Below are 56,861 nucleotides of genomic sequence, written 5' to 3'. Positions count from 1 at the left end.
GACCCCCACACCTGTCAACGTCACAGCTTCCTGCACACTCAGCCGCTCCACTACTTCGGCAATCCCTGCCACCACGGCTGCAGGGGACGTATCAGCCAGTGGCAGGGTGGCAACGGCCAAGATGGTGGCCCGGGTGTCAGTCAACACCGCCTGCAGGAGATCTCCGGTGACCTTGACACCCACAAAATGGGCGCAGTCGCTGCGCACATCCAGTAGCCTCACGGGCCGCCCCACCGTGCCATCAGCCACCAGCGCCCCTTCGACGAGGAGTCCGGCATCCAGCAGCGGCTTGCTGAGACGGGTCAGGCTCGCCACACTCAATTTCAATTCCCGGGCCAAGTCGCCGCGCGAGATGGGGCCGCGAACCAGCACCAGGCGCGCCAACTCAAGGGCGGAGTCGGCGAGCGCCGCGGGGTTTTTGGGCTGCTCCGCGTGGCGGATTGTCAGCGGAAAGACTGAGTTCATGGTCCTAGTTTATTGCAGTTTGCATCTAATTGAGTGAGACACGGCCACTTTTACGGCAATAACGTGACTCTTGACACTCCAATTACTTTTGCGGTAAAACTAATACATGAGTTTTGAATATTCTTACACCCAGCTGCATCGCGGCGGCACCACAGTCATCGTCGACTTGGGCACGGCAGGCATCCCCACCATCATCCATTGGGGGCCGGACACCGGCATCCTGACAGAATCCGAGCTGGCGGCCGCAGCCACGGCTGCAGCGTCCCAACGCGTCTCCGGCGGCATCGACATTCCGGCCCGCTTGACGCTCCTGCCCCAGGAAGTCTTTGGCTGGCAGGGCTCCCCCGCTTTGCTGGGCCAGCGCTCAGGTGCCGCCTGGGCCAGCGCCCTGGCCACGTCCCAGGTAGAGCTTAGGGACCACGCCTTGACCATAACGGCCCAGGATTCTGCGGCCGGGCTTCAGCTGGTCTCGGAACTGGCCCTGAGTACCCACGGCGTCCTGCACCAGCGGCACACCCTGACAAATGTTGGTGCCGGCGACTACCAGCTACACCAGCTGGGCACGGTGTTCCCGCTCCCCGCCACGGCAGCGACCATCCAGGACACCACCGGCCGGCATTTGAAGGAACGCACCGCCCAGCGGCGCCCGCTCACAGTCGGTGCACACGTCAGGGAGAGCCGCCGCGGACGCCCGGGCGCTGACTCAACGTTGCTCATGCTGGCCGGCTCTGCCGGCTTTGGCCACCGCAGCGGCCTGGTCCACGGTGTGCACCTGGCCTGGAGCGGTAACCACAGGCTCAGCGCAGAGCGCACCATCACCAGCGACAACTTCCTCACCGCTGCCGAGCTGCTGCTGCCCGGCGAAGTGACGCTGGGACCCGGCGAAAGCTATTCCACCCCGTGGGCGCTCGGTTCCTGGGGCAACGGTTTGGACGAGCTCTCGGCGCGCTTCCATGCTGATCTGCGCGAACGCCCGGCGCACCCCACACGCCCCCGGCCTGTCACCTTAAACACCTGGGAAGCCGTTTACTTTGATCATGACCTGAGCACACTTCAGGTTCTGGCCAACAAGGCTGCCGCGATTGGTGTTGAACGCTTTGTGCTCGACGACGGCTGGTTCCTAGGCCGCCGGGACGACACAGCAGGTTTGGGCGACTGGTTTGTGGATCCGGCAGTTTGGGCCGACGGCCTAGGGCCCATCATCAACCATGTCGTGGGCCTCGGCATGGAGTTCGGCCTGTGGTTTGAACCAGAAATGGTCAACCCCGACAGCGACCTAGCCCGCAACCATCCGGACTGGATCCTGCACACGGACGGCCGTTGGCCCGTCAGTGCCCGCCAGCAGCAGGTGCTCAACCTGGCCCATCCCGAGTGCTTCGACTACCTCATGGCACGCATTGACGCCATCCTGACCGAATACCCCATCAGCTACATCAAGTGGGACCACAACCGGGACCTGCTCGATGCTTCCGATCCCCGCACCGGCCGCGCGGCTGTCCGTGAAACCACTCTGGCCCTGTACCGGTTGCTGGCCGAGCTCAAGGCCCGCCACCCTGGCCTGGAAATTGAAAGCTGCGCCTCCGGCGGCGCCCGCGTGGACCTGGGCATCCTGAAGTTTACGGACAGGATCTGGACCAGCGACTGCATCGATCCCATCGAAAGGCTCGACAACCAGGAAAACACTTCCATGCTGGTCCCCTACGAGCTCATGGGCGCCCACATTGGCGGCCCCAAGTCGCACTCCACGCACCGCCAGCACAGCCTCGGGTTCATGGCCCGTACGGCCATCTTTGGCCACTTCGGCATCGAATGGAACATTGCGCACATCAGTGCCGAACAAACCACCGAACTGGCCGGCTGGGTGGCCTTCCACAAGGACAACCGGGACCTGTTCCACTCAGGTGCCTCCGTTCACGCCGATCTCGCCGACCCGGCCCTGGACCTGCGCGGTGTTGTGGCCCAGGACGGCGAGCGCGCCATCTTTGCCCTCACCCAGCGCGAAGCCTCCATCACCTACCCCTCCGGACGGGTCACCATTCCCGGCCTGTCACCGCAGGGCCGCTACCGGCTGGCCCTGTCGCATCCCCTGGATGAGGAAGTGGGCAACGGCCAGTCCCCGCTGGCATGGCCCTTGGCGGACTGCGTGCTCTCAGGACGCGTCTTGGAGACTGTGGGCATTGCCGCCCCCGTCCTCTTCCCCGAACAATCAGTGCTCATCATGCTCACCAGGGTCGACGTCGATCCTGCGCGGGCCATCTAAGGAGTTCGCATGTTTGCAACACAACGCCTGAGCCAGGCGCTCCGGAAGGGACCGGGCAAGGCTGCGGCAAGTGCCGCCGTCGTCCTGGCCCTCACCCTGAGCCTGAGCGGCTGCGGCCCCGCCGACGACGGCCGCGTCAAGCTCGATTTCTTCCAGTACAAACCCGAAGCCGTAGGCCAGTTTGAAAAGATTGTGGCCGACTTTGAGGCCGCATACCCGGGGATCGACGTGGTTATCAACAACGTTCCCGACCCGGACACTGCCATCCGCACACTGCTGGTGAAAGGCAAGACACCCGATGTCCTGACCCTCAACGGCAACGGCAACTTCGGTGACCTGTCCACGTCCTGCGTCTTCGCGGACCTCTCGGAGCTGCCCGCGGCGAAACGGGTGATCCCCTCCGTGCAGGATATTTTGGACGGTTTGGGCACCTGCCACGGCAGTGAGAGCAACGGTTTGCCGTTTGCCAACAATGCCAGCGGCGTCCTGTACAACCCGGAGATTTTCGCCAAGTATGGCGTCGATGTGCCGGAGACCTGGGATGACCTCATTGCCGCGGCCGACACCTTCAAGTCCAACGGCGTCAACCCGTTCTACATGACCTTGAAGGATGCCTGGACTGTGCTGCCCTCCTATGTGAACCTTGCAGGCAACCTCATGCCGGCGGACTTCTTTGACGACGTCCGCTCTGCCGGCTGGACACCCGCAACCGGGCAGTTCAGTTTTGAAAAGGACGGCACGGAGGCGGCCGCCAAGCTGGCAAAACTGTTCAGCTACGCCCAGCCCGGCGCCGAAAGCGCCGGCTACAACGACGGCAACGCAGCGTTTGGTGCCGGCGAATCCGCCATGTACCTGCAGGGCAGCTTCGCCATCCCGGCCATCCGCGCGTCGAACCCTGAGGCGAAGGTCAAGTCCTTCCCGTACCCCACCACCAACGATCCTGCCAAGAACACCCTGGTCTCCGGCGTGGATGTGTCGCTGGCCATCGGCAAGGACACCAAGCACCCTGCCGAAGCCAAAAAGTTCGTTGAATACCTCATGTCGGCGCCGGTCTTGGACTACTACTCGGCCGCCCAGTCATCCCTGACGCCTGTCTCGGATGCCGCGGCCAGCACCGATCCGGCCCTGGCCGGCATGCAGGGCTTCTTCAACGACGGCCGGGTCATCGGCTACTTCGACCACCACGTGCCGGCCAGCATCCCACTGCCGGCGCTCCTGCAGCAATTTGTCCTTGACGAAAACCAGCCCGCATTCCTGACCCGCATGGATCATGAATTTGAAAAGGTCGCAGCCCGCACCACCACCAAGAAAGGCGATTGATCATGACCACCACAACGGCCAGGGCAAAGAAGCCCCGCAGCGCACCCGGGCTGCAACGCCGGCGCCCGCCCCGGGCCAACAAGACGTTTTACTGGATGGTGGTTCCGGCCCTCGTGCTGTTCCTGGTCCTGCACACCCTCCCCACCCTGACTGGCATCTTCTATAGTTTCACCAACTACGCCGGCTACGGCGAGTGGAACTTTGTGGGACTCTCCAACTACGTGAACCTGTTCAAGGACGACCGGATCATGGATTCCTATGTCTTCACGATCCTCTTTGCCGTCACCACCACCATTGTGGTCAACCTGGGCGCCTTGTTCATTGCGATCCTGCTCAACTCCAAGATCAAGTACCAGACGGCGTTCCGTGGGATCTTCTTCATCCCCAACATCCTCTCGGTGCTGATTGTTGCCTACGTCTTCAACTACCTGCTCTCCAACAACCTGCCGCTCATTGGCCAGGCATTGGGCATCGAGTGGCTCTCCACCTCCATCCTGACCAACCCCGACCTGGCCTGGCTGGGCATTGTGGGTGTCACCGCGTGGCAGTCCATCGCCTTCAGCGTCATCATCTACCTTGCCGGACTGCAAACAGTTCCCGGTGAGCTCTACGAAGCTGCCAGCCTGGACGGGGCCTCACCGTGGCGCCAGTTCGCCTCCATCACGTTCCCACTGATCTCGGGCTACTTCACCATCAACATGGTGCTTGCCCTCAAGGGCCTGCTTCAAGTCTTCGACCAAATCGTGGCCCTGACCAATGGTGGTCCCGGCACCTCCACCGAATCGGTGGCCATGGTCATCTACCGCGGCGGCTTCCAAGGCGGGGAATTTGGTTACCAAATGGCCAACTCCGTGGTGTACCTGGTGGTCATCGTGGCCCTGGCCTTACTGCAGCTGCGCGTCCTGTCGCGCAAGGAGGTTGATTTCTCATGAGCACGCCCACGCAAACCACGGCAGAGGTGACGGCCGGCACCCCGGCCAAGGTCCGCCGTCGCACCTCCATCAACATCCCCTTGACACTCCTGGTGGCGGTGCTGTCACTGACGGTGCTGATTCCGCTGTACTTCACCATTGTCACGGCGCTGAAATCGTCAGACCAGCTCAGCGGCAACGGATTGGCCCTGCCCACCAGCATTCACCTGGAGAACTTCGCCAAAGCGTGGACGCTGACCAATTTCCCCAACGCGCTGCTCATCTCGGGCATCGTGACCGTGGGGGCAGTCATCTTGACCATTCTGACAAACTCCCTGGTGGCTTACGCCATTGCCAGGAACATGCACCGCCCGTTCTTCAAGGCGCTGTACTACTTCTTCATCGCCGCGTTGTTTGTGCCGTTCCCCATCATCATGCTGCCGGTGACCAAGCAGATGTCCATCCTTGGTTTGGACAACCCCGTGGGCTTGTTCCTGCTGTACACCGTCTACGGGCTGAGCTTCAACATCTTTGTCTACACGGCCTTCATCAAGTCCATCCCGGCCGAGTTGGAAGAGGCCGCCATCATGGACGGTGCCAGCGTCTGGACCACCTTCCGCAAGGTCATCTTCCCGGTGTTGACACCCATGAATGCCACCGTGGGCATCCTGACCTGCCTGTGGGCGTGGAATGACTTCATGCTGCCGCTGGTGATCCTCTCCGATCCCAGCACACGCACCCTGCCCCTGGTCCAATTCGTCTTCCAAAACCAGTTCAACACCGACTACACCACAGCGTTCGCCTCCTACCTCATGGCCATGGCGCCGTTGCTCCTGATCTACATCTTCGCCCAGCGCTGGGTCATCTCCGGCGTCATGAGAGGATCCGTCAAATAGCCCCACCGGCCCCACATGGTGGCGCCGGGAGCAGAAAAGGGACGTTCCACGGAGCAACGCCCGCTCACATCCGGGGCACCACGGAGCAACGCCCGTTCACATCCGGCCGCCGTCAGCATGACGGCGGCCGGTCGCATGCCGACTACCTGTGGATAACTTCTGCGGGCGCCGGCGGATAGGGGCGACAATGTCATCATGGACTTTCCGCAGACCCCCAGGCTTCCCGACGGGCCGTTCACCTTAGGTGAGGCGCTGTCGCTGGGTGTGTCGCGTAACAGGCTCCGCAATCGCGAATTCACCGGTGTAAGTCGTGGTTTGTACCGCCCGGCGTCTTGGGACTTTGAGCTTCGAGAAGCTGCGCGGGCCTTGTCCACAGCGACTCCGGGGGCATGGATCTCGCACACAACAGCGGCGCAATTGCACCAGTTGATCCTGCCGCCGTGGCTTTCTGAATCAAGGGAACTGCACCTGAGTAAGCCCCAAAACCTGCCTGGAGTGCGAAGGGCCGGCATCCTCGGCCACACAGTAGTTGCCCTGCCGGGCGAAGTCGAGGCCACAGGGGAGCTTCGGATCAGCACCCCGGCACGCACGTGGCTCGACCTGGCACGCATTCTGCCCCTGAATGATCTGGTATGCATGGGCGACCAGCTCATCCGCATCCCCCGGCCGGAATTCGAGGGCAGAAGTACGCCACACACCACTCCGGCATTCCTTCGGGAGATGCTTGGCCGGCACCGGAACCTGCAAGGAATCGTCCGCGCCAGGGCCGCCCTGGAGCTCATGCGTATCGGCGCCGATTCTGGCCCTGAAACTCTGCTGCGGTTGGCCATGCTCGACGCCGGCCTGCCGGAGCCCGAATTGCAGCTCACCTTGTGGAACCGGCCCGGTGGCCCATCGGCCGACGCCGGCTACCGTGCCCGCCGAATTGCTCTCCAGTACGACGGCGCCCATCACCTGGATGAGCTGCAGCAACGCAGCGACAGGCGGCGGGACAAAGCCTTCGAGGCCGCCGGCTGGACTGTTCTGGTCTTTACCCAAGAAGATGTGGCCGACGGATTTCACGATGCTGTACGGCTCATCAAAAAGACGTTGCAGCATGCATGGATGGATCCAGCAATCGCCTCCGGTTTGGCCCCCGGCCGTTAACGCCACCAAGACTGCCGCTTTAGTTAAATGCCGAACGCTCCCTCACTGTGCAGTGAGGGAGCGTTCGGCATTACCCACCCATATCTGAGCGAGCGTCGGTATAAAACGCCCCGTATGTGAGCGAGCGTCGGTAGGGGGATGGAGTTAGATGTCGCCTCGAATGAAGGCTTCAACCTTCTCGTGGGCCACGTCGTCCGCGTACTGCTCCGGCGGGGACTTCATGAAGTAGCTTGAGGCTGACAGGATGGGCCCGCCGATGCCGCGGTCCAGGGCAATCTTCGCCGCACGGATGGCGTCGATGATGACACCTGCCGAGTTGGGTGAATCCCATACTTCAAGCTTGTATTCCAGGGACACGGGGGCGTCACCGAAGTTGCGGCCTTCCAAGCGGACGAAGGCCCACTTGCGGTCATCGAGCCAGGCTACGTAGTCCGACGGACCAATGTGGACGTCGTCTGCACCCAACACGGCTGAGGTGTTGGAGGTGACGGCCTGGGTCTTGGAGATCTTCTTGGATTCCAGACGGTCGCGCTCGAGCATGTTCTTGAAGTCCATGTTGCCACCAACGTTGAGCTGGTAGGTGCGGTCCAAAATGACGCCGCGGTCTTCGAAGAGTTTCGCCATGACGCGGTGCGTGATGGTGGCACCGATCTGGCTCTTGATGTCATCGCCCACGATCGGCACGCCTGCGGCGGTGAACTTGTCAGCCCATTCCTTGGTGCCGGCAATGAAGACGGGCAGGGCGTTGACGAAGGCAACGCCGGCGTCGATGCAGCACTGTGCATAGAACTTGGCCGCCGCTTCCGAGCCAACAGGAAGGTAGCACACCAGAACATCAACCTTGGCGGCTTTGAGTGTTGCCACAATGTCTACGGGGTCGGCGTCGGACTCCACGATGGTCTCGCGGTAGTACTTGCCCAGACCGTCAAGTGTATGTCCGCGCAGTACGGGAACATCGAGGTTCGGCACGTCGGCCAGCTTGATGGTGTTGTTCTCACTGGCCCCGATGGCGTCCGAGAGATCAAGTCCTACCTTTTTGCTGTCAACATCAAACGCGGCTACAAACGTCACGTCATTGACATGGTACTTGCCGAACTCAACGTGCATCAGGCCCGGTACTTTCACGGACGCATCAGCATTTTGGTAGTACTGGACACCCTGGACCAGAGACGAGGCACAGTTACCCACACCGACAATGGCAACCCGAATAGGATGATTGGACACGGAACTCCTTCATAAAAACTAACAGGGTCCGGCTCTCACACTTGTGGTGATGGGTCGACGCACGCCTTCACGGTTGACATAAAGACACGACGCACGGCTATTTCGACCGGACCTGACGCCCCAACGGCGCCCTTAACCATTCTAGTCAACTACTGCTGCCCCGATTTTGTTCCCTCAGGGCAGCAGTGTCTCGCAGTTTTGTCACAAAACCGCCAAGAACGCTACTTTTGCGCCCAGCGGTTGATGTCGGATTCCACAGCGAACTCATCAATGGCATGTAGCTCAGCCGCGCTAAATTCCAGGTTGTTGATGGCTGCAATGTTGTTTTCCAGCTGCGCCACGCTCGAGGCACCCACCAGGGCCGAGGTGACCGGCGTGCCTTTGGGCTGCTCGCGCAGAATCCAGGCGATGGCCATCTGGGCCAGTGACTGGCCGCGGCCGGTGGCAATCGCATTGAGGCCACGCACACGATCCATCTTCTCTGCCGTGAGGTCATGCTCGTGCAGGAAGTGCTCCTTCGCCGCACGGGAATCGGCGGGAACGCCCTTCAAATAGCGATCAGTGAGCACGCCCTGCGCCAACGGTGAGAAGGCAATCGAGCCGGCGCCTACGGCGTCGAGCGCCTCATACAGGTTCGGCTCCCCGTTTTCAGTCCAGCGGTTCAGCATGGAGTAGGAGGGCTGGTGGATGAGCAGCGGCGTGCCCATTTCCTTCAGGATGCGGGCGGCTTCCAGGGTTTGGGCCGGCGTGTAGGAAGAAATGCCTGCGTAGAGTGCCTTGCCCGAGCGCACGGCGTGGTCAAGTGCGCCCATGGTCTCCTCCATGGGCGTTTCCGGGTCCGGGCGGTGGCTGTAGAAGATGTCAACGTAGTCCAGACCCATGCGGGTCAACGATTCGTCCAGGCTGCCCAGCAGGCTCTTGCGGGAGCCCCACTCGCCGTACGGGCCGGGCCACATCAAGTAGCCGGCCTTGGTGGAGATGACCAACTCGTTGCGGTGCGCAGCGAAGTCATCCTTGAAGTGTCGGCCAAAATTGGTTTCCGCACTGCCTGCCGGCGGGCCGTAGTTGTTGGCCAGGTCAAAGTGGGTGACACCTAAGTCGAAGGCGCGGCGCAGGATGTCCCGCTGCACGTCGAAGGACTTGTCGTCCCCAAAGTTGTGCCACAAGCCCAGCGAAATGGCTGGCAATTTCAGTCCACTGCGTCCAACGCGGCGGTAGGGCATGGTCTCGTAACGGTTTTCCGCTGCATGAAAAGTCATACTTGTTATCTTGCCACCACCGGTCCCCTGCCAACCGCCATTTGGGTGGCCCTGCCAGACACACCCTTACGGAGCCGTCCCGGCCCCCCGCCAGCATGTCTGTGAAGGATCACCTTCCATGAATGGCCCGCAAGATGAGGGCCGAGCGCGATGCCACCGGGACCACATCCCCGGCCCCGAAGTGGCTGGCAATGGGCCCGTCGGTGTGGATCTCCACCACCCAGCGCTGGGCATACTCGGCACTGGGAAGCGTGAAGTTCACACCATCGTCACTGGCGTTGAAGAGCATCAGGAAGGAATCATCCACTACGGCCTGGCCTCGGGCGTCGCAGTCAGGGATGCCGTCACCGTTCAGGTAAACACCAACGCTGCGACCCATTGCGTTGTCCCAATCGGCTGCGGTCATGGCCGCTGAGTCGGGACGCAACCACACAATGTCCGGCAGCTCGGCGTCGTCCCCGCGATCCACGGGCCGCCCGCTGAAGAACCTGCGACGGCGGAACACAGGGTGCGCCGCCCGCAACCGTCCCAGCCGGGAGACAAAGTCCACCAGCTCCGTGTCCGCAGCCGCCCAGTTGATCCACGTCAGCGGCGAATCCTGGGCGTAGGCGTTGTTGTTGCCGTTTTGGGTCCTGCCCAGTTCGTCCCCGTGCAGGATCATCGGGACGCCCTGGGACAGCAGCAAGGTGGTGAGGAAGTTGCGTTGCTGGCGGGCACGCAACACGTTGATGCCGGCGTCGTCGGCGGGGCCTTCCACACCAAAGTTCCAGGAGCGGTTGTGGGATTCACCGTCCCGGTTGTCCTCCCCGTTGGCCTCATTGTGCTTGTCGTTGTAACTGACCAGGTCGGCCAGGGTGAATCCGTCGTGGGCGGTGACAAAGTTGATGGAAGCCACGGGGCGGCGCCCGGAATGGCCATACAAATCCGAGGAGCCTGTGAGGCGGGTGGCAAATTCGCCCAGGGTGGCCGGTTCGCCGCGCCAAAAGTCCCGCACAGTGTCGCGGAACTTGCCGTTCCATTCGGTCCACTGCGGCGGGAAGTTGCCCACCTGGTGGCCACCGGGACCCAAATCCCACGGCTCCGCGATCAGCTTGACCTGGGAGACCACCGGATCTTGCTGCACCATTTCAAAGAACGTTGACAGCTTGTCCACATCATAGAATTCGCGGGCCAGTGTGGCGGCCAGGTCAAAGCGGAAGCCGTCCACATGCATCTCGGTCACCCAGTACCGCAAAGAATCCATGATGAGTTGCAGGGCGTGCGGTTCCCGGACGTTGAACGAATTCCCCGTCCCGGTGTAGTCCAGGTAGTGCTCCGGCTCCCCTTCGATGAGCCGGTAGTAGGCATCATTGTCAATCCCGCGGAAGGACAGCGTGGGGCCCAAATGGTTGCCCTCGGCCGTGTGGTTGTACACCACGTCAAGGATGACCTCCAGGCCGTTGGCGTGCAGTTCCTTGACCATTTCCTTGAACTCGCGCACCTGCCCGCAGGGATCGCTGCTGGACGCGTATTCATTGTGCGGAGCGAAGAAGCCAATGGTGTTGTAGCCCCAATAGTTCCGCAGCCCCTTGACCTCCAGGGCATTGTCCTGGACAAATTGGTGCACCGGCATAAGTTCGACGGCGGTCACCCCCAGGTTTTTCAGGTGGGCCACCACCGCGGGGTGGGCAACCCCGGCATACGTGCCACGCTGATGTTCGGGTACGTCCGGGTGCAGCGCCGTCAGCCCCTTCACATGGGCCTCGTAGATGACGCTTTGGTGGTACGGAACATTCGGGCGGGCGTCGGCGCGGCCATGGGCGTCGGTCCAGTCGAAGCCGTCCGGCACCACCACACTCCGGTAGCTGTGGGCGGCCGAGTCCTCATCATTGCGGGTCAGCGGCTGTACAAAATCGTAGGCATACATCGGCTGGCCCCAGACGATGTTCCCGCTCACGGCCCGCGCATAGGGATCCAGCAGCAGCTTATTAGCGTTGAAGCGCAGCCCGTTGGCTGGTTCCCATGGCCCATCCACCCTGTACCCATAGTGCTGGCCGGCCCCCACTCCGGGGACATAGCCATGCCAAACGTAGCCATCCACTTCCGTGAGCGGCAGGCGGGTCTCCGCTCCGGCGTCGTCAAACAAACACAGCTGCACCGCCTGCGCACCGTCACTGAACAAGGCAAAATTGGTGCCTTGTCCGTCTGCGTGTGCTCCCAGCGGGTGATCCTTGCCCGGCCAAATTTCCACGATTCCCCTTGTCCTCAGCGCTTCTGGCTTAGTTCTGCCCACACGGCAGGGATGCGCGCCGCCAGCAAACCCGCGTTTATGGGCTGCTCAACGTCGGTCTGCGCCAGCTGGCCGTGGAGGGCGGCTGCGAGCGCAGCGGTCCTGGCCAGGTCGATCGGTCCGGCACTCATGGCCAGCAGGGCCACCAATATCCCGGCAAGAGTGTCTCCGCTCCCAGCTGTGGCCAACCGGGCCGTGCCGTTAGCTTGGGTGAAGACCGCCCCATTGGGAGCGGCCACAATGGTGGTGGGCCCCTTGAGGAGCACCACAGCCCCCAGCAGCGCCGCGGCCTGGCGGGCGGCGGCCAGTGGGGAGGCCTCAATCTGGGCGCGGCTCACTAAAACTCCGCAGCGGGCCAGCAGTGCCGAAAGTTCCCCGGCATGAGGGGTCAGGATCAGGTGTTCGTTGGTGGCGGCCTGGGTGGCTGGCTGCACCAGAGCCAAGGCTGCAGCGTCCACCACTGTTGGCAGCCCTGAAGCAATCGCCGCGGCGGCCAGGTCCAGTTGGGCCTGGTCTCCGTCAATCCCGGGCCCGGCGAGCCACGCTTGAACGCGCACCTCATCGGGAGAATTTTGCGAACAGACTACTTCGGGGTTGCGCACGTAGATGGCTGCTGCCACCTGCTCGGGGCCAAGATAGCGCACCATCCCCGGCCCGCACGCGGATGCCGCCGCCACGGCCAGCAATCCCGCGCCGGGATACTGCACCGACCCTGCAATCACCCCTGCAACACCGCGGGTGTATTTGTGGGCCGCGGCCGAGGGCTGCGGCAAGAACGCAGCCAAATCCCCTGCTTCGAGTCGGGACAATTCGGGCGGCCCCAGCTGCTGGCCGATTCCGAGGCCCACCAGGGCCACGGTACCGGCGGACTGCTCGCCCGGAGCGCTGAGCAGTCCCGTTTTGTGGGCACCAAAAGTGACCGTGAGATCGGCAGACAGCACGGGGCCATGCACCTCCCCCGTCGTCGCGTCCACGCCGCTGGGGAGATCGCAGGCCACCACCGCGGGCCCGTCGCCGGCAAATTCCGCCAGTTGCGCCACAACCCCGGCCACAGGCTCCCGCAGTCCGCCGCTGCCGCCGGTCCCCAGCAATCCGTCAATGACGACGTCGGACTGCCGGGCTTCGTCCATAAAGCTCACCGGTGCGCCATCTGCGCCAAGCACAAGGCAACGTCCCCCGGACTTCCCAAACGCGGCCAGCGCCTCGGGGTGGGTCCGTGCACTGGTGAGCAACGCCGTCGTCCGGGCTCCGCGCGCGGCCAGGTGGGCGCCCGCGTAGAGGGCATCCCCGCCGTTGTTGCCCGATCCCACCAGCAGCACCACGTTAGCCCCGTAGATGCCTTTTCCCCGCGATCGCAGCACCGAGACCACGCCCATGGCGAGGCCGTGCGCTGCTGTGCGCATGAGTTCCGGGCCACGCCCGGCACTGAGCAGTGGCTGTTCGGCGGCCCGGACGGCGGCGGCTGAGTAGGCCTGGAGCATCTCAGCTCTCGGCTATCACCATGGCTGTGGAAATACCGCCATCGTGACTCATGGACAGGTGCCAGTGCTTGATGCCCTTGGACTTGGCCACGGCCGCCACGGTCCCCAAGACGTTGATAGTGGGCCCGTTCTCATCCAAACCGATCCAGCAGTCCTGCCAGTTCATTCCAGCCGGTGCCCCCAAAGCCTTGGCCACGGATTCCTTGGCGGCGAACCGGGCGGCGAGCGACTGCGTGTTCAAACCGCGTTCGGCCGGCACAAACAGCCTGTCAATCAGCCCCGGAGTCCTCTCCAGCTGGCGGCCGAAGCGCTCAATATCAACAACATCTACACCAATCCCAATGATCATGACCCCAGCCTATTCCCCAGCGGCTCCCCCGGCTCGCAAGCTCACCGCGGGCCCCTCGCCACCGTGGCCCCTCGCCACCGTGGCCCCACCCAGCGGCTCCCCCGGCTCGCAAGCTCACCGCCAAAAAGGACGGCGCTTGCGGTTAAAGCCGGCGGTGGAGCACCGGCTTTAACCGCAAGCGCCGTCCCACGTGGGTCAGCGTGCCGTTTCCGTTATTCGACAGTGACGGACTTGGCCAGGTTGCGTGGCTGGTCCACGTCATAGCCCTTGGCCATGGCCAGTTCGCAGGCGAAGATCTGCAGCGGAACAGTCGTCAACAACGGCGCCAGCAGTGGGCTGGTTTCGGGGATGTAGAAGACGTGCTCGGCAAATTCGCGCACCGACTCGTCGCCTTCTTCTGCAATCACAATGGTCTTGGCGCCGCGCGCCCTGACTTCTTGGATGTTTGACACCACTTTGGAGTGCAAGGAATCACGGCCGCGCGGAGATGGCACCACCACAATGACCGGCTGACCCTCTTCAATCAAGGCGATGGGCCCATGCTTGAGCTCGCCGGCGGCAAAGCCTTCGGCATGGATGTAGGCCAATTCCTTGAGCTTCAGCGCCCCTTCCATGGCCACGGGATAGCCCACGTGGCGGCCCAGGAAGAGGACCGAGCGCGTGTCAGCCATGCTGCGGGCAAGTTCCTTGATCTGCTCCGAGTTGGCCAGCACGGTGGCAATCTTGGCAGGAGTCTTAGCCAGCTCAGCCAGAATGTCCTTGATCTGTCCCTGGAACAGGTTTCCGCGCAGCTGTGCCAAATAAAGACCCAGCAGGTACGCGGCCGTGATCTGGGCCAGGAACGCCTTGGTGGAGGCAACAGCAATCTCCGGGCCCGCATGCGTGTACAGGACTGCGTCAGATTCGCGGGGAATGGTGGATCCGTTGGTGTTGCAGATCGCCACAGTCTTGGCGCCCTGTTCGCGGGCATAACGGACAGCCATCAAGGTGTCCATGGTTTCCCCGGACTGTGAGAGGGAAACGATGAGGGTGTTTTCATCAACAATGGGGTCGCGGTACCGGAACTCATGGGACAGTTCCACTTCGGTGGGAATTCGGCACCAGTGCTCAATGGCGTAGCGGGCCACCTGCCCGGCGTAGGCCGAGGTGCCACAGGCCAGCACAATGATTCGGTTGATGGATTTCAGGACTGCCGGGTCCACCCGGATCTCGTCCAATGTCAGGTTGCCGTCAATGTCAGAGCGACCCAGCAAGGTCTGCGCCACGGCATCCGGCTGGTCGTTGATCTCTTTTTCCATGAAGGACGGGTAGCCGTCCTTTTTGGCGGCGGCCGCGTCCCAATCCACCAGGTATTCGCGGCCTTCGGCGGGCACGCCGTGGAAATCGGTGATGGTGACGTTGTCCGCGGTGATGGTGACGACCTGGTCCTGGCCCAGTTCCACGGCGCGGCGTGTGTAGTCGATGAAGCCGGACACATCTGATCCCAGGAAGTTTTCGCCGTCACCCAAACCAACAACGAGGGGCGAGTTCCGGCGGGCGGCAACAACCACTCCGGGCTCGTTGGCGTGCGTTGCCACCAGGGTGAAAGCCCCTTCGAGACGCTGCGCCACCATCTGCATGGCCGTGGAGAGCAGGCTGCCCTCAACCGTTCCAACGGCCTCCAAATCCTGGTACACCTCACCCAACAAGGTTGCGGCCACTTCGGTGTCAGTCTGGGAGAGGAAGCTGTGGCCGTGCGCCACCAGCTCTGCTTTGAGCGGAGCATAGTTTTCAATGATGCCGTTGTGGATCACGGCAAGCTTTCCGCCAGCAACCACGTGCGGGTGGGCGTTGGCATCCGTTGGCCCGCCGTGGGTGGCCCAGCGAGTGTGACCAATCCCTGTCACAGAGGCCGGGAGGGGGTTGGCATCCAGTTCGTCCAGGAGCCGGGCAAGCTTGCCGCTTTTCTTGCGCATTTCAATGCCATTGGCCGTGACCAACGCAACGCCAGCGGAGTCGTAGCCCCTGTATTCCAGTCGGCGCAGCCCCTCAACGAGGACTTCCAAAGCACCGTGAGTTGCTGACGACGTTGATCCTTGAGCCGGGGCAGTACCGGCGTATCCCACAATTCCACACATGAAAATCAATCATAATCCCCACTGTGAAGGCAGGACGTTCTACCTTATCGAGGGGAATGTGACGTGAAAAACAGTCAGTGATGTTTCTCCCGCCGTAACCTCCCGTTTCCCACCCCACCCCAAACAAGGCAGAATTGAAAGTGTGACAGCGCAAAGAACTGAGTCCGCCAACAGCGTCAGTGCCTCCCCTTTTGTGGAGCTGGACCGGCAAACGTGGTCCCGCCTTGCCAACAAAATTGAACAGCCGCTGGATGAGGAAGACGTCCAGCGCCTCCGCGGCTTGGGAGATCAGTTGGACATGCGCGAAATCCGTGACGTCTATTTGCCGCTCTCACGCCTGCTGAATCTCTACGTGGGCGCTGCCGGCCATTTGCACAGCGCCACCACCACTTTCCTGGGTGAGAGGGGTTCACGCACACCGTTTGTGATTGGTGTTGCCGGTTCTGTTGCTGTGGGCAAGTCCACAACTGCCCGCGTGTTGCGTGAAATGCTGCGCCGCTGGCCGGACACCCCCAACGTTGAATTGGTCACCACCGACGGCTTCCTCTACCCCAACGCCGAGCTGGAACGCCGCGGGCTGATGGGCCGCAAGGGCTTCCCGGAGTCCTACGACCGCCGAGCGCTTCTGCGTTTTGTCAGCACCGTCAAGAGCGGCGCCGAGGAAGTCCGCGCCCCCATGTACTCCCACCTGAGCTACGACATCCTGCCGGACAAGGAAGTGGTTGTCCGGCGCCCCGACGTGCTCATAGTGGAGGGCTTGAATGTCTTGGCGGCTGCTCGCCCGCGCGCCGACGGCCGCTCAGGCCTGGCCGTCAGTGACTTCTTTGACTTCTCCATCTACGTCGACGCCAAAACCAGCTACATCGAGCAGTGGTATGTGGAGCGCTTCCGTTCCCTGCGCACCAGCTCCTTTGCCGATCCCGAGTCGTACTTCCGCCGCTACGCCGGCCTCTCAGACAGCGAAGCCACGGCCACCGCGTCCCGGATTTGGAAGAGCATCAACGAGCCCAATCTGCTGCAGAATGTGCTCCCCACCCGTGGCCGCGCCCAGCTGGTCTTGACCAAGGAATCCGACCATTCAATTCGGCGCATGTTGTTGCGGAAAGTCTAGCGCCAGTGGACCGCCTCCGCCCGACCCCGCGTAGCTTGGCGGATCGCCTGCGAGCCGGCTTGAGCTGGCCACGCCCGGGCAGTGTGGCGGTCTCAGCCATCGGCGCTGGGCTGATTTTCTGCGGCGCGGTGGGGCTGGAAGCTGGGTCACTGCAATCATCTGCCAACCCATCCCCGCCCAGTACGACGGCGAACTCGACTCCGCGCCCGCCCTCCCCCTCCTCTGGGCAACCGTCATCCCCGGTGAGTCCACGCTCCACCACCCAGGCTCCGGCGTCGACCATCCCCAGCACGCCCGCCAGCTCCCTCCCGATCGCGGGCGCAAGTGCTGACGCCCCCATTCAAAAGCTCTTCGCCACGGGAACGGCGGCACCTGCCCAGGAATCCCTGCGCAGTATCGCCAACCCGGAGAGTCCTTTGGTGTTGGTCAACAAGACACACCCACTGACCCCTGTGGACTATATGCCAGCTGATTTAGTTACCCTGCCCGTGCGCACAGGATCCACGGAACCTGCGCTGCTGCGCGCCGAGGCCGCAGCGGCGGTGGAGCGCATGTTCGCTGCGGCCGCTGCCGAAGGTGTCAGCATCAGCATCAAGAGCAGCTACCGCTCCTTCGAAACCCAGACCAGCGTGTACAACGGCCATGTGGCCAGCAAAGGGGTGGCTGCGGCAGATGCCTCCTCCGCCCGGCCCGGTTTCTCCGAGCACCAAAGCGGATTCGCCCTGGACATTGGCGACGCCAATTCCGGCGCCGACTGCGATTTCACCTTTTGTGTGGCGGACACGGCGGCGGGGAAGTGGGTGGCCGCGCACGGGGCCGACCACGGCTTTGTGGTGCGGTATCCCGTGGGCTTGGAGTCCACAACCGGCTATCTCGCTGAGCCATGGCACCTGCGCTACCTGGGGATTGCCGTAGCCCAGGACATGAGGGTCAGGGGGATCCAAAGCTATGAAGACTATCTGGGGTTGCCTGACGCCCCCAGCTACAAATAGCCGTGCGAAAAAATGTATGAACACAAAGCAGTCATAACAACCCCAAGTGCGGTATTTTAGGGACATGTTAAAGGGATTCAGAGACTTCATAATGAAAGGCAACGTCGTAGACCTTGCCGTCGCCGTCGTCATCGGTGCAGCGTTCGGGGCCGTCATCACTTCCCTGGTCGAGAACATCTTGATGCCGCTTCTCGCGGCACTGACGAGTTCCCCCAACTTCGATGCCTTCGGCGTCGTCAACGTCAATGGCGTTGACATCAAATTTGGGGTGTTCCTGACCGTACTGGTCAACTTTGTTTTGGTCGCAGCAGCCATCTACTTCGTGGTCGTCATGCCCATGAACCATATGATCGCCCGACGCAACGCGAAGCTGGGCATCAAGGAAGAAGAACCGCCCGTTGACGCGCAAATTGAGCTGCTCACCGAAATCCGTGATGCACTCACGGCCCGTCCCAGCGGCGGAGCCCACTAACACCCACTTCTAATGCAAGGAGGCGGCATCCCCACCGGGGTTGCCGCCTCCTTGCATTAGAAGTCTCTTAGAGCGACAACTCAGCCTTGACCACGTTGACCAGCTCGTTGCAGATGCGCTCAGCAGTTTGCATGTCAGCGGCTTCCACCATGACCCGGACCAAGGCCTCGGTCCCCGACGGGCGCAAGAGCACCCGGCCGGCGTCTCCCAGCTCGGCCTCAGCCTTTGCTATGGCTGCGTTAATGGCCGGCACGGACGACGCGCGGGACTTGTCCACGTTCTTGACGTTGATCATCACCTGGGGCAGCTTGGTCATGGCGCTGGCAAGTTCCTTCAGCGACTTGCCAGTCAAAGCCACTTGGGCAGCCAGCTGGAGGCCTGTCAGTACACCGTCGCCTGTGGTGGCGTACTTGGAGAAAATGACGTGCCCTGACTGTTCTCCACCGAGGGTGTAGTCGCCCCGGCGCATTTCCTCGAGCACGTACCTGTCCCCGACGCCTGTTTCGCGGATGGTGATCCCGGCGTCGCGGAGGGCAATCTTCAAGCCCAGGTTGCTCATGACAGTGGCCACCAGGACATCGTCCTTGAGTTCGCCGGACGCTTTCAATGCCAGGGCCAATATGGCCATGATCTGGTCGCCGTCAATGACGTTGCCTTCATGGTCGACGGCCAGGCAGCGGTCAGCGTCGCCGTCGTGGGCTATGCCCAAATCAGCGCCTGTTGCGAGAACTGTCTTCTGGAGTAATTCGAGGTGGGTGGAACCAACCCCGTCATTGATGTTCAATCCGTTTGGCTCGGCTCCGATGACCGTGATCTGTGCGCCGGCATCGGTGAAGACCTGGGGTGAACATCCGCTCGCGGCACCGTGGGCACAGTCCAGAACAATCTTCAGACCGTCGAGCCGGTGCGGCAGGGTGCCCAGCAGGTGCACAACATACCTGTCCTCGGCGTCCGAGAAACGCTGAATCCGGCCCACATCGATGCCTACCGGTCGGTAAGCGTCGTGCTGGAGCTGAGCTTCAATGGCCTCTTCCACCTCGTCAGGCAGCTTGGTGCCGCCCCGAGCAAAGAATTTGATGCCGTTATCTGGTGCCGGATTGTGCGAGGCGGAGATCATCACACCAAAATCAGCACCCAGATCAGCGATCAGGAAGGCTGCTGCGGGCGTGGGCAGCACCCCGGCGTCGTACACGTCGACGCCGGCACTGGCCAGTCCCGCTTCAACAGCAGCACCGATAAACTCGCCACTGGCGCGCGGGTCGCGGGCTATGACGGCTCTGGGGCGCTTTCCCTCGCTCATTTGCTCGTGGCCCAACACCACAGCAGCGGCTTGAGCGAGTGACAGGGCTAGTTCAGCCGTCAGCAGGCCATTGGCCAAACCGCGGACACCGTCTGTTCCAAATAATCTTGACATCCCGTTCAGTCTAAATCATGGAGCCGTAGAATCAGCTTTCCTCTCATGATGCGATAGACCACACGGCACTGGGCCCGGATGATTGCGCTGCTTTCATGCCACCATTCTCGTCCGGTTGCGAGGCTGCGGGGGCGCTACAGACATTCGCCTCAGGTGGCCCGGGGACGCATGTCCGCAACGGCCCACGGGCACAAAAAGTCCCCGGCTCACAAAGCGAACAGGGGACTTTTGAAAGCGATATTAGCGCTTGTGGAGCCAAGCGCTCAATTCAGCGCCGGAACCCAAAAAGTCCCCGGCTCACAAAGCGAACAGGGGACTTTTGAAAGCGATATTAGCGCTTGTGGAGCCAAGCGCTCAATTCAGCGCCGGAACCCAAAAAGTCCCCGGCTCGCAAAGCGAGCCGGGGACTTTTATGGGAGCGCTGAATTTAGCGCTTGGAGTACTGCGAAGCCTTACGTGCCTTCTTAAGACCAGCCTTCTTACGCTCGATGACGCGAGCGTCACGAGTCAGGAAGCCTGCCTTCTTCAGGATCGCGCGGTTGTTCTCAGTGTCGATCTCGTTCAAGGAACGAGCAACACCCAGACGCAAAGCACCGGCCTGGCCTGAGGGGCCACCACCGTGGATGCGGGCCCAAACGTCGTACGCGCCATCCAGGTCGAGGAGGCGGAACGGGTCGTTTACTTCCTGCTGGTGCAGCTTGTTCGGGAAGTAGTTGGAGAGCTCGCGGCCGTTAACGATCCACTTGCCGGTGCCGGGTACAACGCGAACGCGGGCAATTGCCTGCTTGCGACGACCAACAGCAGCGCCTGAGACTGTCAAAGCCGGGCGTTCCTTCTTGGGTGCTGCATCTGCTGCAGCTGAGCTTTCGCTCGTGTAGCTAGTCAAAACTTCTTCCTCGGCCACGACGGCCTCGGCGTTCAGCTCTTCAGTATTCTGAGCCACGATTCTCCTTGATAAATATTGGGTTGGTGGCCAGGACTACTGGGCGACCTGGGTGATTTCAAACGTCTTGGGCTGCTGAGCGGCGTGCGGGTGCTCAGCACCGCGGTAAACCTTCAGCTTGCCGATCTGGGCTGCGCCCAGCTTGGTCTTCGGGAGCATGCCAGCGATGGCCTTCTCCACTGCGCGAACCGGGTTTTTCTCCAACAGTTCGGCATAGTTCACGCTGGACAGACCGCCCGGGTGACCGGAGTGGCGGTATGCGCGCTTCTGTTCGAGCTTGGCGCCTGTCAAGGCAACCTTCTCGGCGTTGATGATGATGACGAAATCGCCCATATCCATATGGGGAGCGAAGGTCGGCTTGTGCTTTCCACGCAGCAGAGGTGCAGCCTGGCTGGCAAGACGGCCCAAGACAACGTCGTTGGCATCAATGATGTGCCACTGACGGTTGATATCGCCGGGCTTCGGGGTGTACGTACGCACGGTTTTTGCCTTCGTTTCTTGTTCTTAGGTGGTGTCACAGATGGTTGACACCTGCTATCTATGCGCTTACCGGAACAGAGGTGAGGGCTCTAACACCAGTCATCCTTACACTTCCCGATGACACCCGTTCAGTGGTAGTCCTGCAACCGGACCTGTAACGGGCGCGTGATATCGAGATAGGACACGCACAACGACTACCAACGATAGCGTTAATACTGCCCTCTGGTCAAAGCGAACGAAATGTCTGCTCAGATTCCGGCCCCAAGAGGCGCCTTAATGGTCTCTGTTGGCACGCGCCGCGTCCTGGTCAGGACCGCCCGTTCATGCATAGCCGTCTCGTGAGGGTAGTGAACTTCCTCAAGAATTAGTGGGTGCGGCGCCGCCAGAACCGACTTGGCGTCCCGGATTCCCGCCACTAGGCGCTGGTTCATCCAGTCAGGGCTTTCGCGCCCCTCCCCCACCATCAGCGCAGCGCCTGTCAACGCTCGGACCATGTTGTGGCAAAAGGCGTCCGCCTGAACGTTGAGATTAATGACACCATCGTCGTCTTGTTCAAAATCAAGGCGCTGCAAGGTACGCACGGTGGTCGAACCCTCCCGTGGCTTGGCAAATGCAGCAAAGTCGTGCAGTCCCAACAGCGGCGCCACGGCTTGGTTCATGAGCGCCACGTCCAACTCGCGGGGGTGCCACAGGGTCAGTGCCCTCTGCAGCGGGTCCCTGCGTGTGCAGCCATCGGCGATGCGGTAGCTGTAGCGCCGCCACAGGGCCGAGAAACGGGCATCAAAGCCCGTGGGTGCCACGGAGGCCCGCACAATCTCCACTGAGCCGTGCAGCTCGCCCAGTACCCGCCCCAGGGCGCCGTTGAGGCGCCGTTGGAGGGAAAGTTCGGACACCTCGTCATGTCCGCGCCGCAGCCCGTCCCATTCCGCCGGGGTGAAGTCCAGGTGGGCCACCTGGCCGCGGGCGTGAACGCCAGCGTCGGTACGGCCGGCAACGGTGAGGCGTACAGGCCTGCGCACGATCATAAACAGGGCTTCCTCAATGACGCCTTGGACTGTGCGGACACCTGGCTGGATGCCCCAGCCGTTGAACGGGCTGCCGTCGTAGGCAATGTCCAACCGGGCCCTCATCAGGCCTCGTGCTTCGGGGGAAAGTTTGGGGTTGTGCATGGCCTCAATTCTACCGGGGGCGCCACCTGGGCCGGAACGCAAAGAACCCGCCACCCAGACGGGTGGCGGGTTCTTTGCGTTAGAACTAAAGCTTTCGCTTAGGCCTTACTTGGTCTCTTCAGCAGCAGCTTCGTCAGCTACAACTTCGGTTTCCACAACTTCTTCGCTCGGTGCTTCTTCAACCGGAGCAGCCTTGACTGCAGCAGCTGTAGCTTCCTTCACAACGGCCTGCTTGGCGCTGACCGGCTCCAGAACGAGCTCGATGACAGCCATGGGGGCGTTGTCGCCCTTACGGTTGCCGATCTTGGTGATGCGGGTGTAGCCGCCGTCGCGGTTCTCCACAGCCGTGGCGATGTCGGTGAACAGCTCGTGGACAATGCCCTTGTTGCTGATCAGGCCGAGAACGCGGCGGCGTGAAGCCAAGTCGCCACGCTTTGCGAAAGTTACCAGTCGCTCTGCGTAGGGGCTCAGGCGCTTTGCCTTGGTCAAGGTGGTGGTGATCCGCTTGTGCTCGAACAGAGCGGCGGACAGGTTCGCGAGCATCAAGCGCTCGTGAGCCGCTCCGCCTCCGAGGCGGGGACCCTTAGCGGGTGTAGGCATGGTGTTTCTCCTCAAGTATCAGTCGGACCGCAAGCGGATGCATCATTTGCATCCGCCGGGCCGACTAAAAAATATTGTTGTTCGTCTTTAGAGTTCGTCGTCGCTGTAAGCGTCGTCGTTCTCGTCAAGGGCTGCGGCACGGGCGGCCAGATCAAATCCTGGAGGGGAATCCTTCAGGGAGAGACCGAGCTCAACCAACTTTGCCTTTACCTCGTCGATGGACTTCGCACCAAAGTTGCGAATGTCCATCAGGTCAGCCTCGGAGCGAGCAACGAGTTCACCCACGGAGTGGATGCCCTCACGCTTGAGGCAGTTGTAGGAACGAACCGTCAGGTCCAGGTCCTCGATCGGCAGGGCCATGTCTGCGGCAAGAGCAGCGTCCGTCGGGGACGGACCAATCTCAATGCCCTCAGCCGCGGTGTTCAGCTCGCGGGCCAATCCGAACAGTTCAACCAGCGTGGTGCCGGCAGAGGCAATGGCATCCCGCGGGGAGATGGCCTGCTTGGTCTCTACATCAACAATCAGCTTGTCAAAGTCAGTGCGCTGTTCAACACGGGTTGCTTCCACGCGGAAGGTCACCTTCAGAACGGGTGAGTAGATCGAGTCAACCGGGATACGGCCAATCTCTGCATCGACGTTCTTGTTCTGGGCTGCTGAAACGTAGCCGCGACCGCGCTCGATGGTCAGCTCGAGTTCGAACTTGCCCTTCGAGTTCAGCGTGGCAATGTGCATGTCAGGGTTGTGGAATTCCACACCGGCCGGCGGGGCAATGTCTGCAGCCGTAACAACGCCAGGGCCCTGCTTGCGCAGGTAGGCGACGACGGGCTCGTCATGCTCCGAAGACACGGACAATCCCTTGATGTTCAGGATGATCTCAGTGACATCTTCCTTAACACCGGGAACCGTGGTGAACTCATGCAGAACACCATCGAGGCGGATGCTGGTGACAGCAGCGCCAGGAATGGAGGACAGCAAGGTCCGACGCAGGGAATTTCCCAGGGTGTAACCGAAGCCAGGCTCCAACGGTTCGATAACGAACCGTGAACGGTTTTCGGAAACTACTTCTTCAGATAGGGTGGGGCGCTGTGCAATGAGCACTGGGGTTTCCTTTCAGCGAGCATCCGCTATATGACGCAACACAGGTAGTGGAAATGACGGCTGACGAAACTTACCGGCGGCGGAGTTGGCCCCCACCAAGGTGAAGGCCAACTCTGCTGCTTAAATCTCGTTAGACGCGACGGCGCTTGGGCGGACGGCAGCCGTTGTGGGCGCTGGGGGTGACATCCGAGATGGAGCCAACCTCAAGTCCAGCAGCCTGCAGCGAACGGATAGCCGTTTCGCGGCCCGAGCCCGGACCCTTTACGAAAACGTCAACCTTGCGAAGGCCATGCTCCTGTGCGCGCTTGGCAGCTGCTTCAGCAGCCATCTGTGCAGCGTACGGAGTTGACTTACGCGAGCCCTTGAAGCCAACTTCACCGGCAGAAGCCCATGAGATGACTGCACCGTTCGGATCCGTGATGGAAACGATGGTGTTGTTAAAGGTGCTCTTGATGTGCGCCTGGCCCAGCGCAATATTCTTTTTATCCTTGCGACGCGGCTTACGAACCGCTCCACGAGTCTTTGGGGGCATTATATTCTCCTACGAAAGTTTTTTAAGGGCGGTGGACACTGAGGCCCACGCTAGCCGGGTTCCTAAGGAAATTGCGGAGCAATTCTTAGGGAGGTAGTGGTGACTACCTGCCGGCCTTCTTCTTGCCTGCGACGGTGCGCTTCGGACCCTTGCGGGTACGTGCGTTGGTCTTCGTGCGCTGGCCATGCACAGGCATGCCGCGACGGTGACGGATACCCTGGTAGCTACCGATTTCAACCTTGCGGCGGATATCAGCTGCAACCTCGCGACGAAGGTCACCCTCAACCTTGTAGTTACCCTCGATGTTGTCGCGCAACTGAACGAGCTCAGCATCGGACAAGTCCTTGACACGGACATCCGGGGAAATCCCGGTCTCTGCCAAGACTTTTTTTGCACGGGTCTTACCGACGCCGTAAATGTATGTAAGCGCTACTTCCAACCGCTTTTCGCGGGGAAGGTCTACGCCAGCGAGACGTGCCATATTTGGCTGCTCCTTGTGTAAACCGGAGGTCGTAGACAGTACACCCGCATATTATCTAAATGCGGCCCTGGCCTCCGACCAGGGGTCCATTGAACGGTTGCGGATTGCTCCGCCTTCGTCCAACCTTGTGCTGCCTTATATATGTACTTGCATGAGCAGATGCTCAGGGATTTCCTCAAAAGAGGAAATTAGCCCTGGCGCTGCTTGTGGCGCGGGTTCTCGCAGATCACCATGACTCGACCGTTACGGCGAATCACCTTGCACTTATCGCAGATCTGCTTGACGCTCGGCTTAACCTTCATGGCATTCCTTTGCGTGATTGCAGTTGTGGTTATTTGTAGCGGTAGACGATACGACCACGTGTCAGATCGTAAGGGCTCAGCTCCACCACAACTCGGTCCTCAGGAAGGATACGAATGTAGTGCTGGCGCATTTTTCCTGAGATATGGGCAAGAACGATGTGCTTGTTCGTCAACTCAACGCGAAACATCGCGTTGGGAAGCGCTTCAGTCACAACGCCCTCGATCTCAATGACCCCATCTTTCTTGGCCATATCCTCCGCTAACTTTGTTGCGCCGACACAGTCTTCTCCTGTTGGGGAAGAATGTCATCGGCATTCGATTTGCTACTGATTACTGTTCGTCCGATTGCACACCGCAAATGGGCAGGCACAGACAACCAACAACCTACTCTAGTGCAAATTGGCAAATAAGTTAAATTGAGCTATTGAGCGCCTGCTCCGGCGGGTACGGATTCAGCCTTCCGGCGGGTGTTTCCACAGCACTGGCGCTGCGCACACCGTCGTCAATGGCCAGACGCACTGCCTCCGCTGCAGCACTTTGCAGCTCAATGAGGGCCGCCACCGGGATGTCCGGATGGGGAACCAGAATTTCCGCGCACGTGGCCAGCGCGAAGATGGTATCGCCGTCGGCCAGTGTGTGCACAGGGTTCAGTGCGCGCGCCATGCCTGCGTGGGCGGCCGTGGCCGTTCGCTTGGCCTCGGCAACGGTCAGTGTCGCATTGGTGGCGACCACCACCAATGTGGTGTTGAGCCCCTCCCCCGCGGTCGGCGGCACCGTCCCGGGGCGCCAGGGAATGCCCGCGGCGTTCACCACAGCCACGGCGCCAACCACAATGTGGGCGTTCTGCCCCGTCAGCGACACCGAAGCAGTTCCCAGCCCGCCCTTGAAGGCGCCGGCGCCGATGGCCGCTCCCGTACCGGCGCCCACGTTCCCGCGTTCGACGACGGCCCGCTCGGCGGTGCTGGCGGCGTCCAGTGCCGCCTCGTAGCCCATGTCGGCGTTGGGCCGGGCGGAGAAGTTGCCGCCGCGGCCAAGGTCAAAGATCGCGGCTGCGGGCACAATGGGGACCACGCCGCCGGGGACCCGAAAGCCCCTGCCATTTTCTTCACACCAGCGCTGCACACCGCCTGCGGCAGCCAGCCCATAGGCGCTGCCGCCCGTGAGAACCACTGCATCAACGGTGGAAACCATGGTGGTGGGATCCAGTGCATCCGTTTCGTGGGTTCCCGGGCCGCCACCACGGACATCGACGGATCCTATGGTTCCTGGCGGCGGCAGGACCACGCTGACGCCGCTCAGCCAGCCGTTGCCGATGCGCTGCGAGTGACCTAGCTGAATGCCCGGCACGTCCGTGATGGCTCCGTGGGCTTTCCCTGCTGCTGCGCTCATGTGCCGTTCCTTGCCTGAGTGGTCCGCGCCGTGCATGGCCCGACTCCCTTCAACGATTATGTCCGGGGTCCGGCGCCCAAAGAGCAACTAACCCGCAGAAATCGCCGAAAAATCCGTCAAAAACGCATATTTTCGTCGATTTCTGCGGGCCAGTTGTCAGGGCAGGAACGAACAACCCTAGAGGTAGGGCAAGACGTTCTCTTCGTACGACTTCGTGATGGACGTCGCTGCCGTGGCGAAGGCTTCGGCCGGATCACCCTTTTGCAACATGATCTTTTCCAGTGCCGTGGTCAGGTCCTTGTCGCCGTTGGGGACAAACACACGGCCCCAGTCTTGGACGCGGGTGCCCGCCAGCTGGTCCACGGCCGTGCGGAACTGCGGTGTCTTGGCGTAGACGGCCTTCATGGTCTCGCCTTCCAGGGCCGAGGTGCGCACGGGCATGTAGCCGGTGTTGGAGGAGAAGTAGGCGGTGTTCTCCGCATTCGTCAGGAATTTCAGGAACATGCCGGCAGCCAGCTGCTGCTCCGGTGTCTTGTCTGCGGGGATGGCCAGGCCGGTGCCGCCCGTGGGGCAGGCGGGGCCCTTGGCACCCTCGGGCAGGAAGCCGGTTCCGACGTCGAACTTGGAGGAGGCGAGGATGCCGCTCAGCGACCCCGTGGAGGCGATGGTGCAGCCGGTGAGGCCCGCCCCGAAGTCGGCCACCTGATCCTTGGCTGTGACGGCAGCGCTCTTATTGTCGTAGATAATTGTCTGCAGGTACTTGGCAGCTTCGAGCGCCTCCGGCGTATCCAGGGTCATGGCCCAGTCCTTGGAATAGGCGCCTCCTGCACCCCACAACATGTTGCAGAACCACCAGGCGCTCCATGAGGTGCCCTTGCCCAGGCCCAAGGGGGTTATCTCGGTGGTGGCCTGGATCTTGGGCGCCCACTCATCGAATTCTGCCCACGTCTTTGGTGCACGGTCGGGCAGGCCGGCCTTCTCCCACACGGCCTTGTTGTAGTAGAACAGCGGCGTGGAGCGGGCATAGGGAACAGCCCAGTGTGACGCGGAGAATTCGTAGTCGCCATACAGCGTGCTGTTGAAGTCTTCGGTGTCGAACTCCAGGTGCTTGGCCAGCTGGTCCAGCGGCAGGATCTGGCCGTTGATCATGTAGCGGAACCACCAGACGTCGCTGGCGATGACTAGATCCGGTACATTGCTGGAGCCCGACGCGGCCTGGAACTTCTGGGCAACCTCGTCATAGTTGGCACCAGCGGTCACCAGGTTGACCTTTATGCCGCTCTCGGCCGTGAAACGCTTGATGATCTCCGATTCAATGTCCTTTGAGGTGCCAGGGTGGTTGGACCACCACGTGATCTCCTTGGCGGGGGTCACGGAGGCCCAGTCGGTGGCCGTCTCGGTGGCAGCACCGCCGGCTTGGCCGACGGCGGGTCCCCCACAGGCTGCCAATGCTGCCGAACCACCCACGAGGGCGGCTAGTTGGAGCAGCTGTCGGCGGTTCAGGTTTGCAAACGGTGAAGCTGTCATTCTTGTTCTCCTTGAAATCGTTGCCACCCGGAAAAGGGAAGGCATGTGCATGGCATAGGTGAAATTGCGGGCAGGGCGGTGCAGTTGGCAAGCATGGTTGGGCCTTAGCCGGTCACGGCACCGGAGGTGAGGCCTGTGACGATCCGGCGCTGCAGCAAGAAGAAGACGATGAGCACGGGAACCGTGATGAGCACAGTTCCGGCCATGAGCACACCCCAGTTCGTGACGCCGTCGTTGTTTTGCAAGAGGGTCAGACCCACGGGAAGTGTCATCATTTCCGCCTTGTCCACCACCAGCAGCGGCCAAAGGTATTCGTTCCATTCGGACACGATTGAAACCAGGGCCACCGCCGCGATGGTGGGTGCGGAGATCGGCACCACAAAACGCCACAGGCGGGTCCAGTGGCTGGCGCCGTCGAGCGCGGCGGCTTCGAGGATGGAGACCGGCAGGGTCAGGAAGTGCTGGCGGAACAAGAAGGTGCCAAAGGCGCTGGCGAGCCCGGGCAGGATCAGGCCTTGGTAGGTGTTGATCCAGCCAAGGTCGGAGATCAGGGTGTAGTTGGGGATGATGACGATCTGTTGCGGAACCAGAAGCGCAAAGACCACCAGTCCGAACACAAACTTCTTGAACGGGAATTCCAGAAACACCACGGCGTAGGCGGTGGTCAGGCCCAAGGTGATCTTCAGGGTGGCGCCCACAACGGTGGTAATCAATGAGTTGATGAAAAAGTTGCCAAAGGGAACGGCGGCCAGCGCACCGAAATAGTTGGACAGGGCAAAAGACTCCGGCACCCATTGGATGGGAACCGTATAGATTTCGTCGCGTTGCTTGAAGCTGGCAAGCAGCATCCATACCAACGGCAGCACCATTGCGGCAACGGCAAGCAACATCAGGAGGTAGCCGCCGATCCGGGGCCGTCCTTTCCTTGGCGGCTGTTGTGCCCGCTTCCCTGCGCCCTCGCCGTCGGTCCACGGCAGCATGTCTTCGCGCGGCACAGGGGATTTCCTTCTCACATCGAGGCTCATCAGTAGTGGACCTTCTTTTGGATAAACAACATTTGCACGGCCGTGACAACCAGCAGGACAAAGAACAAGACGGTGGCGATCGCCGAGGAGTACCCGGCCCTGCCGGTGGCAAATCCTTCCTGGTAGATCTGATACATCATGGTGGTGGTGCCTTCCAGCGGCCCGCCCTTGGTCATGGCCTGGATGATGTCAAAGGACTGCAGGGAACTGAGCAAGGTGGTGACAGAGAGGAAGAATGTGGTGGGCCCCAGCAGCGGCAGCACCACGTTGCGGAAATTGGCGAAGGGCCCGGCCCCGTCCAGCGTTGCCGCTTCAATGAGGTCCTTGGGCACGGCCTGCAGGGCGGCGAGGTAAATCAAGGCCACATAGCCGACGTTTTTCCACAGGTACACGACGATGATCATGGGCAGCGCCCACGCCGGATCGTTGTACCAGTCCGGCGAACCCAGCCCGACGGACTTCAGCACGGCGCCGAGAACACCAAAGTTCGGGTCAAAGACAAACAGCCAGAGAAGTCCGACGGCGACCCCGGACAAGACATACGGCGCAACGACTACCGTGCGGGCCATGCCCGTCCCCCGGAGTTTTCTGTTGAGCAGGAGCGCCAGGGAAAGGCCCAGGACCATGCCGCCCACAACAGTGACCAGTGTGAAGACGACTGTCACCCGCACCACGTTGGCGGTTGCGGGATCCGTGAACCAATTGACGTAGTTGTCCAGCCCGATGAAGCGGGCGGTGGCCGAGCCGATGTTCCATTGCAACAGCGAGTATTGCAAGGACTGCACCAGCGGCTTGTAGGTAAAGATGACTAGCAGGGCCACGTTGGGGCCGGCAAAGAGCAGGAACAGCAGCCACGATTTCCATGGCGTGCGGCGCTTGCGCTGCACCACCGGGTTCTGGTCTTGCTCCCCCGGGGTGGGCCGTGGCATGGCGTCTGCAACGGTTGCTAGCTGTGTCACCCGGTCAACGCCCTGCCATGGCGGGGGTGTCCAGGACGGCAGCTCGATCTCCGCGGATCAGTTCTGGATCGTCGGTGCAGATGCCGTCAGCACCCATATCCAACAATTCCTGGGCCCGGAGAGGGTCGTTGATGGTCCATGCCCAACCTTGCAGGCCGGCACTGTGAATCAGCTCGATGTCGTCCCGGTCCAGTCCAGCTTCCCAGATGGACACACCTTCACCGCCGTGGAGAAGTGCGAATTCAATGGCGGACGCCAGGTCTCTGCCCGCAAATTCTTCCTTGCCGACGCCCTCTGGGAGGAGCGCCGCAATCTTGTCAAAACTGCCCACACACAGCGGATAAACCTTGGCTCCCGGAGACTTGCGGACCAATTCGGCCAGCGCGTTCCAGTCTGCCGAAGAAGCAAACCAGTCAAGTCCCGGCACCCCGGAAACAACCTCGGCAACCGGGCCGGCCGACAAGGAGTCCTTGAGCTCGATGTTTACCCGCAACTTGCCGGCAGCCAGGTTGAGGACTTGTCCCAGGGTGGGCACGAACTGCCCAGCACCGGCGTCGAGCAGGCCAAGTTGATGCGCCGTGAAGTCAGTGATGTTTCCGGTGCCGTTGGTAGTGCGGTCGGCCGTGTCGTCATGGATCACTACGGGGATCCCGTCTGCGGACAGGTGCACGTCCAATTCAATGCCGTCAATACCAAGTTCAATGGCCCGGGAAAAGGCAGCCAGGGTGTTTTCCGGAAGATGCGCTGAAACGCCTCGGTGGGCATAGATGGACATGGATTTGCACTCCTGCAGTTTGTGGTCTGAGGGGCAGCCTTCGCTGGATTGGCGCGGGCCCCTTCGGCTTCATTGACCAAGCTACGGAGTGCAATATCAATTCCGGTGGCGCCAAGGTGGACTGCAGACAAACTAAGCCCAAATTGTTCCGTCAAACAAAAGTAACCCGCAGTAGTGGTCGAAAAATCACGAAATTCGTTGATTTTTCGACCACTACTGCGGGTCAGTTTGGAGGGGTGGCTGGAGGCGTTAGTCCAGCGGGACGGGGGTGACGCCCCACTGTGCCAGGCGCTCTGCTCCGCCGTCGGCGGCCGTCAGAACCCAAATGCCCTTGTTATGCACGGCAACTGAGTGTTCCCAGTGCGCAGCGCGGGCCTTGTCCGTGGTGACAACTGTCCAGTCGTCTTCGAGGGTCAGCGTTTCCAGTCCCCCACGCACCAGCATGGGTTCCAGCGCCAGGCACATGCCGGGCTTGAGCTTCGGGCCGCGGTGCTTGGACGCGTAGTTCAACACATCCGGTGCCATGTGCATGGCTGAGCCGATGCCGTGGCCCACATAGTCTTCCAAGATGCCGAGTTCTTTGCCGGGCTGGGAGGTGACGTATTCGTCAATGGCATCGCCAATGTCGCCAACGTACTTGGCACTGGCCATGGCCGCGATACCGCGCCACATGGCTTCCTCCGTAATGTCGCTCAGGCGGCGATCCGCGGGATCCTCGGCGCTGGGACCACCCACGATGGTTGTTCTGGCCGAGTCTGAGTGCCAGCCCTCCACAATGGAGCCACCATCAATGGAGATGATGTCGCCAGCTTCCAACACCCGGGCGCCTGGAATGCCGTGAACCACTTCTTCATTCACCGAAGTGCAGATGGAGGCGGGGAAGCCGTGGTAGCCCAGGAAGTTGGAGGTGGCTCCAGCCTTCTTCAGTTCCGCCGCGAAGATGGCATCCAGTTCGCCTGTGGTGACACCCGGCGCAACGGCTGCAATGGTGGTGTTGAGTGCACCATCAAGGATTAGCCCGCTGCGGCGCATGATGCGCATTTGGTCGATGGTCTTGTATTCAATTCTTTGCTGGCCAAACACCATGAAAGAACCCTTTCGCTAAAACGATTGAGGGCTCCTCCCCGTAAAGCGGGAAGGAGCCCTCCTTCACAACCCGGCACCAGAGAGGTGCCGTTGACAATACATTTTTCTGCTTAGACGTTTTTGATGGCGTCCATGATGCGCTCAGTAACTTCGTCCATGGGACCCAGTCCGTCAACCTTGGCCAAAATGCCGCGCTCCGCATAGCGGGACACTACAACCTCAGTCTGTTCACGGTAAAGATCCAGGCGGTGCCGGATGACTTTTTCATTGTCGTCGGTGCGTCCGGTTTCCAGTGCCCGTCCCAGCAGACGCTTGACGAGTTCCTCGTCGTCGGCCGTCAGCTGGACCACAACATCAAGATTCACACCGGCCGCGGCCAGAATGTCATCGAGTTCGTCCACCTGGGGCGAGGTGCGGGGGTAGCCATCCAACAAGAAGCCCTGCGCAACATCGCTCTGGGCGAGCCGATCGCGCACCATCCGGTTGGTCACGCTGTCCGGAACAAAGTCACCGTTGTCGATGTACTTCTTTGCTTCCAGACCCAAGGGAGTTTCGCCCTTGACGTTGGCGCGGAAGATGTCGCCTGTGGAGATGGCAACAATGCCCAGCTCCGAACAGATCCGGTCAGCCTGTGTGCCTTTGCCTGAACCGGGAGGCCCAATGATCAGCATTCTTGTCATCGCAATAACCCTTCATAGTGGCGCTGCTGGAGCTGCGCATCAATCTGCTTGACAGTCTCCAACCCAACACCCACCACGATCAGAATAGACGTGCCACCGAACGGGAAGTTCTGGTTAGCCCCAATCATGACCAAGGCGATGAGAGGGATCAGAGCAACAATTGCCAAGTAGAGCGCACCCGGCAATGTGATGCGCGAGATTACGTACTGCAGGTAGTCCTGGGTAGGACGCCCTGCACGAATACCGGGGATGAATCCGCCGTACTTCTTCATGTTGTCGGAGACCTCTTCGGGGTTGAAGGTGATCGCGACGTAGAAGTAAGTGAAGCCGATGGTCAACAGGAAGTACAGCGCCATGTAGATCGGGTGATCTCCACGTGTGAGGTAGTTGTTGATCCATTCAACCCAGCCCGGAATTTCAGAGCCGTCTGCCGGTGTGGCAAACTGTGCCAGCAAAGCCGGCAGGTACAGCATCGAGGAGGCAAAGATCACCGGGATAACACCGGCCATGTTGACCTTGATGGGGATGTAGGTGCTGGTGCCGCCCATGGTGCGGCGTCCCACCATACGCTTGGCGTACTGGACGGGAATGCGTCGCTGCGACTGCTCAACAAAGATAACCAAGGCCATGACCAGCAGGCCAACGACCATGACGATCAGGAAGGTGCCCCAGCCCTGGGTCTTCAGGATGGCGCCCAAGGAGGTGGGGAACATTGCTGCGATGGCAACGAAGATCAGCAAGGACATGCCGTTGCCGACACCCTTTTCGGTGACGAGCTCGCCCATCCACATGATCAAGCCGGAACCGGCTGTCAGGGTGATGATGAGCAACAAGATGGTGATCAGGTTGTCGTTGGGGATCAACGCGCCAGGTGTTCCTGCAGCGCCACAGCCAGCAAAGAGCTGGCCCGAGCGTGCAAGGGTGATCAGGGTGGTGGCATTGAGCAGACCCAAGGCGATAGTCAGGTAGCGCGTGTACTGAGTCATCTTCGCCTGGCCCTGGGCACCTTCAAGGTGCAGTTCCTGGAAGCGGGGAATGACCACACGCAACAGCTGAACAATAATGCTCGCGGTGATGTAGGGCATGATTCCCAAAGCGAAAATGGAAACCTGAAGCAAGGCGCCGCCGCTGAACAAGTTAACCAGCTGGTAGATACCCTGGCTTGTGTCAGCAGCATTCACGCACTGTTGGACATTTCGGTAATCAATTCCAGGCGAGGGGATAAAAGCGCCCAAGCGGAAGATGGCAAGAATTCCCAGCGTGAACAACAACTTGCGTCGCAGATCAGGCGTGCGAAAGGCGCGGCCAAATGCGGTAAGCAAGCGTCCTCCTGATGTGTAGTAATGGAGTTGACTTCTCGAATGAAGCCCAAGGAAAGATTCTAGTGGGTGATCTGGCTCGCATTGAAACTGTGACGGTACAGCAGACCCATAAGGCGCGGCCAAACCAACACGGAATCCATAAAACGAAAGACCCCTGGTGAGCGGAACATGAGCTCCGCTCACCAAGAGTCTAATCGTTAGATGTGCGCATTTGTGAACTATTTACAGTTCGGTGGTGGTTCCACCTGCAGCAGCGATCTTTGTAACAGCGCTGGAGGAGAACGCGTGGGCGGTGATATCAACCTTGACGGTGATTTCGCCGGTGCCCAGCACCTTGACGGGCTGGTTCTTGCGAACGGCACCCTTCTCAACCAATGTTGCAACGGTGACAACGCCACCTTCGGGGAAGAGCTCGTTCAGCTTGTCCAGGTTTACAACCTGGAACTCGACGCGGAACGGGTTCTTGAAGCCACGCAGCTTCGGCAAACGCATGTGCAGCGGCAACTGGCCGCCGGCAAAGCCAGCCTTAACCTGGTAGCGAGCCTTGGTACCCTTGGTACCGCGACCTGCAGTCTTACCCTTGGATCCTTCACCACGGCCAACACGGGTTTTAGCCGTCTTGGCGCCGGGTGCGGGACGCAGGTGGTGGACCTTGAGCGCATTCTGCTTCTCAGCAGTTTCTACAGTCTTGTCAGTAGCCACTTTACTTAGTCTCCTCAACCTTGATCAGGTGCGGAACCGTGTTGACCATGCCAGCAGTCACTGCGTCAGCTGAGCGAACAACGGTGTGACCGATGCGCTTCAGACCCAATGAGCGAAGGGTGTCCTTCTGGTTCTGCTTGGCGCCAACGAGGCCCCTGATCTGAGTGATTTCCAGCTTTGCGTCGGAAACCTGAATGTTCTTCGGTGTAGTCATTACAGACCTGCCTTTTGCATGTTGCGCAAGAGAATGGCCGGAGCAACCTCGTCCAAGGGCAAGCCGCGGCGAGCCGCAACAGCCTTGGGGTCTTCCAGGCCCTTCAATGCAGCAACAGTTGCGTGAACAATGTTGATGGCGTTTGAGGAACCAAGTGACTTGGACAGCACGTCGTGGATGCCAACGCATTCCAAGATGGCGCGGACCGGGCCACCGGCAATAACACCGGTACCAGCAGCAGCCGGGCGCAGCATGACGACGCCAGCGGCGGCCTCACCCTGTACGCGGTGCGGGATGGTCTTGCCGATCATCGGAACGCGGAAGAAGGACTTCTTGGCTTCTTCAACGCCCTTGGCGATGGCCGCGGGAACTTCCTTGGCCTTGCCGTAGCCGACGCCAACCATACCGTTGCCGTCACCGACGATTACCAGAGCGGTGAAGCTGAAGCGACGACCACCCTTGACAACCTTGGCAACGCGGTTGATGTTGACAACGCGCTCGATGAACTGACTCTTCTCAGCTTCCTTGCCACCGTCGCGACCGCGGCCACGGCCACCGTCGCGACCGCCTTCGCGGCCTCCACGAGCGCCGTCGCGACCGCCACGGCCACGAGCGCCATCGGCGCCTGCAGCTGTCTCAGTCTTCGCAGCAGCACCGTCAGTTGCAGTTGCTTCTGACACAGTGTTCTCCTTGTTAATGTTTTCGGTCACAGTGCCAGACCGCCTTCACGTGCGCCGTCAGCAACAGCTGCAACACGACCGTGGTAACGGTTACCGCCACGGTCGAAGACAACAGCTTCGATACCGGCAGCCTTGGCACGCTCAGCAATGAGCTCACCAATGCGCTTGGCCTTGGCGGTCTTGTCACCGTCAAAGGCACGCAGGTCAGCTTCAAGGGTCGATGCCGAAACCAGGGTCAGACCCTGAGTGTCATCGATGACCTGAACGAACATGTGACGAGCAGAGCGGTTGACCACCAGACGCGGACGTACAGTGGAGCCACTGACGCGCTTGCGCACGCGCAGGTGGCGACGACCGCGTGCAGCGGCCTTGGACTTTCCTCTTATGGATAGTGCCATGGTTACTTACCAGCCTTTCCGACTTTACGGCGGATGATTTCGCCGGCGTAGCGAACGCCCTTACCCTTGTACGGGTCGGGCTTGCGCAGCTTGCGGATGTTGGCAGCAACTTCGCCCACTTGCTGCTTGTCAATGCCTGACACGGAGAGCTTAGTGGGGCTCTCAACAGTCAGTGTGATGCCTTCGGGTGCCTCAATGACAACCGGGTGGCTGAAGCCCAGAGCGAACTCCAGGTTCTGGCCCTTGGCAACAACGCGGTAACCGGTACCAACAATTTCCAGCTTCTTCTCGTAGCCTGCAGTGACACCGATGATCAGGTTGTCAATGAGGGTGCGAGTCAAACCGTGGAGTGAACGCGAAGCGCGCTCATCGTTGGGGCGGCTAACGGTTACGGTGTTCTCTTCGAGTGCAACCGTGATGGGGCTGGCAACAGTGTGTGACAGCGATCCCTTCGGGCCCTTGACGGAAACCAGGTTATCTTCAACCTTGACCTCGACGCCGGCAGGCACGGAGATGGGGAGACGTCCAATACGTGACATAAGTTCTTTCCCTTCTCTCTCTACTACCAGACGTAGGCGAGGACTTCCCCACCCACGCCCTTCTTGGCAGCCTGACGGTCGGTCAAAAGACCGGAAGACGTCGACAGGATGGCGACACCCAACCCACCCAACACGTTGGGGAGGTTTGTGGACTTTGCGTAAACGCGCAGGCCGGGCTTGGAGATACGGCGCAAGCCAGCGATTGAACGCTCACGTGCGGGGCCGTACTTCAGGTCGATGGTCATCTTCTTGCCAACTTCGGCGTCTTCAACCTTCCAGGCAGCAATGTAACCCTGCGCCTTGAGGATGTCGGCGATGTGGCCTTTGAGCTTGCTAAACGGCATGGACACGGTGTCGTGGTGTGCCGAGTTTGCGTTGCGCAGACGCGTAAGCATGTCTGCGACAGGATCTGTCATTGTCATTTGGGCGCTTGCCCTTCCTCGTAACGGTTTCCTTCGCGGCGATTAGAAGCGGCGGCAAAAAATGCCAACCCTTCATACCCGCAGAACGGACCTTTTACGTAGATTATTTATCTTCGGATTTAAACGGGAAGCCAAGCGCCTTAAGCAGCGCGCGGCCTTCGTCATCGGTCTTGGCTGTGGTCACGACGGTGATGTCCATACCGCGGGGGCGGTCAATGGAATCCTGGTCGATCTCGTGGAACATAACCTGTTCGGTCAAACCGAAGGTGTAGTTTCCGTTGCCGTCAAACTGCTTGCCACTGAGGCCGCGGAAGTCGCGGATACGGGGCAGTGCAAGTGTGACCAAACGGTCCAGGAATTCCCACATGCGATCTCCACGCAGGGTAGCGTGGCAACCGATCGGCATGCCTTCGCGCAGCTTGAACTGTGCGATCGACTTGCGAGCCTTAGTTACCTGAGGCTTCTGACCGGTGATGGCGGTGAGGTCGCGAACGGCGTGGTCAATGAGCTTGGAGTCCTTAGCGGCATCTCCAACACCCATGTTGACAACAACCTTGACCAGGCGCGGAACCTGGTTGATGTTCGCGTACTTGAATTCCTCGACCAAAGCCGGCTTGATCTCCGCTGCGTAGCGGGTCTTCAAGCGGGGGATGATCGTGGGAGTGTTCTCTGCAACTACCGAGCTCATGGCAGGTCCTTCCCCGAGGTCTTGGCAACGCGGATACGTACTTGACGTTCGCGGCCATCGCGCTCAACGGTTTCGATGCGGTAGCCAACGCGAGTCGGCTTCTTCGTGGACGGGTCCACTACGGCAACGTTGGAGATATGAATGGGTGCCTCGACGCTCTCGATGCCACCAGTGTTGGTGCCACGTTCGGTCTGACCGGCCTTGGTGTGCTTGGTGACACGGTTAATACCCTCAACCAACACGCGGTTGGTCTCGGTGTATACCTTCAGGACTTTGCCCTGCTTGCCACGGTCGCCGCCACGCTCAGCCTTGGCGCCTGTGATGACCTGAACCAGGTCACCCTTTTTGATTTTTGCCATGAGTTACAGCACCTCCGGAGCCAACGAGATGATCTTCATGAACTTCTTGTCACGAAGTTCACGGCCAACCGGGCCGAAGATACGGGTACCGCGGGGGTCCCCGTCAGCTTTGAGAATGACAGCTGCATTCTCATCGAACTTGATGTAGGAACCATCCGCACGGCGGCGTTCCTTCTTGGTACGAACGATGACAGCCTTGACGACGTCACCCTTCTTTACGTTACCGCCGGGGATTGCATCCTTGACGGTTGCGACAATGGTGTCGCCAATGCCTGCGTAGCGGCGCCCAGATCCACCGAGAACGCGGATTGTCAAGATTTCCTTGGCACCCGTGTTGTCGGCGACCTTAAGCCGCGACTCCTGCTGAATCACTAGTGTCTCCTGTTCGTCGCGCCGGTTCTTGGCCATAAACCATCTATGGATAAGCCTTGCGGAACGTATTGTTCGGGATGTCTCTTGACGTGCCTGGATTTTGCCAAAACACGCCTAAATACCTCATGCCAACTGCACTTTCCGTACCGATGCACGGATAAATCCACGGATCGAACGGCAGTTTGTAGGGGCACGAGCATTTACGAGGTATTTGCGCACCTGACATGCCTGCCGAAAACGGCGGCACAGAAAAGGCGCAGCAATAAATAATCCTAGCACGACGGCGGAACCTCACGGTACGCTGCCAGCCCACCAAAGGCGTTACCTCCCCCACACTCCCCGCACCTTCGCTGAGTCAAGGTTCCGAGCCCGCGGCGGGGCTGGTGTTCTCGTAGGCTGCGTCAGGGAGACCAGAGGCCGCCCGCGGCCGAAGGTCGGAAAGCAGCCGAGAGAATGCCGGCTTCGCCGCCGGGCCAGCCGCCAAGGTCTCAGCCGCCGTCGAGCATTGGGGGTTAAACGACGTTGGGCCCGCCGCCACAAGTGGCAACGGGCCCAACGTTTTAGTAATCAACCACGCACAAGTGCGTGAGTTAAGTTACTTAGCCTTCTCTACGATCTCAACCAGGCGGAAACGCTTGGTTGCGGAGAGCGGGCGGGTCTCGGAGATGATGACCAGGTCGCCGATGCCGGCGCTGTTCTCTTCATCGTGAGCCTTGATCTTCTTGTTGCGACGCAGAACCTTGCCGTACAAGGCGTGCTTCACACGGTCTTCGACCTCTACAACGATGGTCTTTTCCATCTTGTTGGAGACGACGTAGCCGCGAAGCTTCTTACGCTCGTTGCGGACAACTGCATCCGCGCCTTCTTCAATGTTGTTTACAGAATCGCTCACTTGGCGTCCTCCTCAGATGTTTCAGCCTTCTTGGAGGCCTTTTTGGCTTCCTTGTCAGCCTTCTTGGAGGCCTTCTCCACGGGTGCAGCAGCAACCACGTCCGGGCGAATGCCCAGCTCGCGCTCACGCATGACTGTGTAGATACGGGCGATGTCGCGCTTTACAACGCGCAAACGACCGTGGCTTTCCAGCTGTCCTGTAGCGGACTGGAAACGCAGGTTGAACAGTTCTTCCTTAGCCTTACGAAGTTCTTCGACAAGACGTGCGTTATCGAATCCGTCAAGCTGTGCAGGGGCAAGTTCCTTAGAACCAACTGACATCTCTACTCACCACCTTCGCGACGCACAATGCGCGCTTTCAACGGCAGCTTGTGGATTGCCAGGCGCAATGCCTCGCGTGCTACCTCTTCTGATACACCGGAGAGTTCAAAGAGAACGCGTCCGGGCTTGACATTCGCAATCCACCACTCGGGCGAACCCTTACCGGAACCCATGCGGGTTTCGGCAGGCTTCTTCGTCAAGGGACGGTCGGGGTAGATGTTGATCCACACCTTACCGCCACGCTTGATGTGACGAGTCATGGCGATACGAGCGGACTCGATCTGACGGTTGGTTACATATGCAGGCGTGAGAGCCTGAATGCCCCACTCACCAAATGAAACCACGGTGCCGCCAGTAGCCTGACCGGAACGACCCGGGTGGTGCTGCTTACGGTGCTTTACTCGACGTGGGATAAGCATTTAAGCCTGTCCTCCTTCTACTGCCGGAGCTGCAACCTCTGCAGCTACAGGAGCCTCAACCGCGGCAGCTGCCTCGGTGCGCTCAGGACGGTCGTTACGACGACGGTCGCCACCGGCACGGGGACCGCGGGTTCCGCGGTCATCGCCGTCACGACGCGGGCCACGGCCACGAGCAGGAGCAGCGGCTGCCTGAGCAGCCAGTTCCTTGCTGGTGACATCGCCCTTGTAGATCCAGACCTTGACACCAATGCGGCCGAACACGGTCTTGGCTTCGAAGAAGCCGTAATCGATGTTGGCACGCAGGGTGTGCAGGGGCACACGACCTTCGCGGTAGAACTCGGTGCGGGACATTTCAGCGCCACCCAAGCGACCGGCACAAGCGACACGGATGCCCTTGACGCTGCCAGTGCGCTGTGCGGACTGCATTGCCTTCTTCATCGCGCGGCGGAAAGCCACACGTGAAGTCAGCTGCTCTGCGATGCCCTGGGCAACGAGCTGAGCGTCTGCTTCCGGGTTCTTGACTTCCAGGATGTTCAGCTGAACCTGCTTGCCGGTGAGCTTTTCGAGCTCGCCGCGGATGCGGTCTGCTTCTGCTCCACGACGACCGATAACAATACCGGGGCGTGCGGTGTGGATATCCACACGTACACGGTCACGGGTGCGCTCGATCTCAACCTTGGAAATACCGGCACGATCCATGCCCGTGGACATGAGTGCACGGATCTGGATGTCTTCTTTTACGAAGTCCTTGTAACGCTGGCCGGGCTTGTTGCTGTCCGCGAACCAGTGTGAACGGTGGTCCGTGGTGATACCGAGTCGGAACCCGTGCGGGTTTACTTTCTGTCCCACTTAGCGAGCCTCCTCTTTCACGGGGGTAGCGACAACCACTGTGACGTGGCTGGTGCGCTTCTTGATCTCAAACGCACGACCCTGAGCACGCGGTTGGAACCGCTTCATGGTCGGGCCCTCGTCAACGAAGATCTCGCTGATGTAAAGATCATTTTCGTTGAACGCGATGCTGTCGCGGTCAGCCAGAACGCGGGCGTTAGCCACTGCGGACTGGACTACCTTGAATACCGGCTCCGAAGCTGCCTGGGGGGCAAACTTCAAAATCGCCAATGCCTCATTCGCCTGCTTGCCACGAATCAGGTTGACGACGCGCCGGGCCTTCATAGGCGTAACGCGCAGATGACGCGCACTTGCCTTGGCTTCCATTGCTATCTCTCTCTCGTCTTGCCGTAAAGTCAAGCGCCTTAGCGGCGCTTGCCCTTACGGTCGTCCTTGACATGGCCGCGGAATGTCCGCGTGGCGGCGAATTCGCCGAGCTTGTGCCCGACCATCGACTCAGTTACAAACACGGGGATGTGCTTGCGACCATCGTGTACAGCGATCGTGTGACCGAGCATGTCCGGGATGATCATCGATCGGCGGGACCAGGTCTTAATAACGTTCTTGGTGCCCTTTTCGTTTTCCCTAGCTACCTTTACAAAGAGGTGCTGGTCAACGAAGGGACCCTTTTTCAGGCTACGTGGCATGTCTGCCGGCTCCTATCGCTTGTTCTTGCCAGTACGGCGGCGACGAACAATCAGCTTGTCGCTCTCTTTGTTCGGACGGCGAGTACGGCCTTCACGCTTACCGTTCGGGTTGACCGGGTGACGTCCACCGGAGGTCTTACCTTCACCACCACCATGCGGGTGATCAACAGGGTTCATAGCAACACCACGAACTGTCGGGCGTACGCCCTTCCAGCGCATACGGCCAGCCTTACCCCAGTTGATGTTGGACTGCTCAGCGTTGCCGACCTCGCCGATGGTTGCGCGGCAGCGCACATCAACGTTGCGGATTTCGCCGGAGGGCAGACGCAACTGTGCGAAGCGGCCTTCCTTGGCGACGAGCTGAACAGACGCACCAGCGGAACGAGCCATCTTGGCACCGCCACCGGGACGCAGCTCCACAGCGTGGATAACAGTACCCACAGGGATGTTGCGCAACGGGAGGTTGTTGCCAGGCTTGATGTCAGCTTCGGGGCCGGCTTCTACGAAGTCGCCCTGCTTGAGCTTGTTCGGGGCGATGATGTAACGCTTGGTGCCATCAACGTAGTGCAGGAGGGCAATGCGTGCGGTGCGGTTGGGATCGTATTCGATCTCAGCAACGCGAGCGTTAACGCCATCCTTGTCGTGACGACGGAAGTCGATCAAGCGGTACTGGCGCTTGTGGCCACCACCCTTGTGACGTGTCGTGATACGACCGGTGTTATTGCGGCCACCCTTTTTGGGCAGGGGACGGACCAGAGACTTCTCCGGCGTCGACCGCGTGATTTCACTGAAGTCGGCAACGCTCGAGCCGCGACGGCCCGGGGTTGTCGGCTTGTATTTACGGATTCCCATAGTATATTTCCTCGTTAAAGTGGTCTCCGCTTATGAAAGCGGACCGCCGAAGATGTCGATCGTGCCTTCGCGAAGGGAGACAATGGCGCGCTTGGTGCCCTTGCGCTGTCCCCATCCGAACTTGGTGCGCTTGCGCTTACCAACACGATTGATGGTGTTGATCGTGTCGACCTTGACGGAGAAAATTTTCTCCACGGCCAGCTTGATCTCGGTCTTGTTCGAGCGGGGGTCAACCAAGAAGGTGTACTTACCTTCGTCGATCAAGCCGTAGCTCTTTTCCGAAACGACGGGTGCAAGCACTACGTCGCGCGGATCCTTGATGGTGACGGCGCTCACTTGGCGTCCTCCTCAATCGTCTGGGCAGCTTCGCCACCGGCGGGAACAAAGCCTGCGGCCTTGGCTTCCTCAACGGTTGCGAACCAAACCTCGGCCACAGTGGCGTCATACCAGCGTGAACCAGGCACGTGGTACTTCATGGAGTCCTTGTTGCCCTTGATGGTGCCTTCGGCATCATCGGCATCTTCGGAAACCAGGTCTTCAACCAACAGCATGCTGGAAGCGAAAGCTTCTGCAGCGGCACGGCCGGAAACGAAGACTTCGTATGCAGCCTGTGTGAAGACGATGTCATCAGAAACGAGCACGTCGTAGGTGTTGAGCTGGTCAACATACAGAACGTGGAGGTTGGTGATGTTACGTACGCTCAAAGCGGCAACGTCGTTGGCGCGCTCAATAACAACCAAGAGGTTCTTACGTGAGGAAACGCCGGCAAGGGTGGCCATGGCAGCCTTGGTGGAAGGCTTGGAGCCTGCAACCAATTCAGCAATAACGTGGATACGGCCGTTGCGTGCCCTGTCAGAGAGAGCACCGCGCAGTGCAGCAGCCTTCATCTTCTTGGGGGTGCGCTGGCTGTAGTCGCGGGGTGTGGGTCCGTGGACAACACCACCACCAGTCATGTGAGGGGCGCGGATGGAACCCTGACGGGCGCGGCCGGTACCCTTCTGTGCGTGCGGCTTACGGCCTGCACCGGATACTTCGGCGCGGGTCTTGGTCTTGTGAGTACCCTGACGGGCGGCAGCAAGCTGAGCTACGACAACCTGGTGCAACAAGGGCACGTTGGTCTGAACGTCGAAGATGTCAGCAGGCAGATCTACTTTGACAGTAGTCATTTACTTATGCTCCCTTCACGGCGGTGCGTACCAGGACGACCGAGCCGCGGGCGCCGGGGACGGCACCCTTGATCAGCAGTAGCGACTTCTCGGCGTCAACGCCGTGAACCGTGAGGTTCATGGTCGTTACGCGCTCGGCACCCATACGGCCTGCCATCTTCATACCCTTGAAAACGCGGCCGGGGGTGGACGCGCCACCGATGGAACCGGGCTTACGGTGGTTCTTGTGAGCACCGTGAGAGGCCGGGGCGCCATGGAAGCCGTGACGCTTCATAACACCGGCGAAGCCCTTACCCTTTGAAGTACCGACGACGTCGACCTTCTGGCCGGCTTCGAAGATCTCAACGGAGAGCTCCTGGCCGAGGGTGTAAGTGTCAGCGTCTGCAGTGCGCAGCTCGACGACGTGGCGACGAGGCGTGACGCCTGCCTTTTCGAAGTGACCAGCCAAGGGCTTGGTTACCTTACGAGGATCGATCTGGCCGTAGCCGATCTGGATCGCTACATAGCCATCTACCTCTGCGTTGCGCAGCTGGGTGATGACGTTGGAGTCGGCCTGGACGACGGTTACGGGAACAAGCAAGTTGTTCTCGTCCCAGACCTGGGTCATGCCGAGCTTCGTGCCCAGGATGCCCTTAGTGTTTCGGGTCGCGGTCATAGTTTCTCAGCACCTCCCTACAGTTTGATTTCGATGTTCACGTCGGCCGGCAAGTCGAGACGCATGAGCGAATCTACTGCCTTGGGCGTGGGATCAATGATGTCGATAAGACGCTTGTGCGTGCGCATTTCAAAGTGCTCGCGGCTGTCCTTGTACTTGTGAGGAGAACGAATTACGCAGTAAATGTTCTTCTCCGTGGGCAGCGGCACCGGGCCGACTACCGTTGCGCCTGCGCGCGTGACCGTCTCAACGATCTTCCGAGCTGAAACATCAATAACCTCGTGGTCATATGACTTCAGCCGGATGCGGATTTTTTGTCCCGCCATGGCGTCGTGACTCTCTTTCCTGTAACGAAGCATCCTGTAGGAGCAATGCTGTGGACGTAAACGCTGTTTACTTTTACCTGTTCAATGTGGCACTCACAGCCACGCTTCCAATGAACTGAATCCGGATAATTCCGGGTTCCTCAATCCACCGAAGCTCCGACCCCCGCGGTCGGGCGTGTCGTGAATAATTCACGCACGTACCCGCACTGATAATTCGAAGGAAGGTTATGTTTGGTCTTTAGCTTGGACCCTGCATCGAGCATTATCTCGACCGGGACACGAAAAAGCACTTGAACAACTCAATAAGTATGCCGGATTCTGCACCCAAACGCCAATCGGGGCTGGCGTGGCCTTGCTTGCCCTCGCCGCAGCTTCGCATCATCTGCGCCACTCTTGACGACCATGAGAGGCTTCACCTGTGGGCAAAGTCACTAAAAATACTGGGGTGCCTACTCCCCCGAAGACGCTGTCATTGGCATCGGTTCCCACCCGCCGGGTCAGTGGCCGGTGGGTTTCCTTGTTTGCCCTGAGCTGGTTCGGCGTATGGATTGCGCAGCTGACACCCGTGCAGCTGCTGCTTCCACTGCAGGTGGAGAAGTTCCTCAATGCCACAGACTGGGTCCAGAACGTTCTGGGGTTTGGCTACATTTCAGGCATCGCAGGGGCCTTCGCGCTGATTGCCTACCCGCTCACGGGGGCACTCTCCGACAGGACCACCTCCCGCTTTGGTCGGCGCCGACCTTGGATTGCCTTGGGCACGGCCGGCTTTTCCGTTTCACTGCTGGTTCTGGGTTTGCAGACATCATTGCTGGGGATTGGGATTTGCTGGGTGGCTGCCAGCACCTTCTTTTGTGTTCTCACGGCCGCCTTGACGGCTGCCATCTCCGACCAGGTCCCCGTCAATCAGCGCGGCTATGTCTCGGGGTGGATCTCCGCACCCCAGGCCATTGGCATTATTGCCGGATTGGTCCTGGTGATGACCCTTGGGCTGAGTACCTTTGGCGGCTACGCCCTGATGGCCTCGCTTCTGGTGGTGCTGGGCCTGCCGTTCCTACTGCTGGTCCCCGATCAAGTCCTGCCGGCGGGGATTGTTCCGCCGCTCACGTTCCGCTCGCTGCTGCAGGGCCTGTGGATCAGTCCGCGAGCGTACCCTGATTTCGGCTGGACGCTGTTGAGTCGCATCCTGGTGAACCTAGGGAACGCCTTTGGCACCAGTTTGCTGCTCTACTTCCTCATGTACGGGCTCAAGGTGCCCGACGCCGAGGACTCGCTGATTCTGTTGACTCTCGTTTACATGGTGTTTGTGATCATTGCGTCGCTGTGGCTGGGCAGGCTGTCCGACCGGTTGGGCAGGCGCCGGGTGTTTGTTTTTGGCGCTTCCGTCGTGCAGGCTGTTGCCGCCCTCATCCTGGCGTTTGTCCCCACCATGGGGGCAGCCACCGTTGGCGCAGCCTTGTTGGGGCTGGGATATGGCTACTTCCTCTCGGTGGATCAGGCCCTTGCGACCGAAGTCCTTCCCGACCAGCTCTCGCGCGGGAAGGACCTTGGCATCATGAACATCGCATTGACGGTGCCGCAAGCGTTCGCGCCCATGCTGGGAGCCTTGCTGGTCAGCGCCGTGGGCGGCTTCACCCTGCTGTTCCTTGTCTCCGGCATCACCGCCCTGGGCGGCGCCGTTGCCGTCGGCCAGGTCAAGGGGGTGCGCTGAGCTACTGCGGGGGTCCGGACAGGTACACGGGAACCGTCTCTTCCTCTACCGGCTTCTTGCGAGTCAGCCGCCAGATCGCGAAGGCTATGAGCGCCAGTGCCAGCAGAGCCAGCAGGAGGAAGGTGTAGCCGCGCACATACCAAATCACAGCCGTAGTTACGCCGATGGCGCCCCAGATGGTGAAGATCCGTTCGTTCAGGCTCATGCCCACGGCCAGCATGGCAACGAAGATCAGCAGCGAGATCAGCTGCTGCAGGGTGTCGCCACTGAAAATGGTCAGGAGAGCCCCGAAGCTGGCGAGGCAGGCCGCCGCCAGCAGGAGGAATTTGCCAGTTCTTTCCTGCTTTGCCAAGTATCGAATCAGCGCCAGGCCTCCCAACGCCGCGGCGCACCACTGCACAAACCAGAAGAGGCCAAGGTCCACGTAGCTGGAGCATGCCAGGAACCACACCAGTGCGCACGAAACCACCGCACCGTCCACACAACGACGCCGGATGTTGGCTGGCGCTTCCAAACAGCCCAACACGGCGATCAGCGTGAAGGTGCCCGCCCCGAGAAGCACGCTGCGGTGATCAGCCATGGTCATGAGGGAGAAGACGGCGCCTCCGGCCAGCGCAACACCCACCACGCTCCACCGTTGCACATACGGCGCATCCAGCAAATCCAGGAGCACCAGGCGCACCAGATACAAAGCGCCAACCACAACCACAAAGCTGGTAAAGGCTGCGACGCCCCTGAGCAGGGTTAGCTCGAATACTTGACTGCCAAACATCATGGCTGAAAGGAAAATCAGCAAAGCCCCGGGCAGCGTCAACCACGGCAGTCCCATCAAATGTGCCGCCACAATGAAGGCCAAACCAGCCACCAGCCACATGGCTGCGAAGATGCCAGTGGCGGCATCAGCATCCACAACGCAGGCAGCCAAGAGGAAGGTCGACGTCGCCACCAACCAGTACCAGCGCATCTCCGGTTCCTGGGGCGTGTAAAGGCACCGCCAAGCAATGACAGCTACGCATAGTGCCAGGAGAATCAATGCTGTGGCACCCGGCCACAGCACTGGTGCTATGACTGCGGCACCGCCCACCACTGCAACAAGTGCCAGATACGAGGCACCGCGCTGTGAAAGGAGCAGCTGCGCAACGACAGCCGTCACAGCAAGAGCCAAGAGTTCCACAGCCACCACCCACCGCAGAGCTGTTCCCTGAGCCGCGAAACCACCTGTGAGCTGGTGATAGGCAACAGGTACAAGGACCTGCCCGCCCAGCACCAACCACAGGCTGATCCGCAGGAGTACCGGCTCCCCCACAAGGTGTGCAGCCTTGGTGCGCTGCGCAAGGTACTGCACCAGAACTTGGAGCAGCAGGGCCACCGTCAGCGTCAGCGTGGTTACTGCAGGACTATCCAGCAGCTGGGCTGCGCCAACACCCACCAGCGCTGTCAAGGCAAGGCGGGCCACCATGAAGTGCACACCTCGGAGCACAGGGGTGGTTGCCTTGAGCGTCAAACCGCCGGACGTTGCCACGATGATTGCCAGGACCACTATCAGTGCGCCATTGCTGCCAGCGCAGCTCAAAACCAACGCCAGCATGGCGGCGGGCGCGACCCACTGGACCACGGCCGGCCAAACAGCTCGCAGTGCACCGGCAATACTCAACGACGCGATGGCCACTGCGGCCAGCCCCACTGCAACCAACGTGGCCCAGTTGGCGCCATGGTTGCCGATACCACTGACGGCCGCAACCAGCACCAGAAGGGACAAGGTGACCCCGGCGTCCATCTGCAGGCCGGTGATTGTCTGGCCTCGCCATTGCACGGCAGCGAGGATGAACAGTTGCGGCACCAGGGCAAGCATGATGACAAGTCCCAGATTGACGGTGGTGCCCGCGATCTGAGTTGCGGGGTCGGCCTCGGCCCAGAGCTGGAACAACGCCACCGCCAGCAAGAGGGAGCTCAGTCTGGCCGCCCACCAGTAAAGCCAGCGGTGCAAGGACTCGCTCTGGGAAGGAAGGAACAAGCCGGCGGAGATGAGAAATGCCGTACTCAGGGCCCAGCCAACACTGGCCCCGGCTGCGTTGAAGACTGGTCCCGCACTCAGGGCCGCAATGCCAAGGACCAGCGGTGCCACGAGCTCCGCGCTTGAGTAGCCGCTGGGGCGGGGCAGTCGAAAGAGCGAATAAGCCATGGCGGCGGCAGCCATCGCGACGGCCGCCACGAGGAACTCCCAGCGCGTTGCAACAAGCACGCCGGCGGTGGCATTTCCTGTGGCCTCTTGCCACAGGTGGCTCACCGACAAGGCAACCACCAGTGCTGTCCCCACCAGCGCCCATGCTGCGGCCGAGCAACTTGTTACGGTGCTAATTCTGCCAAGCTTGCCGATGAGGGCGTCGGCGAACAGTTGGCCGGCGGCAATGATGCCTATAACAGCTGCTATCAGCTGGGCTTTGCCCGGCTGGGACGGCACAAAGGTGGCCAAGGTCGAGGCCGCCAAGGCCGTCAGGAGCAGCCGGGAGGCAACCAACATGGCGGCGCGAAGGGCGGGCCTTTTGCTGGTGAGGAAACGCACCACCGTGTAAACAAGGGCCACCGCCAACAGCACTGACCAGCCGGCAGCCTCCAACAAGGGCGAGTAGATGAGGATGGCCCCCACAGCAGGAAGAGGCAGCCATTCCCCGCGTGGCAGGAATGCAGGCACGGCAGCCATGGCAATAATCAGCCCAACGGCCACACCGAGCACAGCAAATGAAGTGCCCCCATCATCATTGTGTTGCCAATGCAGGCTAATGCTCCACAGCAGTGCTGCCATGTTCATGAGGGGAATGCCGGTGAATACGTCCCATCGCACCCACCTCTCGCTCCCCAGGAAGCGGGCCAAAGGCGTCTTGGCATAGGCCACCGCGATGAGCTGCACGGCCAGAACCACCGTGAAGGATGCCGCTGCCCAGGCTGCGTTCGGCTCGATCATCCAAGAAATGAAGGGGGAAGTCAGCGTCAGAGAAAACCTCAGCCCCAGGTAGTTGTAGCCTTTCAGCGCCGGAGCGCATGTCGCCGTCATCACGAGGTAGTAGATGACTCCGGCCACCATCACCAGCGCGTGGTCGGCGGCGTTGAGGGCAAGACTGAAGATTAACGAGCCAACCAGGCCGGCGGGCGCAAACCACGGGCCAAGATCGTTCAAGGGTTTCGCATAGATGCTGGTTTCCCTACCGTTTGCGTCGCCGCCACGCTTCAGGAGCAGGCCGGCCAAAGACAGCAGAGCGGCAAAAACTATGAGTGCCGCAAAGTACCAGGCCAACGCGGCCCCCAGAACTGCCACCGAGGACCATGCTGTGGAGAGCAGGAAGGCCAGGGAAAGGTAGACCACCAGGCGGCTTTGCAGCCGCACAGCGACAAGGATATAGGCAGCTGTGCCTATCAGGGAGGTGCCGAGCCAAACGGAAGACGCTGCGGGGAAGCCCAAGTTGTAAGTCGCCAGACCTGCAAAGGGAATGATTGCCAGCGCTGTTCCTGCGAACGCCACAGCGGCTGGTTTCAGCCTGGCAACCTTGCTGTGCAGCACCAGTCCGGCTGTGTAGAAGAGCGCAGTTCCGAGCCAGACGCCCACCAGGCGTGCCACCACCGGGAGGGTGCTGCCCACAAAGAGGGCGGCTGCGGCAACCATGAGCAAGCTGGCCACATATAACGTGACGTTGATGTTCTGCGTCTCACGCCTGCGCTTCGTGGCGGCGACGGCGGCAGGGTCCAGCGGGGCAGGCGCGTGCGCCCGAGGGTGTGGCATTGTGGGCATGGCCGGCGGCCGCCCATAGGTTAATGACATAGCCGGCGCATTCACCGGAAGCCGCGCACCGGGCTGGCTGGGCACCGGCACCGTTGCGAAAGGTGGTGCCGGAGTGCGGACTGGCGGAGCACTTGCCGGACCGCCAGCGGCACTCCCTTGGTGGGCAGCCGGCTCTGGCCGGACCGCCTGTGCCGCAGCGGCAAGGGCATCGCTCCAGCCAGCGCGATGCCCTTGCAAATAGCCTTGCCGGTACGCTTCAGCGGTGGCGTTTCGCTCCGATGGACGTGGAGACGCGGCGGGCTGCTGACTCATGTCATTCCTTACTACTGGCGAACTCTCAGCTTAGGGCAATTCAAGCACCCAACGGTCAATTACGCCATCAAATGGGCATAACTACCCATGGTGTTGGCTGTTCGAGAATTCTGTACTCCGGGCTGATCACGAATACCGCGGCGACGGGCACCACTCAGCCCGAGGCACCCAAGTCGGCAATGAGCTGTGGATCATCGCACGCTGCAGCAAATGAGGCGATTCGCCGTTCAATTTCCCGCCCCAACAACCATTGGCCCACCGGGTTGGCCAATGGCTGCAGGAAACGGGGTTTGCACGTGAAGGTGTACTTCCAGACCAGTCTTGTGCCGCCGTCGGACTCGGCAAAGCGCCACCCAGCACCAAACGTGGCAAAGAACCACGGCCCGGCCACCATTTTCATGCCAACGTTTTTGCCCGGCACGAAGGACACGTACTCACTGATCATGAGCAGCCCCATCCTCGACCGCGTCCGGGTGCGCACGCCCTTGGCCGCCCGCGTGGCACCGCCCTCAAAATGCTGCGAGTGGATGAAAGGGTCCCACTTCAGCCGGAAATCGCCAGTGGTCTGGGAGAGTTCGAACGCGGTGGCAGCATCCAGCCGTACAGTCCGCTCGGCAATGACTTGGGGCACGGATCAGCCCTCCCGAATCTGGCGCATGGTGCGCACCAGGCTCACGGTTCCGCCAACTGCCGCACCAACGGCTAGGACCATGAGCCCCAAGCCCAGGTAGTTGGGGAAGCTCCAGCCCTCTGCGACAAGGGCCGGAATTTCACGCTCAAGCTCGACGGCGGGGCTCTCGCCCAGGCGGTAGCGCACGGGCTGGCCCACGATCTCAGCCTTCGTAGGGAAGTCCAACAGCCAGCCTTGGGTGGAGGTGCTGGGCGCTGGATGTCGGGGAAAGTGGTTGGTAGTGAGCGTGTGTTTCGTTCCGTCGCTGCCCAGGAACGTCAGTTCCACGCGAAAGAGGTGCTGTAGCCCGTCGCCAGCGTAGCCCACATTGACCCGCGCATCGGTGACAGTTCCAGGCAGCCCTGACTCCTGCAGCTCCCGGGCACTACTCCCTGGATTGCTCCCCACCTGAAACATGTTGACGCCAAACAGCAGCATGGTTGGGGCAAATGCCAAGATGATGATGGATGCGGTTCGGAGTGTTCTCGCGGGAACCCGTTGCTTGCTGATGGCCATCGTTCCAGCCTATAGTGCGGCCGCTGACACACCATGGGTAATCCTGCCCATCGGAAATTTCGCTCATTTCTTCTGCGTTGGTCATACGAACTTGGCCCCGCACCACCGGCAGGCCACGCCGGCAAGATTTGCCTCCTCCGCCCGAACAGACTGATAGGGACGAACCAATGCTCAACCAGCTGCTGCCGGACAGCCAATGGACGCAACACTGGTGCAGAGCATCGTGGACGGCATCGCACCCATGAACTAACCGGCGTTGCCCAGGCCGGGCACCACCTTGGCCGCGATCCGCACGGAAGGCCGCATCCGCCGTCGAACATTTCCAGCAGCTCCGCAGAAAGTCGCGAAAGCCACCCAACGGACATGTCCGGTGTGCAACCAAGTTTTAAACGGGAAGGGCCCCAGCCGAAGCTGGGACCCTTCCTATAGATCTAAGTAATTAATTACTTGATGATCTTGGTGACACGACCTGAACCAACGGTGCGGCCGCCTTCGCGGATAGCGAAGCCGAGGCCCTCTTCCATGGCGATCGGCTGGATCAGCGCGACAGTCATTTCGGTGTTGTCGCCAGGCATAACCATTTCCGTGCCCTCAGGCAAGGTGATAACGCCGGTAACATCCGTGGTGCGGAAGTAGAACTGCGGGCGGTAGTTGGAGTAGAACGGGTTGTGACGACCGCCCTCATCCTTGGCCAAGATGTAGACGTTGGCTTCGAAATCGGTGTGCGGGGTAATGGAACCCGGCTTCACGATAACCTGGCCACGCTCTACGTCTTCGCGCTTGATACCGCGGAGCAGCAGACCACAGTTCTCGCCGGCCCAAGCCTCGTCGAGCTGCTTGTGGAACATTTCGATACCGGTAACCGTGGTCTTCTGGACCGGACGGATGCCGACGATCTCGACCTCAGAGTTGATGCCCAGGGTTCCACGCTCGGCGCGGCCCGTAACAACAGTTCCACGACCAGTGATCGTGAAGACATCTTCAACCGGCATCAAGAACGGCTTGTCCTTGTCGCGGATCGGGTCAGGAACGTGGTTATCCACAGCATCCATCAAGTCCTCAACGGACTTGACCCATACGGGATCGCCTTCGAGAGCCTTCAAGCCGGAAACGCGGACAACAGGTGCCTCGTCGCCGTCGAAGCCCTGTGAGGAAAGAAGTTCGCGAACTTCCATCTCCACCAGGTCGAGGAGTTCTTCGTCGTCAACCATGTCGGACTTGTTCAGTGCGACCAGCAGGTAGGGAACGCCAACCTGGCGGGCCAACAGAACGTGCTCGCGAGTCTGAGCCATCGGGCCGTCAGTGGCGGCAACTACCAAGATAGCGCCGTCCATCTGGGCAGCACCGGTGATCATGTTCTTGATGTAGTCAGCGTGACCGGGGGCGTCTACGTGTGCGTAGTGGCGCTTCTCAGTCTGGTACTCAACGTGGGAGATGTTGATCGTGATACCGCGCTGCTTCTCCTCGGGAGCCGAGTCGATGGAGCTGAAATCACGCTGCTCGTTGAGTGTCGGGTACTTGTCGTACAGTACCTTGGAAATGGCAGCCGTCAACGTGGTCTTACCATGGTCAACGTGACCGATGGTGCCGATGTTAACGTGCGGCTTGGTCCGCTCGAACTTTGCCTTTGCCACAGGTTCCTCCTAGAACATTTTAGAAAACTTACTCTCAGTAGCGCTGTTCGCCACTGAAATCAAAATAAGTCTACTGGGGGCTTTTGATATTTAAGAAATTGCTTGCTGGTTGGGTCTGTTCCAGCCTAAGGCCAGAACAGACCCAAACAAAAAGTACGACTACTCGCCGCGTGCCTTCTGGATGATTTCGTCGGCTACTGCCTTCGGAACCTCAGAGTAGCTGTCAAACTTCATCGAGTACACGGCACGACCCTGGGTCTTGGACCGCAAGTCACCGATGTAGCCGAACATGCCGGACAAGGGAACAAGAGCCTTGATGACCTTGACACCGCTTGCGTCCTCCATGGACTGCATCTGGCCACGACGAGAGTTGATGTCACCGATAACTTCACCCATGTATTCCTCAGGGGTGCGGACTTCAACTTCCATCAACGGTTCAAGAAGAACCGGGTTGGCCATCCGAGCAGCTTCCTTGAACGCCATTCGACCGGCGATCTTGAAGGCCATTTCGGAGGAGTCAACATCGTGGGACGCGCCGTCGAGCAGCGTGGCCTTGATGCCAACCATCGGGTAACCGGCCAGCACGCCGTCAGGCAATGCGGACTGGATGCCCTGGTCAACGCTGGGGATGTATTCACGAGGAACACGGCCACCAGTGACCTTGTTCTCAAACTCGTACATCTCGCCTTCAGCAGTATCCATCGGCGCAATGGCGATCTGGATCTTAGCGAACTGACCTGAACCACCGGTCTGCTTCTTGTGAGTGTAGTCGTGCTTGACAACAGCGCGCTTGATGGTTTCGCGGTACGCAACCTGCGGCTTGCCAACGTTGGCTTCAACGTTGAATTCGCGACGCATGCGGTCCACAAGGATGTCCAAGTGGAGCTCGCCCATGCCGCCAATTTCGGTCTGGCCGGTGTCTTCGTTGAGGTTGACGGTGAACGTCGGGTCCTCAGCGGAGAGCTTCTGGATAGCCGTGGAGAGCTTCTCCTGGTCACCCTTGGTCTTCGGCTCAATGGCAACGAAGATCACGGGAGCGGGGAAGGTCATCGACTCAAGAACAATCTGGTTTGCCGGATCGCACAAGGTGTCACCGGTGGTGGTGTCCTTGAGGCCGATCACTGCATAGATGTGACCCGCGTGGATCTCATCTACAGGCATTTCCTTATTGGCGTGCATCTGGAAGAGCTTGCCAATGCGCTCTTTCTTGCCCTTGGTCGAGTTCATCAGCTGCGTACCGGAGGTTGCCCTGCCGGAGTATACGCGGATGAAGTTCAACTGGCCGAAGAACGGGTGCGTTGCGATCTTGAAAGCCAAAGCCGAGAACGGCTCGGTTTCACTCGGCTCGCGCTTGATCTCGATGGACTCGTCGCGAGGATCGTGACCGATCATGGCGCCAACATCCAACGGGTTCGGCAGGAAGTCAATAACAGCGTCGAGCATGGGCTGCACGCCGCGGTTCTTGAATGCGGAACCACAGAAGACCGGGTAGATCTCGGAGTTAACCGTCAGCTTGCGAATGCCAGCCTTCAGCTCCTCGATGGAGGGTTCAATACCTTCGAGGTACTTCTCCATGAGCTCTTCGGAAGACTCGGCAGCTGCCTCGACGAGGGCTGCGCGGTATTCTTCAGCCTTCTCCTGGAGATCAGCGGGGATCTCCTGGATTTCGTAGGCGGCCCCCATGGTGACGTCACCCTTGGAGTCACCGGCCCAGACGAAGGCCTTCATGGTGAGCAGGTCGACGACGCCGGTGAATTCGCTCTCGACACCGATCGGCAGCTGCATAACCAGGGGCTTTGCACCGAGACGGTTGATGATGGTGTCTACCGTGAAGTAGAAATCAGCACCGAGCTTGTCCATCTTGTTGACGAAGCAGATACGCGGGACGTTGTACTTGTCAGCCTGACGCCAAACGGTCTCGGACTGAGGCTCAACGCCTTCCTTGCCGTCAAAAACAGCAACAGCGCCGTCGAGAACTCGCAAGGAGCGCTCAACTTCCACCGTGAAGTCAACGTGGCCAGGGGTGTCAATGATATTGATCTGGTTCTTGTCCCAGAAGCAAGTCACGGCGGCAGACGTGATGGTGATGCCGCGTTCCTTTTCCTGTTCCATCCAGTCAGTCGTCGAAGCACCGTCGTGGGTTTCGCCGATTTTGTGGTTCACACCCGTGTAGAACAGGATGCGCTCAGTCGTAGTGGTCTTGCCGGCATCAATATGGGCCATGATGCCAATGTTGCGGACCTTGTTAAGGTCTGTAAGCACTTCCTGTGCCACGTTGTCTCCCTTTTCTAGAGATGAGCTACTGCGTGTCCGGCGGGGTTGCCGCCGGACACGCGTACGGCTCTAGTTACCAGCGGTAATGGGCGAAGGCCTTGTTGGACTCGGCCATCTTGTGGGTGTCTTCGCGACGCTTGACAGCGGCACCAAGACCGTTGGAGGCATCCAAAACTTCGTTGCGCAAACGCTCGGTCATGGTCTTCTCGCGGCGAGCCTTCGAGTAACCAACCAACCAACGCAGGGCCAATGCGGTCTGGCGACCGGGCTTGACTTCAACCGGAACCTGGTAGGTAGCTCCACCAACACGGCGGGACTTGACCTCAAGGCTGGGCTTGATGTTCTCCATGGCCTTCTTCAAGGCAACAACGGGATCAGCACCGGTCTTTTCGCGTACACCCTCGAGTGCGCCGTAAACGATGCGCTCTGCGGTGGACTTCTTGCCGTCAACGAGGACCTTGTTGATCAACTGAGTGACCAACGGGGAGCCGTATACGGGATCTACAACTAGCGGCCGCTTGGGGGCCGGACCCTTGCGAGGCATATTACTTCTTCTCCATCTTCGCACCGTAGCGGCTACGAGCCTGCTTGCGGTTCTTAACGCCCTGGGTATCCAATGCGCCACGGACGATCTTGTAACGTACACCGGGAAGGTCCTTAACACGGCCTCCACGAACGAGCACGATGGAGTGCTCCTGGAGGTTGTGGCCTACACCGGGGATGTAAGCAGTAACTTCCACGCCACCGTTAAGGCGCACACGTGCAACCTTACGCAGAGCCGAGTTCGGCTTCTTCGGTGTGGTGGTGTAAACGCGCGTGCAAACGCCGCGACGCATGGGGCTGCCCTTCAATGCGGGAGCCTTGGTCTTCGTGACCTTGGGTGTCCGGCCCTTTCGGACCAGCTGGTTAATCGTAGGCACTTTCGTGTTCTCCGTTGTTTTATCGTGTTGCTTGCCCCGCCGGCCGGAATGAATCAGCCGCTGGGGGTAAGCCGTTTACTGGTAGTCGCAGGCTTGGCGACTTCACAGCGCCTAGGCATGCAAAAATGTGGCATTCGCTGTACAAGAACCGTACAACCCGGACCCGCATCCACTTTCTTCACCTAAGCGAAGGAAATAGAAGCTCTTATCCACTGCCACACTAACAATTACTTATTACATTACCACGGGTTAAGACCAGCCAAGAAATCGGCCTGCTCCCCCACCGGACGCTCGCTCAGATACGGGGCCTTTCCCAGCAACGCCCGCTCACATACCCTACGTGCCAGCCTTGAGTGAGAGAGTTTTTCTCATTCATGTTTGGTGGGGCAGGAGGAGATAATTATTCATGGATATTCCCCAGAGGCCTTCCCGTCATGCGCATTTCTTGCCGGCGGAGCG

Annotated in this window: 61 protein-coding genes (1 of these 61 running past the window's edge); 9 read left to right on the top strand and 52 right to left on the bottom strand. The window is 60.3% G+C overall.

The window, feature by feature from the left end; translation table 11 throughout:
- Positions 1-465, bottom strand: the beginning of a protein-coding gene (locus tag CVS28_RS14975) for an ROK family transcriptional regulator (protein ID WP_103482020.1). The gene continues 711 nt to the left of window position 1, outside the view; only the first 465 of its 1,176 coding nucleotides appear in the window; its start codon is at positions 463-465; its stop codon lies off the left edge, out of view.
- Between the two features lie 106 nt (positions 466-571).
- Between CVS28_RS14975 and CVS28_RS14970 the strand changes: the two genes are divergently transcribed.
- The 5 genes from CVS28_RS14970 (at position 572) to CVS28_RS14950 (ending at position 6,998) form a co-directional block, all read left to right on the top strand.
- Positions 572-2,725 (top strand): alpha-galactosidase, encoded by a 2,154-nt coding sequence (locus CVS28_RS14970; protein WP_103482019.1) that lies wholly within the window; start codon positions 572-574, stop codon positions 2,723-2,725.
- Positions 2,726-2,734: 9 nt separating this feature from the next.
- The gene (locus tag CVS28_RS14965; protein ID WP_103482018.1) at positions 2,735-4,045 is read left to right on the top strand and encodes an ABC transporter substrate-binding protein; all 1,311 of its coding nucleotides are present in this window, start codon (positions 2,735-2,737) and stop codon (positions 4,043-4,045) included.
- A gap of 2 nt (positions 4,046-4,047) precedes the next feature.
- Complete coding sequence (locus CVS28_RS14960; RefSeq protein WP_103464829.1) at positions 4,048-4,977, top strand: carbohydrate ABC transporter permease; 930 nt, start codon at positions 4,048-4,050, stop codon at positions 4,975-4,977.
- The gene (locus CVS28_RS14955; RefSeq protein WP_103482017.1) at positions 4,974-5,852 is read left to right on the top strand and encodes a carbohydrate ABC transporter permease; all 879 of its coding nucleotides are present in this window, start codon (positions 4,974-4,976) and stop codon (positions 5,850-5,852) included. The genes CVS28_RS14960 and CVS28_RS14955 overlap by 4 nt, the downstream gene beginning before the upstream one ends.
- A 195-nt stretch (positions 5,853-6,047) precedes the next feature.
- Positions 6,048-6,998 (top strand): DUF559 domain-containing protein, encoded by a 951-nt coding sequence (locus tag CVS28_RS14950; protein ID WP_103482016.1) that lies wholly within the window; start codon positions 6,048-6,050, stop codon positions 6,996-6,998.
- A gap of 144 nt (positions 6,999-7,142) precedes the next feature.
- Here CVS28_RS14950 and CVS28_RS14945 read toward each other — a convergent pair whose 3' ends face one another.
- The 6 genes from CVS28_RS14945 to glmS form a co-directional block, all read right to left on the bottom strand.
- Complete coding sequence (locus tag CVS28_RS14945; protein WP_103464832.1) at positions 7,143-8,222, bottom strand: inositol-3-phosphate synthase; 1,080 nt, start codon at positions 8,220-8,222, stop codon at positions 7,143-7,145.
- 221 nt (positions 8,223-8,443) lie between these two features.
- Positions 8,444-9,481, bottom strand: coding sequence for an L-glyceraldehyde 3-phosphate reductase (gene mgrA, locus CVS28_RS14940; RefSeq protein WP_103464833.1), 1,038 nt, complete (start codon positions 9,479-9,481; stop codon positions 8,444-8,446).
- A gap of 109 nt (positions 9,482-9,590) precedes the next feature.
- Positions 9,591-11,711: a glycogen debranching protein GlgX gene (gene glgX, locus CVS28_RS14935; RefSeq protein ID WP_103482015.1), complete on the bottom strand. Its 2,121-nt coding sequence runs from the start codon at positions 11,709-11,711 to the stop codon at positions 9,591-9,593.
- Positions 11,712-11,725: 14 nt separating this feature from the next.
- Positions 11,726-13,231: an NAD(P)H-hydrate dehydratase gene (locus CVS28_RS14930; protein WP_103482014.1), complete on the bottom strand. Its 1,506-nt coding sequence runs from the start codon at positions 13,229-13,231 to the stop codon at positions 11,726-11,728.
- Position 13,232: 1 nt separating this feature from the next.
- Positions 13,233-13,580, bottom strand: a complete 348-nt coding sequence (locus CVS28_RS14925; RefSeq protein WP_103464836.1) for a holo-ACP synthase — start codon at positions 13,578-13,580, stop codon at positions 13,233-13,235.
- Positions 13,581-13,792: 212 nt separating this feature from the next.
- On the bottom strand, positions 13,793-15,697 hold the full coding sequence (glmS, locus tag CVS28_RS14920) for a glutamine--fructose-6-phosphate transaminase (isomerizing) (RefSeq protein WP_103482013.1): 1,905 nt from the start codon (positions 15,695-15,697) through the stop codon (positions 13,793-13,795).
- Between the two features lie 133 nt (positions 15,698-15,830).
- On the opposite strand from glmS, the gene coaA reads away from it, so the two are divergent.
- The 3 genes from coaA (at position 15,831) to mscL (ending at position 18,272) form a co-directional block, all read left to right on the top strand.
- Positions 15,831-16,808: a type I pantothenate kinase gene (gene coaA / locus CVS28_RS14915; RefSeq protein WP_243399918.1), complete on the top strand. Its 978-nt coding sequence runs from the start codon at positions 15,831-15,833 to the stop codon at positions 16,806-16,808.
- Positions 16,809-17,050: 242 nt separating this feature from the next.
- Entirely contained in the window at positions 17,051-17,800 is a 750-nt protein-coding gene (locus CVS28_RS14910; protein WP_103482012.1) for a M15 family metallopeptidase, read from the top strand.
- A 64-nt stretch (positions 17,801-17,864) separates the two neighbouring features.
- Positions 17,865-18,272, top strand: a complete 408-nt coding sequence (gene mscL, locus CVS28_RS14905) for a large conductance mechanosensitive channel protein MscL (RefSeq protein WP_103464840.1) — start codon at positions 17,865-17,867, stop codon at positions 18,270-18,272.
- 67 nt (positions 18,273-18,339) lie between these two features.
- Here mscL and glmM read toward each other — a convergent pair whose 3' ends face one another.
- The 38 genes from glmM to rpsJ all read right to left on the bottom strand — a co-directional run bounded on the left by glmM (position 18,340) and on the right by rpsJ (position 44,593).
- The gene (gene glmM, locus CVS28_RS14900; RefSeq protein WP_103464841.1) at positions 18,340-19,686 is read right to left on the bottom strand and encodes a phosphoglucosamine mutase; all 1,347 of its coding nucleotides are present in this window, start codon (positions 19,684-19,686) and stop codon (positions 18,340-18,342) included.
- A gap of 427 nt (positions 19,687-20,113) precedes the next feature.
- Entirely contained in the window at positions 20,114-20,629 is a 516-nt protein-coding gene (rpsI, locus tag CVS28_RS14895; RefSeq protein WP_103464842.1) for a 30S ribosomal protein S9, read from the bottom strand.
- A gap of 36 nt (positions 20,630-20,665) precedes the next feature.
- Positions 20,666-21,109 (bottom strand): 50S ribosomal protein L13, encoded by a 444-nt coding sequence (gene rplM, locus CVS28_RS14890; RefSeq protein ID WP_103464843.1) that lies wholly within the window; start codon positions 21,107-21,109, stop codon positions 20,666-20,668.
- A gap of 248 nt (positions 21,110-21,357) precedes the next feature.
- Entirely contained in the window at positions 21,358-22,278 is a 921-nt protein-coding gene (truA, locus tag CVS28_RS14885; RefSeq protein ID WP_243399913.1) for a tRNA pseudouridine(38-40) synthase TruA, read from the bottom strand.
- 105 nt (positions 22,279-22,383) lie between these two features.
- Positions 22,384-22,878, bottom strand: a complete 495-nt coding sequence (gene rplQ, locus CVS28_RS14880) for a 50S ribosomal protein L17 (RefSeq protein ID WP_103464844.1) — start codon at positions 22,876-22,878, stop codon at positions 22,384-22,386.
- Between the two features lie 87 nt (positions 22,879-22,965).
- Positions 22,966-23,976 (bottom strand): DNA-directed RNA polymerase subunit alpha, encoded by a 1,011-nt coding sequence (locus CVS28_RS14875; RefSeq protein WP_103464845.1) that lies wholly within the window; start codon positions 23,974-23,976, stop codon positions 22,966-22,968.
- Between the two features lie 130 nt (positions 23,977-24,106).
- A complete protein-coding gene (rpsK, locus tag CVS28_RS14870; RefSeq protein WP_038464649.1) occupies positions 24,107-24,508 on the bottom strand; it encodes a 30S ribosomal protein S11 in 402 nt (133 codons plus the stop codon).
- A 103-nt stretch (positions 24,509-24,611) separates the two neighbouring features.
- Entirely contained in the window at positions 24,612-24,989 is a 378-nt protein-coding gene (gene rpsM / locus CVS28_RS14865; RefSeq protein ID WP_103464846.1) for a 30S ribosomal protein S13, read from the bottom strand.
- Between the two features lie 188 nt (positions 24,990-25,177).
- Positions 25,178-25,291 carry a 50S ribosomal protein L36 gene (gene rpmJ / locus CVS28_RS14860; RefSeq protein WP_011775570.1) on the bottom strand — a complete coding sequence of 38 codons (114 nt, stop codon included), beginning with the start codon at positions 25,289-25,291 and terminating at the stop codon, positions 25,178-25,180.
- Positions 25,292-25,320: 29 nt separating this feature from the next.
- On the bottom strand, positions 25,321-25,542 hold the full coding sequence (infA, locus tag CVS28_RS14855) for a translation initiation factor IF-1 (RefSeq protein WP_009358723.1): 222 nt from the start codon (positions 25,540-25,542) through the stop codon (positions 25,321-25,323).
- Positions 25,543-25,702: 160 nt separating this feature from the next.
- The gene (locus CVS28_RS14850; protein ID WP_103482011.1) at positions 25,703-26,680 is read right to left on the bottom strand and encodes a P1 family peptidase; all 978 of its coding nucleotides are present in this window, start codon (positions 26,678-26,680) and stop codon (positions 25,703-25,705) included.
- Between the two features lie 177 nt (positions 26,681-26,857).
- Positions 26,858-28,207: an ABC transporter substrate-binding protein gene (locus CVS28_RS14845; RefSeq protein ID WP_103464847.1), complete on the bottom strand. Its 1,350-nt coding sequence runs from the start codon at positions 28,205-28,207 to the stop codon at positions 26,858-26,860.
- 104 nt (positions 28,208-28,311) lie between these two features.
- Entirely contained in the window at positions 28,312-29,232 is a 921-nt protein-coding gene (locus CVS28_RS14840) for a carbohydrate ABC transporter permease (protein WP_103482010.1), read from the bottom strand.
- Complete coding sequence (locus CVS28_RS14835; protein WP_103482054.1) at positions 29,232-30,161, bottom strand: carbohydrate ABC transporter permease; 930 nt, start codon at positions 30,159-30,161, stop codon at positions 29,232-29,234. The genes CVS28_RS14840 and CVS28_RS14835 overlap by 1 nt, the downstream gene beginning before the upstream one ends.
- 34 nt (positions 30,162-30,195) lie before the next feature.
- Positions 30,196-30,966 (bottom strand): glycerophosphodiester phosphodiesterase, encoded by a 771-nt coding sequence (locus tag CVS28_RS14830; protein ID WP_103482009.1) that lies wholly within the window; start codon positions 30,964-30,966, stop codon positions 30,196-30,198.
- Positions 30,967-31,215: 249 nt separating this feature from the next.
- Positions 31,216-32,052, bottom strand: a complete 837-nt coding sequence (gene map, locus CVS28_RS14825) for a type I methionyl aminopeptidase (protein ID WP_103482008.1) — start codon at positions 32,050-32,052, stop codon at positions 31,216-31,218.
- A 110-nt stretch (positions 32,053-32,162) separates the two neighbouring features.
- A complete protein-coding gene (locus tag CVS28_RS14820) occupies positions 32,163-32,723 on the bottom strand; it encodes an adenylate kinase (RefSeq protein WP_207767467.1) in 561 nt (186 codons plus the stop codon).
- A gap of 5 nt (positions 32,724-32,728) precedes the next feature.
- Entirely contained in the window at positions 32,729-34,054 is a 1,326-nt protein-coding gene (gene secY / locus CVS28_RS14815) for a preprotein translocase subunit SecY (protein ID WP_103464852.1), read from the bottom strand.
- Positions 34,055-34,276: 222 nt separating this feature from the next.
- A complete protein-coding gene (gene rplO, locus CVS28_RS14810; protein WP_103464853.1) occupies positions 34,277-34,756 on the bottom strand; it encodes a 50S ribosomal protein L15 in 480 nt (159 codons plus the stop codon).
- Between the two features lies 1 nt (position 34,757).
- Positions 34,758-34,970: a 50S ribosomal protein L30 gene (gene rpmD, locus CVS28_RS14805; RefSeq protein ID WP_103464854.1), complete on the bottom strand. Its 213-nt coding sequence runs from the start codon at positions 34,968-34,970 to the stop codon at positions 34,758-34,760.
- A complete protein-coding gene (gene rpsE, locus CVS28_RS14800) occupies positions 34,970-35,680 on the bottom strand; it encodes a 30S ribosomal protein S5 (protein ID WP_103464855.1) in 711 nt (236 codons plus the stop codon). The genes rpmD and rpsE overlap by 1 nt, the downstream gene beginning before the upstream one ends.
- Positions 35,677-36,048, bottom strand: a complete 372-nt coding sequence (rplR, locus tag CVS28_RS14795; RefSeq protein WP_103464856.1) for a 50S ribosomal protein L18 — start codon at positions 36,046-36,048, stop codon at positions 35,677-35,679. Before rplR ends, rpsE begins: the two co-directional genes overlap by 4 nt.
- A gap of 2 nt (positions 36,049-36,050) precedes the next feature.
- A complete protein-coding gene (rplF, locus tag CVS28_RS14790) occupies positions 36,051-36,587 on the bottom strand; it encodes a 50S ribosomal protein L6 (RefSeq protein WP_103464857.1) in 537 nt (178 codons plus the stop codon).
- Positions 36,588-36,610: 23 nt separating this feature from the next.
- The gene (gene rpsH, locus CVS28_RS14785; protein ID WP_103464858.1) at positions 36,611-37,009 is read right to left on the bottom strand and encodes a 30S ribosomal protein S8; all 399 of its coding nucleotides are present in this window, start codon (positions 37,007-37,009) and stop codon (positions 36,611-36,613) included.
- Positions 37,010-37,112: 103 nt separating this feature from the next.
- Positions 37,113-37,697, bottom strand: a complete 585-nt coding sequence (rplE, locus tag CVS28_RS14780; RefSeq protein ID WP_103464859.1) for a 50S ribosomal protein L5 — start codon at positions 37,695-37,697, stop codon at positions 37,113-37,115.
- Positions 37,694-38,056 carry a 50S ribosomal protein L24 gene (gene rplX, locus CVS28_RS14775; RefSeq protein ID WP_103464860.1) on the bottom strand — a complete coding sequence of 121 codons (363 nt, stop codon included), beginning with the start codon at positions 38,054-38,056 and terminating at the stop codon, positions 37,694-37,696. The genes rplE and rplX overlap by 4 nt, the downstream gene beginning before the upstream one ends.
- 3 nt (positions 38,057-38,059) lie before the next feature.
- Positions 38,060-38,428 carry a 50S ribosomal protein L14 gene (rplN, locus tag CVS28_RS14770; protein WP_062286641.1) on the bottom strand — a complete coding sequence of 123 codons (369 nt, stop codon included), beginning with the start codon at positions 38,426-38,428 and terminating at the stop codon, positions 38,060-38,062.
- Between the two features lie 595 nt (positions 38,429-39,023).
- Positions 39,024-39,320: a 30S ribosomal protein S17 gene (rpsQ, locus tag CVS28_RS14765; RefSeq protein ID WP_103464861.1), complete on the bottom strand. Its 297-nt coding sequence runs from the start codon at positions 39,318-39,320 to the stop codon at positions 39,024-39,026.
- The gene (rpmC, locus tag CVS28_RS14760; protein ID WP_103464862.1) at positions 39,317-39,640 is read right to left on the bottom strand and encodes a 50S ribosomal protein L29; all 324 of its coding nucleotides are present in this window, start codon (positions 39,638-39,640) and stop codon (positions 39,317-39,319) included. The genes rpsQ and rpmC overlap by 4 nt, the downstream gene beginning before the upstream one ends.
- Before the next feature lie 2 nt (positions 39,641-39,642).
- Positions 39,643-40,059 (bottom strand): 50S ribosomal protein L16, encoded by a 417-nt coding sequence (gene rplP / locus CVS28_RS14755; protein WP_062286639.1) that lies wholly within the window; start codon positions 40,057-40,059, stop codon positions 39,643-39,645.
- Positions 40,060-40,908: a 30S ribosomal protein S3 gene (gene rpsC, locus CVS28_RS14750; protein ID WP_103464863.1), complete on the bottom strand. Its 849-nt coding sequence runs from the start codon at positions 40,906-40,908 to the stop codon at positions 40,060-40,062. It lies immediately after the preceding gene.
- Positions 40,909-41,274, bottom strand: a complete 366-nt coding sequence (gene rplV / locus CVS28_RS14745; RefSeq protein WP_062286637.1) for a 50S ribosomal protein L22 — start codon at positions 41,272-41,274, stop codon at positions 40,909-40,911.
- A 38-nt stretch (positions 41,275-41,312) separates the two neighbouring features.
- Entirely contained in the window at positions 41,313-41,594 is a 282-nt protein-coding gene (rpsS, locus tag CVS28_RS14740; protein WP_062007556.1) for a 30S ribosomal protein S19, read from the bottom strand.
- A gap of 12 nt (positions 41,595-41,606) precedes the next feature.
- The gene (rplB, locus tag CVS28_RS14735; RefSeq protein WP_103464864.1) at positions 41,607-42,446 is read right to left on the bottom strand and encodes a 50S ribosomal protein L2; all 840 of its coding nucleotides are present in this window, start codon (positions 42,444-42,446) and stop codon (positions 41,607-41,609) included.
- Positions 42,447-42,476: 30 nt separating this feature from the next.
- Positions 42,477-42,782 carry a 50S ribosomal protein L23 gene (gene rplW, locus CVS28_RS14730; protein ID WP_103464865.1) on the bottom strand — a complete coding sequence of 102 codons (306 nt, stop codon included), beginning with the start codon at positions 42,780-42,782 and terminating at the stop codon, positions 42,477-42,479.
- Positions 42,779-43,612, bottom strand: a complete 834-nt coding sequence (gene rplD / locus CVS28_RS14725) for a 50S ribosomal protein L4, sunset domain variant (RefSeq protein ID WP_103482007.1) — start codon at positions 43,610-43,612, stop codon at positions 42,779-42,781. The genes rplW and rplD overlap by 4 nt, the downstream gene beginning before the upstream one ends.
- 4 nt (positions 43,613-43,616) lie before the next feature.
- Positions 43,617-44,267 carry a 50S ribosomal protein L3 gene (gene rplC, locus CVS28_RS14720; RefSeq protein WP_103464867.1) on the bottom strand — a complete coding sequence of 217 codons (651 nt, stop codon included), beginning with the start codon at positions 44,265-44,267 and terminating at the stop codon, positions 43,617-43,619.
- Between the two features lie 17 nt (positions 44,268-44,284).
- On the bottom strand, positions 44,285-44,593 hold the full coding sequence (rpsJ, locus tag CVS28_RS14715; RefSeq protein WP_038464699.1) for a 30S ribosomal protein S10: 309 nt from the start codon (positions 44,591-44,593) through the stop codon (positions 44,285-44,287).
- A 445-nt stretch (positions 44,594-45,038) separates the two neighbouring features.
- On the opposite strand from rpsJ, the gene CVS28_RS14710 reads away from it, so the two are divergent.
- Positions 45,039-46,301: an MFS transporter gene (locus tag CVS28_RS14710; RefSeq protein ID WP_103482053.1), complete on the top strand. Its 1,263-nt coding sequence runs from the start codon at positions 45,039-45,041 to the stop codon at positions 46,299-46,301.
- Position 46,302: 1 nt separating this feature from the next.
- Here the strand turns inward: CVS28_RS14710 and CVS28_RS14705 are convergent, their stop codons facing one another.
- The 7 genes from CVS28_RS14705 to rpsL form a co-directional block, all read right to left on the bottom strand.
- Positions 46,303-50,085, bottom strand: coding sequence for a hypothetical protein (locus CVS28_RS14705; protein WP_103482006.1), 3,783 nt, complete (start codon positions 50,083-50,085; stop codon positions 46,303-46,305).
- 457 nt (positions 50,086-50,542) lie between these two features.
- Positions 50,543-51,019 (bottom strand): SRPBCC family protein, encoded by a 477-nt coding sequence (locus CVS28_RS14700; protein ID WP_103482005.1) that lies wholly within the window; start codon positions 51,017-51,019, stop codon positions 50,543-50,545.
- 3 nt (positions 51,020-51,022) lie between these two features.
- Positions 51,023-51,574, bottom strand: a complete 552-nt coding sequence (locus CVS28_RS14695; protein ID WP_103482004.1) for a hypothetical protein — start codon at positions 51,572-51,574, stop codon at positions 51,023-51,025.
- A gap of 443 nt (positions 51,575-52,017) precedes the next feature.
- On the bottom strand, positions 52,018-53,208 hold the full coding sequence (gene tuf, locus CVS28_RS14690) for an elongation factor Tu (protein ID WP_103464871.1): 1,191 nt from the start codon (positions 53,206-53,208) through the stop codon (positions 52,018-52,020).
- Positions 53,209-53,367: 159 nt separating this feature from the next.
- Positions 53,368-55,482 (bottom strand): elongation factor G, encoded by a 2,115-nt coding sequence (gene fusA / locus CVS28_RS14685; RefSeq protein ID WP_103464872.1) that lies wholly within the window; start codon positions 55,480-55,482, stop codon positions 53,368-53,370.
- Positions 55,483-55,555: 73 nt separating this feature from the next.
- Positions 55,556-56,026 carry a 30S ribosomal protein S7 gene (gene rpsG, locus CVS28_RS14680; protein ID WP_038464713.1) on the bottom strand — a complete coding sequence of 157 codons (471 nt, stop codon included), beginning with the start codon at positions 56,024-56,026 and terminating at the stop codon, positions 55,556-55,558.
- A gap of 1 nt (position 56,027) precedes the next feature.
- Entirely contained in the window at positions 56,028-56,402 is a 375-nt protein-coding gene (rpsL, locus tag CVS28_RS14675) for a 30S ribosomal protein S12 (protein WP_038464715.1), read from the bottom strand.
- Positions 56,403-56,861: the final 459 nt, after the last annotated feature.

This window comes from Arthrobacter glacialis (assembly GCF_002909415.1).
Taxonomy (GTDB): Bacteria; Actinomycetota; Actinomycetes; order Actinomycetales; family Micrococcaceae; genus Specibacter; species Specibacter glacialis.
The sequence above is the reverse complement of the archived record's forward strand: the minus strand, read 5'-3'. Positions and strand labels throughout refer to the sequence as shown.

Bases quoted from the DNA above. Each gene is read 5' to 3' on its own strand.
- CVS28_RS14970 (WP_103482019.1), top strand. From the start codon at position 572: ATGAGTTTTGAATATTCTTACACCCAGCTGCATCGCGGCGGCACCACA.
- CVS28_RS14965 (WP_103482018.1), top strand. From the start codon at position 2,735: ATGTTTGCAACACAACGCCTGAGCCAGGCGCTCCGGAAGGGACCGGGC.
- CVS28_RS14960 (WP_103464829.1), top strand. From the start codon at position 4,048: ATGACCACCACAACGGCCAGGGCAAAGAAGCCCCGCAGCGCACCCGGG.
- CVS28_RS14955 (WP_103482017.1), top strand. From the start codon at position 4,974: ATGAGCACGCCCACGCAAACCACGGCAGAGGTGACGGCCGGCACCCCG.
- CVS28_RS14950 (WP_103482016.1), top strand. From the start codon at position 6,048: ATGGACTTTCCGCAGACCCCCAGGCTTCCCGACGGGCCGTTCACCTTA.
- mgrA (WP_103464833.1), bottom strand. From the start codon at position 9,481: ATGACTTTTCATGCAGCGGAAAACCGTTACGAGACCATGCCCTACCGC.
- CVS28_RS14930 (WP_103482014.1), bottom strand. From the start codon at position 13,231: ATGCTCCAGGCCTACTCAGCCGCCGCCGTCCGGGCCGCCGAACAGCCA.
- CVS28_RS14925 (WP_103464836.1), bottom strand. From the start codon at position 13,580: ATGATCATTGGGATTGGTGTAGATGTTGTTGATATTGAGCGCTTCGGC.
- glmS (WP_103482013.1), bottom strand. From the start codon at position 15,697: ATGTGTGGAATTGTGGGATACGCCGGTACTGCCCCGGCTCAAGGATCA.
- mscL (WP_103464840.1), top strand. From the start codon at position 17,865: ATGTTAAAGGGATTCAGAGACTTCATAATGAAAGGCAACGTCGTAGAC.
- glmM (WP_103464841.1), bottom strand. From the start codon at position 19,686: ATGTCAAGATTATTTGGAACAGACGGTGTCCGCGGTTTGGCCAATGGC.
- truA (WP_243399913.1), bottom strand. From the start codon at position 22,278: ATGCACAACCCCAAACTTTCCCCCGAAGCACGAGGCCTGATGAGGGCC.
- rplQ (WP_103464844.1), bottom strand. From the start codon at position 22,878: ATGCCTACACCCGCTAAGGGTCCCCGCCTCGGAGGCGGAGCGGCTCAC.
- rpsK (WP_038464649.1), bottom strand. From the start codon at position 24,508: ATGCCCCCAAAGACTCGTGGAGCGGTTCGTAAGCCGCGTCGCAAGGAT.
- rpsM (WP_103464846.1), bottom strand. From the start codon at position 24,989: ATGGCACGTCTCGCTGGCGTAGACCTTCCCCGCGAAAAGCGGTTGGAA.
- rpmJ (WP_011775570.1), bottom strand. From the start codon at position 25,291: ATGAAGGTTAAGCCGAGCGTCAAGCAGATCTGCGATAAGTGCAAGGTG.
- infA (WP_009358723.1), bottom strand. From the start codon at position 25,542: ATGGCCAAGAAAGATGGGGTCATTGAGATCGAGGGCGTTGTGACTGAA.
- CVS28_RS14850 (WP_103482011.1), bottom strand. From the start codon at position 26,680: ATGAGCGCAGCAGCAGGGAAAGCCCACGGAGCCATCACGGACGTGCCG.
- CVS28_RS14845 (WP_103464847.1), bottom strand. From the start codon at position 28,207: ATGACAGCTTCACCGTTTGCAAACCTGAACCGCCGACAGCTGCTCCAA.
- CVS28_RS14840 (WP_103482010.1), bottom strand. From the start codon at position 29,232: ATGAGCCTCGATGTGAGAAGGAAATCCCCTGTGCCGCGCGAAGACATG.
- CVS28_RS14835 (WP_103482054.1), bottom strand. From the start codon at position 30,161: ATGCCACGGCCCACCCCGGGGGAGCAAGACCAGAACCCGGTGGTGCAG.
- CVS28_RS14830 (WP_103482009.1), bottom strand. From the start codon at position 30,966: ATGTCCATCTATGCCCACCGAGGCGTTTCAGCGCATCTTCCGGAAAAC.
- map (WP_103482008.1), bottom strand. From the start codon at position 32,052: ATGGTGTTTGGCCAGCAAAGAATTGAATACAAGACCATCGACCAAATG.
- CVS28_RS14820 (WP_207767467.1), bottom strand. From the start codon at position 32,723: ATGCTGATCATTGGGCCTCCCGGTTCAGGCAAAGGCACACAGGCTGAC.
- rpmD (WP_103464854.1), bottom strand. From the start codon at position 34,970: ATGACTACACCGAAGAACATTCAGGTTTCCGACGCAAAGCTGGAAATC.
- rplR (WP_103464856.1), bottom strand. From the start codon at position 36,048: ATGGCACTATCCATAAGAGGAAAGTCCAAGGCCGCTGCACGCGGTCGT.
- rplF (WP_103464857.1), bottom strand. From the start codon at position 36,587: ATGTCACGTATTGGACGTCTCCCCATCTCCGTGCCTGCCGGCGTCGAG.
- rpsH (WP_103464858.1), bottom strand. From the start codon at position 37,009: ATGACAATGACAGATCCTGTCGCAGACATGCTTACGCGTCTGCGCAAC.
- rplE (WP_103464859.1), bottom strand. From the start codon at position 37,697: ATGAGCTCGGTAGTTGCAGAGAACACTCCCACGATCATCCCCCGCTTG.
- rplX (WP_103464860.1), bottom strand. From the start codon at position 38,056: ATGGCAAAAATCAAAAAGGGTGACCTGGTTCAGGTCATCACAGGCGCC.
- rpmC (WP_103464862.1), bottom strand. From the start codon at position 39,640: ATGTCAGTTGGTTCTAAGGAACTTGCCCCTGCACAGCTTGACGGATTC.
- rplP (WP_062286639.1), bottom strand. From the start codon at position 40,059: ATGCTTATCCCACGTCGAGTAAAGCACCGTAAGCAGCACCACCCGGGT.
- rplV (WP_062286637.1), bottom strand. From the start codon at position 41,274: ATGGAAGCCAAGGCAAGTGCGCGTCATCTGCGCGTTACGCCTATGAAG.
- rpsS (WP_062007556.1), bottom strand. From the start codon at position 41,594: ATGCCACGTAGCCTGAAAAAGGGTCCCTTCGTTGACCAGCACCTCTTT.
- rplB (WP_103464864.1), bottom strand. From the start codon at position 42,446: ATGGGAATCCGTAAATACAAGCCGACAACCCCGGGCCGTCGCGGCTCG.
- rplD (WP_103482007.1), bottom strand. From the start codon at position 43,612: ATGACTACTGTCAAAGTAGATCTGCCTGCTGACATCTTCGACGTTCAG.
- rplC (WP_103464867.1), bottom strand. From the start codon at position 44,267: ATGACCGCGACCCGAAACACTAAGGGCATCCTGGGCACGAAGCTCGGC.
- rpsJ (WP_038464699.1), bottom strand. From the start codon at position 44,593: ATGGCGGGACAAAAAATCCGCATCCGGCTGAAGTCATATGACCACGAG.
- CVS28_RS14705 (WP_103482006.1), bottom strand. From the start codon at position 50,085: ATGCCCACAATGCCACACCCTCGGGCGCACGCGCCTGCCCCGCTGGAC.
- CVS28_RS14695 (WP_103482004.1), bottom strand. From the start codon at position 51,574: ATGGCCATCAGCAAGCAACGGGTTCCCGCGAGAACACTCCGAACCGCA.
- rpsG (WP_038464713.1), bottom strand. From the start codon at position 56,026: ATGCCTCGCAAGGGTCCGGCCCCCAAGCGGCCGCTAGTTGTAGATCCC.